At 39.0% G+C, this 45,294-nt stretch carries 46 protein-coding genes, 1 tRNA gene and 2 other annotated features; of the genes, 13 read left to right on the top strand and 34 right to left on the bottom strand.

What is annotated here, in order from left to right:
* The 18 genes from BLR79_RS02025 to BLR79_RS01940 all read right to left on the bottom strand — a co-directional run.
* On the bottom strand, positions 1-245 hold a 245-nt coding region (locus BLR79_RS02025), incomplete at its 3' end, for a transposase (protein ID WP_143338756.1).
* Positions 246-328: 83 nt separating this feature from the next.
* Complete coding sequence (lpdA, locus tag BLR79_RS02020) at positions 329-1,735, bottom strand: dihydrolipoyl dehydrogenase (RefSeq protein WP_092084368.1); 1,407 nt, start codon at positions 1,733-1,735, stop codon at positions 329-331.
* Positions 1,736-1,748: 13 nt separating this feature from the next.
* Positions 1,749-3,083 carry a dihydrolipoamide acetyltransferase family protein gene (locus BLR79_RS02015; RefSeq protein WP_092084366.1) on the bottom strand — a complete coding sequence of 445 codons (1,335 nt, stop codon included), beginning with the start codon at positions 3,081-3,083 and terminating at the stop codon, positions 1,749-1,751.
* A 91-nt stretch (positions 3,084-3,174) separates the two neighbouring features.
* A complete protein-coding gene (locus tag BLR79_RS02010; RefSeq protein WP_092084364.1) occupies positions 3,175-4,152 on the bottom strand; it encodes an alpha-ketoacid dehydrogenase subunit beta in 978 nt (325 codons plus the stop codon).
* A gap of 3 nt (positions 4,153-4,155) precedes the next feature.
* Positions 4,156-5,265, bottom strand: coding sequence for a pyruvate dehydrogenase (acetyl-transferring) E1 component subunit alpha (gene pdhA, locus BLR79_RS02005; RefSeq protein ID WP_092084362.1), 1,110 nt, complete (start codon positions 5,263-5,265; stop codon positions 4,156-4,158).
* A 368-nt stretch (positions 5,266-5,633) separates the two neighbouring features.
* Positions 5,634-6,416 (bottom strand): carboxyltransferase subunit alpha, encoded by a 783-nt coding sequence (gene accA / locus BLR79_RS02000; RefSeq protein ID WP_092084360.1) that lies wholly within the window; start codon positions 6,414-6,416, stop codon positions 5,634-5,636.
* Positions 6,417-6,428: 12 nt separating this feature from the next.
* A complete protein-coding gene (locus tag BLR79_RS01995) occupies positions 6,429-7,277 on the bottom strand; it encodes an acetyl-CoA carboxylase carboxyltransferase subunit beta (RefSeq protein ID WP_092084358.1) in 849 nt (282 codons plus the stop codon).
* Between the two features lie 17 nt (positions 7,278-7,294).
* Positions 7,295-8,665, bottom strand: a complete 1,371-nt coding sequence (locus BLR79_RS01990; protein ID WP_092084356.1) for an acetyl-CoA carboxylase biotin carboxylase subunit — start codon at positions 8,663-8,665, stop codon at positions 7,295-7,297.
* A 1-nt stretch (position 8,666) separates the two neighbouring features.
* Positions 8,667-9,101 carry a 3-hydroxyacyl-ACP dehydratase FabZ gene (gene fabZ, locus BLR79_RS01985; protein ID WP_092084354.1) on the bottom strand — a complete coding sequence of 145 codons (435 nt, stop codon included), beginning with the start codon at positions 9,099-9,101 and terminating at the stop codon, positions 8,667-8,669.
* A gap of 15 nt (positions 9,102-9,116) precedes the next feature.
* Complete coding sequence (gene accB, locus BLR79_RS01980; RefSeq protein ID WP_092084352.1) at positions 9,117-9,590, bottom strand: acetyl-CoA carboxylase biotin carboxyl carrier protein; 474 nt, start codon at positions 9,588-9,590, stop codon at positions 9,117-9,119.
* On the bottom strand, positions 9,590-10,834 hold the full coding sequence (gene fabF, locus BLR79_RS01975) for a beta-ketoacyl-ACP synthase II (RefSeq protein ID WP_092084350.1): 1,245 nt from the start codon (positions 10,832-10,834) through the stop codon (positions 9,590-9,592). The genes accB and fabF overlap by 1 nt, the downstream gene beginning before the upstream one ends.
* A 28-nt stretch (positions 10,835-10,862) precedes the next feature.
* Positions 10,863-11,585, bottom strand: coding sequence for a 3-oxoacyl-[acyl-carrier-protein] reductase (fabG, locus tag BLR79_RS01970; RefSeq protein WP_092084348.1), 723 nt, complete (start codon positions 11,583-11,585; stop codon positions 10,863-10,865).
* Positions 11,586-12,527 carry an ACP S-malonyltransferase gene (locus BLR79_RS01965; protein WP_092084346.1) on the bottom strand — a complete coding sequence of 314 codons (942 nt, stop codon included), beginning with the start codon at positions 12,525-12,527 and terminating at the stop codon, positions 11,586-11,588.
* Positions 12,528-12,535: 8 nt separating this feature from the next.
* The gene (gene fabK / locus BLR79_RS01960; protein WP_092084344.1) at positions 12,536-13,498 is read right to left on the bottom strand and encodes an enoyl-[acyl-carrier-protein] reductase FabK; all 963 of its coding nucleotides are present in this window, start codon (positions 13,496-13,498) and stop codon (positions 12,536-12,538) included.
* A gap of 26 nt (positions 13,499-13,524) precedes the next feature.
* Positions 13,525-13,749 (bottom strand): acyl carrier protein, encoded by a 225-nt coding sequence (locus BLR79_RS01955; RefSeq protein ID WP_092084342.1) that lies wholly within the window; start codon positions 13,747-13,749, stop codon positions 13,525-13,527.
* Between the two features lie 28 nt (positions 13,750-13,777).
* A complete protein-coding gene (locus BLR79_RS01950; protein ID WP_092084340.1) occupies positions 13,778-14,719 on the bottom strand; it encodes a beta-ketoacyl-ACP synthase 3 in 942 nt (313 codons plus the stop codon).
* Between the two features lie 2 nt (positions 14,720-14,721).
* Positions 14,722-15,189 (bottom strand): fatty acid biosynthesis transcriptional regulator FabT, encoded by a 468-nt coding sequence (fabT, locus tag BLR79_RS01945; RefSeq protein ID WP_092084338.1) that lies wholly within the window; start codon positions 15,187-15,189, stop codon positions 14,722-14,724.
* 206 nt (positions 15,190-15,395) lie between these two features.
* Positions 15,396-16,409: a lactonase family protein gene (locus tag BLR79_RS01940; RefSeq protein ID WP_159427561.1), complete on the bottom strand. Its 1,014-nt coding sequence runs from the start codon at positions 16,407-16,409 to the stop codon at positions 15,396-15,398.
* 164 nt (positions 16,410-16,573) lie between these two features.
* On the opposite strand from BLR79_RS01940, the gene BLR79_RS01935 reads away from it, so the two are divergent.
* From BLR79_RS01935 to BLR79_RS01885, 11 genes are all read left to right on the top strand, one after another.
* A tRNA-Arg gene (locus BLR79_RS01935) sits at positions 16,574-16,647 on the top strand.
* A gap of 188 nt (positions 16,648-16,835) precedes the next feature.
* Positions 16,836-17,870: a FecCD family ABC transporter permease gene (locus BLR79_RS01930; RefSeq protein WP_159427560.1), complete on the top strand. Its 1,035-nt coding sequence runs from the start codon at positions 16,836-16,838 to the stop codon at positions 17,868-17,870.
* Positions 17,854-18,627: an ABC transporter ATP-binding protein gene (locus BLR79_RS01925; RefSeq protein ID WP_092084332.1), complete on the top strand. Its 774-nt coding sequence runs from the start codon at positions 17,854-17,856 to the stop codon at positions 18,625-18,627. Before BLR79_RS01930 ends, BLR79_RS01925 begins: the two co-directional genes overlap by 17 nt.
* Before the next feature lie 34 nt (positions 18,628-18,661).
* Positions 18,662-19,615 (top strand): ferrochelatase, encoded by a 954-nt coding sequence (hemH, locus tag BLR79_RS01920; RefSeq protein WP_092084330.1) that lies wholly within the window; start codon positions 18,662-18,664, stop codon positions 19,613-19,615.
* 31 nt (positions 19,616-19,646) lie between these two features.
* Positions 19,647-20,744 carry an ABC transporter substrate-binding protein gene (locus BLR79_RS01915; RefSeq protein ID WP_092084328.1) on the top strand — a complete coding sequence of 366 codons (1,098 nt, stop codon included), beginning with the start codon at positions 19,647-19,649 and terminating at the stop codon, positions 20,742-20,744.
* Between the two features lie 20 nt (positions 20,745-20,764).
* Positions 20,765-22,852 carry a molybdopterin oxidoreductase family protein gene (locus tag BLR79_RS01910; protein ID WP_092084326.1) on the top strand — a complete coding sequence of 696 codons (2,088 nt, stop codon included), beginning with the start codon at positions 20,765-20,767 and terminating at the stop codon, positions 22,850-22,852.
* The gene (locus BLR79_RS01905; protein ID WP_092084324.1) at positions 22,849-23,808 is read left to right on the top strand and encodes a TDT family transporter; all 960 of its coding nucleotides are present in this window, start codon (positions 22,849-22,851) and stop codon (positions 23,806-23,808) included. The genes BLR79_RS01910 and BLR79_RS01905 overlap by 4 nt, the downstream gene beginning before the upstream one ends.
* Positions 23,798-24,433, top strand: coding sequence for a molybdenum cofactor guanylyltransferase (mobA, locus tag BLR79_RS01900; protein ID WP_092084322.1), 636 nt, complete (start codon positions 23,798-23,800; stop codon positions 24,431-24,433). Before BLR79_RS01905 ends, mobA begins: the two co-directional genes overlap by 11 nt.
* On the top strand, positions 24,430-24,900 hold the full coding sequence (locus BLR79_RS01895; RefSeq protein WP_092084320.1) for an FMN-binding protein: 471 nt from the start codon (positions 24,430-24,432) through the stop codon (positions 24,898-24,900). The genes mobA and BLR79_RS01895 overlap by 4 nt, the downstream gene beginning before the upstream one ends.
* A gap of 144 nt (positions 24,901-25,044) precedes the next feature.
* Entirely contained in the window at positions 25,045-25,671 is a 627-nt protein-coding gene (locus tag BLR79_RS01890; RefSeq protein ID WP_092084318.1) for an NADPH-dependent FMN reductase, read from the top strand.
* Positions 25,668-26,867, top strand: coding sequence for an NAD(P)H-dependent oxidoreductase (locus BLR79_RS01885; protein ID WP_092084316.1), 1,200 nt, complete (start codon positions 25,668-25,670; stop codon positions 26,865-26,867). Before BLR79_RS01890 ends, BLR79_RS01885 begins: the two co-directional genes overlap by 4 nt.
* Before the next feature lie 52 nt (positions 26,868-26,919).
* Here BLR79_RS01885 and cysE read toward each other — a convergent pair whose 3' ends face one another.
* The 4 genes from cysE to BLR79_RS01865 form a co-directional block, all read right to left on the bottom strand.
* Positions 26,920-27,453, bottom strand: a complete 534-nt coding sequence (gene cysE / locus BLR79_RS01880; RefSeq protein ID WP_092084314.1) for a serine O-acetyltransferase — start codon at positions 27,451-27,453, stop codon at positions 26,920-26,922.
* 23 nt (positions 27,454-27,476) lie between these two features.
* Positions 27,477-28,364: a cysteine synthase A gene (gene cysK / locus BLR79_RS01875; RefSeq protein WP_092084312.1), complete on the bottom strand. Its 888-nt coding sequence runs from the start codon at positions 28,362-28,364 to the stop codon at positions 27,477-27,479.
* A 20-nt stretch (positions 28,365-28,384) separates the two neighbouring features.
* Positions 28,385-29,788 carry an aldehyde dehydrogenase family protein gene (locus BLR79_RS01870; protein ID WP_092084310.1) on the bottom strand — a complete coding sequence of 468 codons (1,404 nt, stop codon included), beginning with the start codon at positions 29,786-29,788 and terminating at the stop codon, positions 28,385-28,387.
* A gap of 84 nt (positions 29,789-29,872) precedes the next feature.
* Positions 29,873-30,286, bottom strand: coding sequence for a PTS sugar transporter subunit IIA (locus BLR79_RS01865; RefSeq protein WP_234970769.1), 414 nt, complete (start codon positions 30,284-30,286; stop codon positions 29,873-29,875).
* A 250-nt stretch (positions 30,287-30,536) separates the two neighbouring features.
* Between BLR79_RS01865 and BLR79_RS01860 the strand changes: the two genes are divergently transcribed.
* Positions 30,537-31,385, top strand: a complete 849-nt coding sequence (locus tag BLR79_RS01860; protein ID WP_092084308.1) for an undecaprenyl-diphosphate phosphatase — start codon at positions 30,537-30,539, stop codon at positions 31,383-31,385.
* Positions 31,386-31,443: 58 nt separating this feature from the next.
* On the top strand, positions 31,444-31,974 hold the full coding sequence (gene msrA, locus BLR79_RS01855; RefSeq protein ID WP_092084306.1) for a peptide-methionine (S)-S-oxide reductase MsrA: 531 nt from the start codon (positions 31,444-31,446) through the stop codon (positions 31,972-31,974).
* A gap of 46 nt (positions 31,975-32,020) precedes the next feature.
* Here msrA and serS read toward each other — a convergent pair whose 3' ends face one another.
* The 12 genes from serS to BLR79_RS01795 all read right to left on the bottom strand — a co-directional run bounded on the left by serS (position 32,021) and on the right by BLR79_RS01795 (position 45,001).
* A complete protein-coding gene (gene serS, locus BLR79_RS01850) occupies positions 32,021-33,313 on the bottom strand; it encodes a serine--tRNA ligase (protein ID WP_092084304.1) in 1,293 nt (430 codons plus the stop codon).
* 46 nt (positions 33,314-33,359) lie between these two features.
* Positions 33,360-33,570: a binding site (T-box leader), on the bottom strand.
* Between the two features lie 56 nt (positions 33,571-33,626).
* Positions 33,627-34,595, bottom strand: a complete 969-nt coding sequence (locus tag BLR79_RS01845) for a tocopherol cyclase family protein (RefSeq protein ID WP_092084302.1) — start codon at positions 34,593-34,595, stop codon at positions 33,627-33,629.
* 27 nt (positions 34,596-34,622) lie between these two features.
* A complete protein-coding gene (gene trmL / locus BLR79_RS01840; protein WP_092084300.1) occupies positions 34,623-35,150 on the bottom strand; it encodes a tRNA (uridine(34)/cytosine(34)/5-carboxymethylaminomethyluridine(34)-2'-O)-methyltransferase TrmL in 528 nt (175 codons plus the stop codon).
* The gene (gene queG / locus BLR79_RS01835) at positions 35,147-36,322 is read right to left on the bottom strand and encodes a tRNA epoxyqueuosine(34) reductase QueG (RefSeq protein ID WP_092084298.1); all 1,176 of its coding nucleotides are present in this window, start codon (positions 36,320-36,322) and stop codon (positions 35,147-35,149) included. The genes trmL and queG overlap by 4 nt, the downstream gene beginning before the upstream one ends.
* 72 nt (positions 36,323-36,394) lie before the next feature.
* A complete protein-coding gene (locus tag BLR79_RS01830; protein ID WP_092084296.1) occupies positions 36,395-37,018 on the bottom strand; it encodes a 50S ribosomal protein L25 in 624 nt (207 codons plus the stop codon).
* 220 nt (positions 37,019-37,238) lie between these two features.
* A complete protein-coding gene (locus tag BLR79_RS01825; RefSeq protein ID WP_092084294.1) occupies positions 37,239-38,021 on the bottom strand; it encodes an L-threonylcarbamoyladenylate synthase in 783 nt (260 codons plus the stop codon).
* A gap of 17 nt (positions 38,022-38,038) precedes the next feature.
* Positions 38,039-38,650 carry a 3-isopropylmalate dehydratase small subunit gene (gene leuD, locus BLR79_RS01820; protein WP_092084292.1) on the bottom strand — a complete coding sequence of 204 codons (612 nt, stop codon included), beginning with the start codon at positions 38,648-38,650 and terminating at the stop codon, positions 38,039-38,041.
* Positions 38,628-40,034, bottom strand: coding sequence for a 3-isopropylmalate dehydratase large subunit (gene leuC / locus BLR79_RS01815; RefSeq protein ID WP_092084290.1), 1,407 nt, complete (start codon positions 40,032-40,034; stop codon positions 38,628-38,630). Before leuC ends, leuD begins: the two co-directional genes overlap by 23 nt.
* Positions 40,034-41,095, bottom strand: coding sequence for a 3-isopropylmalate dehydrogenase (leuB, locus tag BLR79_RS01810; protein ID WP_092084288.1), 1,062 nt, complete (start codon positions 41,093-41,095; stop codon positions 40,034-40,036). Before leuB ends, leuC begins: the two co-directional genes overlap by 1 nt.
* Before the next feature lie 25 nt (positions 41,096-41,120).
* Positions 41,121-42,623, bottom strand: coding sequence for a 2-isopropylmalate synthase (locus BLR79_RS01805; protein WP_092084286.1), 1,503 nt, complete (start codon positions 42,621-42,623; stop codon positions 41,121-41,123).
* A gap of 433 nt (positions 42,624-43,056) precedes the next feature.
* Positions 43,057-44,175 (bottom strand): 5-methyltetrahydropteroyltriglutamate--homocysteine S-methyltransferase, encoded by a 1,119-nt coding sequence (locus tag BLR79_RS01800; RefSeq protein WP_092084284.1) that lies wholly within the window; start codon positions 44,173-44,175, stop codon positions 43,057-43,059.
* A gap of 112 nt (positions 44,176-44,287) precedes the next feature.
* Positions 44,288-44,536, bottom strand: a binding site (T-box leader).
* 72 nt (positions 44,537-44,608) lie between these two features.
* Positions 44,609-45,001 (bottom strand): ATP-binding cassette domain-containing protein, encoded by a 393-nt coding sequence (locus BLR79_RS01795; protein ID WP_092084282.1) that lies wholly within the window; start codon positions 44,999-45,001, stop codon positions 44,609-44,611.
* Positions 45,002-45,294: the final 293 nt, after the last annotated feature.

The raw sequence follows: 45,294 nt of genomic DNA, 5'->3' as shown, positions 1-45,294 counted from the left end.
CCTTCAATAATGTGTTCATTAACTACAGTCATTTTAAAATCTTTAGTATAATGACTGTTTTTCAACCTTGACTGAATACCTTTAAGACCGTAGGCCTGATATCTCAAGACTTTTTGACCAAAGACCGATTCACTCAATATCAACCCATAATCATCACGTAATTCCTTGTAACTCTTCCCATTACTTAGATACATTTCAATGTACCTTTCAAGGTCTTCTACGGTATGTTTACTATTTGAGCGCATAAAAACTCCCCCTAAAATAGATTTACTTTTTACAGTGTCTACTTTAGGGGGAGCATATCACATTGCTCAAGTTCTTTTGTGCATTAAATATGAATTGGAAGACCTTCAGCTAATTCAGCGGCATCCATTACTGTTTCACCTAATGTTGGGTGAGCGTGGATTGTTAACGCGATATCTTCAACGTTTAAGCCACCTTCAACGGCTAAACCTAATTCAGCAATAATATCTGAAGCTCCGACACCAGCGACTTGTGCCCCGACAATGATTCCTTCTTCTTTAGTGGAAACTAAACGAATGAATCCTTGTGTCGCATTAAGAGATAATGCACGTCCGTTAGCAGCTAGTGGGAATTTAGATGCTTTAACATCTAATCCAGCTTCTTTAGCTTCTTTAGCTGTATATCCTACAGAAGCTAGTTCTGGGTCTGTGAAACATACCGCTGGCATTGCGATATAGTCTACTTCATCAGGTTTGCCACTGATCGCTGCTGCAGCAACTTTACCTTCGTAACTTGCTTTATGAGCTAAGGCTGCACCTTTTACAGCATCTCCAATCGCAAAAATGTTATCGACGTTAGTGCGTCCTTGTTTGTCAACAGGAATTAGACCGCGTTCGTCAATTTCAACGCCTGCAATTTCTAAACCTAATTCATCCGTGTTTGGACGACGTCCAACTGTCACTAAAACATAGTCTGCTTCCACTTGTTCTTCTTTACCATTGACTTCATAAGTAACGGTTACGCGGTCGTCTTTTTCTTTAGCTTCTTTAGCCATCGCATTCGTGACGACATTAACACCTTTTTCGGTGAAGTTGTTTTCAACTAATTTGACCATATCTTTTTCAAAGGTCGGAATGATTTGGTCTGATCCTTCAAGAATGGTTACTTTTGTTCCAAAGTTAGCATATACACCCGCTAATTCAGAACCAATGTACCCGCCCCCGATAACGACCATTTCCTTTGGAATTTCTTCTAAAGCTAACGCACCGGTTGAATCTAGGACGCGTCCTTTAAACTTAAATCCTGGAATCTCAATCGGACGGCTACCTGTAGCAACAATCATATTGTTGTAGCTATAAGTTTGAGCTGAATCTTCTGTTGCAACACGTAGTGTATGTGGATCGACTAAGAAAGCCTCTCCTTTAATAATTTCTACTTTATGTTTTTTAAGTAACATTTCGATACCGCCTGTTAAAGTATCAACGACTTCGTGTTGTTTCCAGTCTTGAGTACGACCAAAATCAATTTCCACATCTTTAGCGGTAATTCCGAAATGCTTGCCGTTTAATGCATTTTGATAAACGTGTCCAGCGTTAATTAACGCTTTAGATGGAATACATCCAACGTTTAAACAAGTACCACCAATGGTATCACGTTCAATGATGGCAACTTTTTGACCTAATTGGGAAGCGCGAATTGCTGCGACATATCCACCCGGTCCTGAACCGATAACGACTGTATCTAGTTCAATTGAGAAATCTCCTACTACCATTTAAAGTTCCACCTTATCCTTCCATTAACAATAGTTCTGGATCGTTTAATAGACGTTTTAATTCGTTCATTGCTAATTGAGCTGTTGCTCCGTCCACAATACGGTGGTCAAAGCTTAATGATAATTTCATCATACGTCCTACTACGATTTCATCGTCTTCATTCACAATTGGTTCTTTGTTAATTGTACCCACACCTAAAATTGCTACTTCAGGGTGGTTAATAATTGGAGTGAACCATTGTCCTCTTGCTGATCCGATGTTTGAAATTGAAATTGTACCGTGACTCATATCAGAAGCAGATAGTTTTCCTTCATGAGCTAAAGCCGCTTTTTCGGAAATTTCATCTGCAATCGCAAACATGCTCTTCGCGTTAGCGTCTTTTACTGTTGGAACAAATAAACCACGCTCTGTGTCTGTAGCGATACCGATATTGTAGTAGTTTTTAAGTACAATTTCTTGAGTTGAATCGTCAATTGATGCGTTTAAGATTGGGAATTTCTTAACAGTCGCAACTAATGCTTTAACAACATACGGTAAGAAAGTTAACTTCGTATCGCGTTCAGCAGCAATTGTTTTAAATTTATTACGGTGGTTCCATAAAGCAGATACTTCTACTTCATCGAATAATGTAACGTGTGGCGCTGTATGAACAGAGTTAACCATCGCCTTAGAGATGGCTTTACGCATACCAGACATTGGCTCTCTAACTTCAGCTTCAGGTTGTGCTGAAACGTAAGGTTGTGCTGCAGCTGGCGTTGCTTCTGGTGTTGCTCCTTCTTGAGCTGCTTCAGTTGCTGGAGCTGCATTTGGATCGTAATTATCAATATCTTCGCGTAAAACACGTCCGCCTTTACCTGTTGGCGTTACTTGAGTAATATCTACACCTTTATCGCGAGCATATTTACGAACAGAAGGCATTGCTAAAACGCGTCCTGTTGAATTGTTAGTTGCTACAGCTTTTTTAGCTTGTGAAGCTGATTCGCTTGACTCTTCTAGCTCTACTTCTTTACCTGTTGGAGATTCTGGTGTTGACTCGACTGCTTCAGTTTTTTCTTCTGCTACTTCTTCTTGAGCAGGTGCTTCGTCTTCTTCATCGTTACCTTCATAGCCAGGTGCATCGATTTCGACTAAAACGTCTCCGACGTGAGCGACTTCTCCTTCTGCAAAGTGAATTTTCAACACTTTACCTGTAACTGGAGATGGGATTTCTTCAACTGATTTATCGTTTTGGATTTCAACTAATGTATCGTCTTCTTGAACTTCTTGTCCTTCTTCTACGTCCCACTTGACGATTTCACCTTCATGAATTCCTTCACCGATATCAGGTAATCTAAATTTGTATGCCATGTTTTAGGTGCATCCTTTCTTTGATGAATTTCTTAAACAATTAAGAAGAAACTCTAGCAAAAAGCTAGAGGCCTTCTTATCATTATTGTTATTAGAAGTTGTAAATTTCTTTTACTTTTTCTTTAATGTCAGCTGCGTTTGGTAACCAGTCGTTTTCTGCTTGAGCAAATGGATAGATTGTATCTGGTGCAGCCACTAATCCGATCGGTGCTTCTAAGTGTAAGATAGATCTTTCTGAAATTTCAGCCATAACTTTTTGCGCAACCCCTGCTTGACGTTGTGCTTCTTGAACGACTACAACGCGACCTGTTTTTTCAGTCGTTGCCATAATCGCTTCAATGTCTAATGGATGAACGGTTCTTAAGTCCATTACTTCGACAGAAATACCTTCTTTTTCTAGTTCTTCTGCAGCTTTTAACGCTTCGCGAACCATTGCACCGTAAGTAATTACAGAAATATCTGTCCCTTCTCTTGGTACACTCGCTTTACCTAATGGAATCGTATACTCTTCTTCCGGAACTTCATCACGGAATGAACGGTATAACTTCATATGCTCTAAGAAGAATACTGGGTCATTGTCGCGGATAGAAGAAATTAATAAACCTTTTGCGTCATATGGGTTAGATGGAATAACAACTTTAATTCCTGGGTTTTGCGCAATTAAACCTTCTAAGTTATCTGCGTGCATTTCAGGTGTTGCTACTCCCCCACCAAATGGTGCACGGAAAGTAATTGCTTGGTTACGTGTTCCACCTAAACGGAAACGTGTACGAGCTGCTTGACCAACCACAGAGTCCATTGTTTCAAAAATGAACCCTAAGAATTGAATCTCTGCAATCGGACGGAAACCTTCTAAAGCTAATCCAACAGCTAATCCACCAATAGCAGACTCTGCTAAAGGAGTGTTAAATACACGGTCTTCTCCGAACTCAGCTTGGAGACCTTGAGTCGCACGGAATACACCTCCGTTTAATCCCACGTCCTCACCAAAGATGAGTGTCTTATCATCATTACGTAATTCGGTTGCCATTGCTTCTGTAATGGCTTCAATCATTGTTTTTTGTGCCATGATTTATTTACTCTCCTTTGCTTTGTAGTATTCGATTTGTTCTTGAGTCACAAAGTCTGGTGTTTCATACATGACTTCTAAGAATTCAGAAACTTTTTGTTTTGGTGTTGCGTCTGCTTGTTTGATCGCTTCGCGGATCTCTTCTTTAGTACGCTCAATCACTTCTTCTTCTTTTTCATCAGACCATAAGCCTTTAGCTGTTAAGAATTTACGGAAGCGAATAAGTGGGTCTTTTGCACGCCACTCATCTTGCGTTCCTTCTTCTTGATAACGCGTTGGGTCGTCTCCAGATAGCGTATGCGGACCATAACGGTAAGTGATTGCTTCAATTAAAACAGGCATATTATCTTCAATAGCGATGTTACGCGCTGCTTGAGTTACTGCGTAAACAGCTAAAATATCCATTCCGTCTACTTGAATACCAGGAATTCCTGCTGCCACTGCTTTTTGTGCTAAAGTTTTAGCATGAGTTTGTTGTGAGCGTGGTGTAGAAATGGCCCATCCGTTGTTTTGGATGAAGAATAAAGCAGGTACACGGTATGCTCCAGCTGCGTTAATTCCTTCGTAGAAGTCACCTTGAGAAGTTCCACCGTCTCCTGTCCATGTAACTGCGACAGCTTCTTTACCTTTAATCTTTAAGGCCATCGCAACACCGGTTGCTTGAATATATTGTGCACCGATGATGATTTGTGGTGGATAGGCGTGGAAGTCTTCTGGATAAGTGCTTCCTTCCATATGACCACGTGACCATAAGAACGCTTTATGTAGTGGCAAGCCATGAATAACCAATTGCGGCACGTCACGGTATCCAGGTAATAAGAAGTCATCTTCAGTTAATGGGCTAACGGATCCAATTTGTGAAGCTTCTTGACCCCAAGTTGGAGCATAGAATCCTAAACGTCCTTGACGGTTAAGAGCGGTAGAACGTTCGTGTAAAATACGTGACCATACCATACGCTCCATTAATTGTACTAATTCATCATCTGATAAGTCTGGTAATAAATCTTTGTCGACCACGTTTCCTTCAGGGTCTAATACTTGGACCATACTAAAATCGTAGTTATCATGTTGCAATAACTCTTTTAATTTTTCTGGAATATTGCTTGTTGCCATACTGTATACATTCCTCTCCATATTTATAATACTGAGTACAACAGATACAAATTATTTCAAAACTGTACTATTGCTCGCTACGTCTATAATGTATCATTTAAACGCTTTCAACGCAAGAGAAATCCCTTACTATTTCCTTATTTCATCAGTGTCATACAACTTTGTGAAGTGATACTCTTGGTACAGTTGGATTTGATAAAAAATTATTCAATTAACATAAGAACCTCTCTATTGAGGGTCAATCTGTATCAATACATTCAAGAAAACTGTACTAGTTTTTAGACACTTCTGTTGATTTAAAGATAGTTTGTGAAGTAATAATTTTTATTTTTTTAAAAAAAGTTAATAAAAAAAGCCAGATCAACTGGCTAAAATTGTCTAAATTTATTTCTTCGCTCATCTAAACGCTGTCTCGTATCCATTTCGATCAATTGATACAACTCTTTTTGAATCGATTGGGCGATCTGTTCAATTAAGACGTCTTTTGGTAGAGGTTGTCCATCTATCTGTTCGCAAATATAATGATCAATGACTTGTAACTCTTTTAATTCATAGGCTGTTAGCTTCATCAGATCGGCAGCTTTAGGAGCCAGCTTAGCATCTTTCCATAGAATAGAAGCAAACCCTTCGGGGGATAAGATTGAATAAGTCGCTTGTTCTAACATCCATACCCGGTCTGCTAAGGCTAAAGCAATCGCACCGCCACTTCCTCCTTCTCCTAAAATAAGAGCTAAAGTAGGAACCGTTAATCCCGCCATTACGAGTAAAGTTTGAGCGATCGCTTCTCCGATTCCGAATTTTTCTGCTTCCGGAGAGCAGTCCGCTCCAGCGGTATTAATTAGTGTCACAACGGGACGGTTAAATTTCTCTGCTTGTTTCATTAAGCGTTGAGCTTTGCGGTAACCGGCGGGCCCACTAGAACCAAAATTACGTCTTAAGTTTTCTTGTAACGTCGTCCCTTTTTGAATACCTATAAATGTAACAGGTAATTCATCAACGAGACCGACGCCACCAATCATCGCAGCATCATCAGCCATTAATCGATCTCCATGACACTCTAAAAACCGACCATTTGTTAAGTGATGAATCACCTCAAGGGCAGAGGGACGCTGAATATCGCGAGACTTTTGTACAATATGATAAGTATCCATCACTCTACCTCCTTAAGATATCGAATGGGCTTTAAGTAAAAAAGAAAGGGTTTCATGCTGGTGAGACCGGGGTACAATATGATCAATAAATCCATTAGCTAACACCGTTTCTGCTTGTTGAAAATCTTCTGGAAGAGTTACCTTTGTTGTTTGTTCAATAACACGTCTTCCTGCAAATCCTACGAGTGCTCGAGGTTCAGCTAAAATAATATCTGCTTGAGTTGCAAAACTAGCTGTTACACCTCCTGTTGTAGGATTGGTTAACACACAAAGATAAAACAAGCCCGCTTTATCGTGTCTTTCAACGGCTTGAGAGACTTTAGCCATTTGCATTAAAGATAAAATCCCTTCTTGCATCCGAGCGCCTCCTGATGCAAGAAATAAAACGACGGGCAGTCGTTGGCAAGTGGCTTCTTCAAATAAGCGGGTTAATTTTTCTCCTACAATGGTTCCCATACTTGCCATAATGAATCGTGAATCCATAACGCCTATCGCTAAAGGTTGGTTAGCTAATTTCCCCACACCTGTTATGACCGCTTCATTTATTTCTAAGCGAGAGGCTGTTTCGTCGATTTTTTGTTGATATCCGGGAAAGTCTAAAGGATTTTGAGTGGTTAAAGACTCATTCCATTCTTGAAATGTTCCTTCATCTAATAGCCACTCAATTCGTTCTTTTGCCGGAAAAGTTAGAGGCAATCCGCAATGATAGCACGTATAGTCTTTAGGTAATTGTTTATTCACTAATGCTTTTTGACAATGAGGGCACCGTTTAATTAAATCGTCGGGTACTTTTTTTAGACGTTCATAGTACTCTTTAGGATGGACTGGATTTAAACGGATTTTATTGTGACGTCGAAACATTCATCTCACTCTTTTCTTTAACGTTTTGAGGTTGTTAGCCATTGAGGCATATACACCTCTTGGAGCCACATCGTATGCACTGAATCTTTTAAAAGCTTGGAAGTCGTCGATAAATCTTGCAGCAATTCAATATTCGTCTCTACTCCTTCCACTACTACTTCATCTAAAGCACGATGCATAATAATGAAAGCTTCTTCTAATGTCGAAGCATAAGTGATCACTTTGGCAATCATTGAATCGTAAAAGGGTGGTAGAGTATAGTTGGAATAAATACCTGTTTCTACGCGTAAACCTAACCCACCTACAGGTAACAATAAGCGATTAATATGGCCGCTGGCAGGTAAGAAGTTTTCTTTAGGATTTTCTGCATTTAATCTCGCTTCAATTGCGTACCCTGACAACTGAATGTCTTCTTGTTGAAAAGATAAGGGTTTGTCCATCGCAATATTAATTTGTTCTTTAACAATATCAACGCCACTAATTGCTTCACTAATTGTATGTTCTACTTGTAAGCGGGTATTCATCTCCATAAAGTAAAATTGGTTGTCTTCATCGACTAAATATTCAATTGTTCCCGCATTCCAATAGCCAATGCTTTGCGCTGCATTAACTGATGCTTGGTACATTTTTTCTCGCACCTCTTCAGGTAAAAAGGGAGCCGGCGCAATTTCTAATACCTTTTGATGATTGCGCTGCAATGAGCAGTCCCTTTCACCTAAATGGATCACATGACCATGTTCATCAGCTAATAATTGGACTTCAATGTGTCTAGCTGGCGCAATAATCCGTTCAATATATAAGTCTTTGTTGCCATAGATGGACCACGTTTCTTGTTGGGCTTGGTCAAATAACCTTGGAAGGTCTTCCATACTTTCTACCCGACGCATTCCTCGGCCTCCACCGCCGTCTGCTGCTTTAACCATTAAAGGAAACCCGATCGTTCTAGCGACTTCTTTTGCTTCTTGTAAAGAGTACACTAACCCTTTACTTCCGGGAACAATAGGTACGCCTGCTTTTTCCATCGTCAAACGAGCATTTTGTTTGTTCCCCATTAACTTAACCACATCACTTCTAGGTCCGATAAATTTCATTCCTACATCTTCACACATTTGAATGAAATCGTGTCGCTCGGATAAAAAACCGTATCCCGGGTGAATGGCATCGGCACCGGTCACCATCGCCGCAGTTAAAATAGCTACTGGATTTTGATAGGAATTTAAACTGTTTGCCGGGCCGATTTGAATCGCTTCATCAGCAAGCTGAGTATGCAAGGCATCTTGATCGGCTTGACTATATACCGCAACCGATGTAATGTTCATCTCTCGTAAGGCACGAATAATCCGGCACGCAATTTCCCCGCGATTAGCAACCAATATCTTTTTAAACATCTTAATCGGCTCCTACAATAAAGGTCATCTCACAAGTACAAACACGCTTGTCTTCAACCCACGCTGTTCCTGTCGCTGTTCCAATATTACGACGTAATTTGTTAATTTCAACTTCCAGTCTTAACACATCGCCGGGAACAACTTTTTGGCGGAAGCGCACTTTATCGACTCCACCTAAATAACCGTGCTTTCCTTTGAGCTCATCTAACATAAGTAAGGAAATCGATCCTGCTTGGGCAAGGCATTCGACAATTAACACTCCCGGCATCACCGGTTCTCCAGGGAAATGTCCTTGGAAAAAGTGCTCGTTAATAGTCACGTTTTTACGTGCAACAATACGCTTTCCAGGTTCTACTTCATCTACCGCATCAATATAACCAATCGGGAAGCGGTTTGGGATAATCTCCATAACTTGTTGGGCATTTAATACTGGCATATTTACCTCTCCTTTTTATTTCACACGAATGAGTGGTTGACCGTACTCGACTACTTCTTCGTTTTCGACTAAAATTTCGGTGACAACCCCAGACTCTGTTGATTGAATTTCATTCATTAACTTCATCGCTTCTAAAATCATAATAACGTCCCCTTCATTGACGTAGTCTCCTACTTTAATAAAGGGAGGTTCTTCTGGTTTAGGCTGTAAGTAAGCCACACCTATAATCGGAGCTGTCACTTCGCGAATATTTTCATCTACTGTTTCTTCTTGAACCGCATTGTTTTCCGTCGCGTGACTCGTTACTTCAATAGAGGGTTCCTTCTTTTCAACTTCTTGAGAAATTGAAGCGGACTGAGTAAAATGCGACGGACTATTGAGCATCTCTTTTGCTAATGTCAAGTGCACATCTTCACTATGGTAATCAAAATAAGCTAGGGAAGAACCATCGATTTCTTCGACGATCTTTAAAATATCTTGTACATTCATTAAGCTTCATCTCCTTTCCAACGCTTAAACACTAAAATCGCATTGTGACCACCAAATCCTAAAGAGTTGGATAAAGCATAATCAATAGATTGATTGCGTCCTTTTTGAGGAACTAAATCATATCCGTCAAATTCTTCTTGAGGATTTTGTAAGCCTAATGTTGGTGGAATAAAGCCTTCTTCGAGAGCTTTAGTGACAACGATGGCTTCTACCCCTCCGGCAGCTCCTAATAAATGACCAAAGTATCCTTTCGAACTGGAAATGGGAATACGTTTGGCGTGCTCTCCTAAAGCATAATTAATGGCTTTAATTTCTGCTGTTTCATTTGTAGGTGTACTTGTCCCATGGGCATTAATATAATCAATTGCACAAGGTTCAATATTAGCCATGTCTAAGGCTTGTTTAATCGCTTTTCCAGCACCACTTCCATCTTCAGACGGAGCGGTCATATGACTAGCATCACTATTAGTTCCATACCCTACCACTTCGCCATAAATTTTAGCCCCGCGGTCTAAAGCAGATTCGAGGGATTCTAAAAATAAAATACCTGAACCTTCTCCCATCACAAATCCATCTCGGTCTTTATCAAAGGGACGAGAAGCGGTTTTAGGGTCTTCATTCGTAGAAAGTGCCGTCAACGCGGCAAATCCAGCAATTCCAATTTCATTAATCGTTCCTTCTGCTCCACCAGCAAAAGCTGCATCTAATAAGCCGTATTTGATTTTTAAAAAGGCTTCCCCAATCGCGTTTGTTGCTGAAGCACAAGCGGTGACGATATCTAAACTCGGTCCTTTAGCGCCTAACTTAATGGAAATATTTCCAGCAGCCATATTACCAATAGTCATTGGAACAAAAAGAGGAGGAACTCGTTTAGGTCCTTTATCCAGCATGCGTTTAATGCCGTCTTCAATTTCTACTAACCCACCAATTCCTGAACTAACAAATACACCGACGCGGTCGGCCTGATCTTCAATAGGATATTCACTCATCTTCGCTGCTTCGACTGCCGCTGAAACGCCGTACTTTGAAAACCAATCCATCCGACGATGTTCACGGCGATCCATTGTCAGACTTGGATCATAATCCTTAACTTCACCAGCGACATAAATCCCAGTTTGACTTGCATCAAACTTTGTTATTGGACCAATCCCGCTCGTTTCTTGTTTAATACTTTCCCAAAATGTTTCAACATCATTTCCAATGGGAGATATTGTCCCCATTCCTGTAATTACTACACGTTGCATAACCTAATCTCCTTTGTTTTGACTTTGGTTACATATGTAAGCCGCCGTTAACTTCCAACACTTGCCCCGTAACATAGGTCGCGTCTATTAAATAATTAACACAACGACAAATATCTTCTACTTGGCCCATGCGTTTTAACGGAATATTGTTAAGGGTTGCTTCTTTTACTTTATCGCTCAACTGATCTGTCATACCTGTTTCAATAAAACCAGGTGCGATCGCGTTAACGGTAATCGAACGCGAAGCCAATTCTTTGGCTAAAGATTTCGTCAGACCAATGACGCCTGCTTTACTGGCAGCGTAGTTCGTCTGCCCTATATTTCCTGTAATTCCAACCACACTGGTCATATTGATTATGCATCCTGCTCGTTGGCGCAACATAATAGAAGAAGCAAAACGACAAGTATTAAATGTTCCTTTTAAATTCGTTTTAATCACTTGATCAAACTCTTCTTCTTTCATACGAATCATTAAATTGTCCCATGTAATACCTGCATTATTAATGAGTACATCTAACCGGCCGTATTCTTCTTTTATCGAGTCGATTAATTGTTTAGCCGTATCAAAATCACTAACATCGCCAATCATTTGACCAACAGGCTTGGGAGCGTCTTTAAATTGATCCAATACACTTTCATCTAAAGGACTTCGGCTGTTCAAAATAACTTGATGACCTTGTTTTGCTAAATCTTTAGCAATGGCTAAACCAATCCCTCTTGAACTTCCGGTGATAAAACATACTTTTGACATTTACTCAATCTCCTTAACAAACTCACTAACTTTATCTACATCCGCTACTTCTTCAACAACCATATATTTAAAAGGAACCTTTTCTCGCTTTAATAAATTCACTAATGTCGACCCAGGACCAATTTGAATTAAATGAGTCACTCCTTGTTGACTAAACCAATCGATGGTTTCTTGCCAACGAACGGGTTTAGTTAAATGATCGACTAATGTTGGTTTAATCTCATCTAAACGATGAGTTTGTAAAGTCGTATTACTAATGACAGGTACTTTTCCTAACTTAAATGAAGTCTCATCGAGCACTTTTTCATAGGGAAGTCTTATCGGATTCATTAGCGGTGTGTGAAAAGGTCCTTCGACCTTTAAAGGTATTAAACGACGGTAACCTTTTTCTTTAGCAAAAGAACGAACTGCTTTCGTTGTTTTTTTGGAACCGGCAACAATAATTTGTCCGGTCGAATTAATATTAGCAACCCAAAGGTCCTTTAAATGAGACGACTGAATGAGTTCTTGAACTTCTTTTAAGGGAACACCCACTACAGCTAACATTTGAGAAGGGGTTTCCTTTTTTAAGACGTCACAATGAGTAGACATTAATTCGCCTCGCTTAATAAGGAGCTCCAATCCTTCTTCTAAAGTAAGATACCCACTTGCTATAAGAGCAGAGTACTCACCTAAACTTAATCCAGCCATATAAGAAATAGATGGTAGAAGCGGCCGAATACTTTCATAAATAGCTAAACTTACCGCAGCAATAGCAGGTTGAGCATATTTAGTTTGTTCAAACTTTTCGGGCTGGTTTTCGATCCAGTCCAATAATGGCTCATCTAATAAAGACTGAGCAGTCATTAAGACGTCTTTAGCTTTAGAAAAATGTTTAAAAAAATCGAGCCCCATCTTTTGATAATGGGCCCCTTGACCATTAAATACAATCGCAAGTTTCATATACTCTCCTACTGATCATCCCACATAGACTGTTTACTTATTAAAGCTTGACGCCCGCTTTGGACATAGTCTTTAATAATTTCTGAAACGGTTTCTTCTTTTGTTATTAGCCCGGAGATTTGTCCAGCCATTAGTGAGCTGTTTTTAATATCTCCTTCGACAACCGCCCGTCTTAACGCTCCTTCGGCTAGCGCTTCTAGACGCTTAAAGTCAGGTTTTTCTTTACTCGTTTCTTGTCTTTGAGCTTCTAAGTACGTTCTTGTTAGTTGATTTTTTAAAACACGTACAGGATGACCTGTTAGTTCTCCTGTTATGACCGTATCAACATCTTTTGCTTTAAGAATACGTTCTTTAAAGTTTGCGTGAGCATTCGACTCTTTAGCAACAACAAAACGAGTCCCTACTTGAACGCCGTCCGCTCCTAAAATTAAAGCGGCAGCAAAACCTCTTCCATCACCAATTCCACCTGCAGCAATAACAGGAATGGATACCGCATCCGCCACTTGAGGAAGGAGTGCCATCGTGGTCAATTTACCAATATGTCCGCCTGCTTCCATCCCTTCGACAATGACTGCGTCAGCGCCAATGCGCTCCATTCGCTTGGCTAAAGCAACAGAAGCGACTACTGGAATTACACAAATCCCTGCGTCTTGGAGTTGTTTAATATATTTTGAAGGGTTCCCTGCACCCGTCGTAACGATCTTAACAGGTGATTGGCTTAAATAGTCTACTACTTCATCGGCATGTTTATTAAGTAACATAATATTAACAGCAAAAGGTTTGTCGGTTTTAGAAAGCATTTCTTCTACCTTTTCCTTAACCGTTTGTGCTGTATCATGTCCCGTACCAATGACGCCTAGTCCTCCTGCGTTAGATACCGCACTCGCTAAACCCGCATCGGCCACCCAAGCCATCGCCCCTTGGACGATGGGATATTGAATGTTTAGTAACTCAGTAATCGCTGTCTTCATCTTTTAATCTTCCTTTTATGATTTAATTATTGTTGCAATCCTTCGATATAATCGACTAAATCTTGAACTGTTTGTAAGTTTTGATCTGTATCGATCGTAATATCTAATTCATCTTCAATTTCAGAAATGATTTGGAAGACGTCTAAAGAGTCTGCTTTTAAATCTTCTTCAAAGTTCGTCTCGGGTGTCACTTCATCTTCTTCAATCCCTAATTCATCAACAATAATTTCTTTTACTTTTTCAAAAACCATAATAATCCTCCTGAATTGTTATTTATTTTTATAATTTCATTTGAATGAATCCCCAAGACAAGCCGCCACCAAACCCAACTAAAACAACGGTTTTACTTTGGTCTAAATGTACCTGTTCCTTTTGCACCATCTGGTCTATTAAAACAGGAATACTTGCAGCTGACATATTTCCTACGTGTTGAATATTGCAAGGAATATTGGATGACTTTAAATGCAACTGTTTAGAAAATAAAGCCAGCAAACGCTCGTTAGCTTGGTGACTAATTAAATAATCAAAGGATGCATCGGCGACAAATTCTTTTAAGTCTGGAATCACTTGACGATTGACAAAGTTAAATACTTCTCGTCCTTTCATTTTCATGACCCCGCGACTAGGACCTAAAATGGGCACTTGGATGGCTTTTTGTTCGTCAAATTGAGTATGGATTTGCGAACGATATCCTCTTAAGGGTTGTCCATCATGTTTAATTAAAACTGCACCTGCCCCGTCGCCAAACAAAATGCATACGGAACGATCTGTAAAATCCATTATTTGCGACATGGCTTCTGCACCTATCACTAAAGTGTAACCCGAAGATTGGGCTCTAGATAAGCTATTGGCTACATCTAATGCCATAACAAATCCGTTACACGCTCCATTTAAATCAAAGGCCCAAGCTTGAGTCGCTTTAATCGCTCCTTGAATGTGACTAGCGATACTCGGTGTTAATCCTTGGCTCGACATACTCGCAACAATGATATATTGAATCTGTTTAGAAATATCTTCTTTAAGAGATTCCAATAGATTTTTAGCTGCGTTAATCGCCAATTCTGCTACAGTTTGTTGTCCTTGAACAAAGTGGCGACCGCTAATGCCCGTTCGTTGTTTAATCCACTCATCACTTGATTCAATGTGGGTTTGTTCAATTAAAGCGTCATTTGACACATAGTGATCGGGTAAATAAGAACCCGTCGCAATAATTTGACTCATCGTTATTTTTCCTTTGCATATGATTCTTGACGAATTTCATTTAAAAATTCATCTAAGTTGCGTAAACCTTTAATTAGCGCTTGTGTCTCGTCATCATTCATATCTGTCAAAATTCGTTCAACCATTTGCAAATGAAATTTTGCATGGAGACGATACAATAGCTTGCCTCGTTTAGTTAATTTTAAAGCGACAACACGGCGGTCTTTTGTACTTTGGACACGTTCCACGTAGTCTTTTTTAACTAAGTTTTGTACAGCCGTACTAACGGTGCTTAGTGTAATATTTAATGTGCGAGCGACTTGAGAAGACGTCGTATCTCCTGATAAACCGATCGCTTCAATGGTATGCAATTCGCGAATCGTCACATCTGTAAAGGTACTTTCTTTCAACGCTTCTTCTTCTAGCACTAATATGTCATTAAAAATCTTCACGAGATATTGATTGATTTCTCGCAATACATCTTTTTCCATGGGTATGTTCTCCTTTTCATCTAAATGGTTTGAACATCAAACTATTTGACATCCAAAGCTTATCTAACAAAATTGGTGAAGTCAAGGATTCTTTGTATAAAAAACAATAAAGGATCTCTTAACTAAATCTATTGAAACGACACAAAAGACCATTTCACCGCGCAATTAGCTATCTAAAAGCAGAGGTAAAATGGCCTAAAATTAATTTAATAATTCGGTAAAATACAAACACATTCGGGAATCGTTTGATTAATTTTAATGAAATGTAATTCCCCTGTTTCTAAATCTCGTTCAAAAATTGCCATCTGATTACTATCTTGATCCGGCACTAATAAATAGCGTTGTGATTCATCTAAAGCAAAATCGCGAGGCACACTCACTTCGGCGCTTATTTCAGCAATTTTTTCTAAAGTTCCGTCTTGTTGAGACACTAAAAAACTAGCCAAACGGTTATCATAACGAGTCGATGTATATAAATATTGACCGTTACTTGTCATCTTAATCGCTGCACTGGAAGCATCTCGACTCCCATGATGTAAAATATCTAGCTGTTGAACAATGTCTAATTTGCCATCAACACTAAAGCGAATCACATAAATTTCACTTGATAGTTCTGTAATAACATAAATAACCGGCGCATTAGGATGCTCAACAATATGGCGAGGTCCGCTTCCTTTAGGTAAAGATAATTCAAATAATAAAGTAATTTGACCATCATCTTTAAAGCCATAGGTTGAAACCGTATCTTGACCTAAATCGGCGACGAACAACATCGTATCGTCATGACTGACTCCTGCATAATGAACATTTGACTTATCAGGATGTTGGTCATGATTTTCGCGTTGAATGTGCCATAGGTTGTTATCTTTATCTAAAGAATAGACATCTAAAGCACCTTCATGATAATTAGATACATAAATTGTTCGGGTTTCATCGCGGTACTCAATGTGGCTTCCCATTTTTTCCGTTGCTGCAATGCGGTCCAGTTCTTTCCAACCGTCGTCTATTTTTTCAAAGGCAATGACACCACCTAACTCTTCTCCTTGATATAAAGCAAATAAAAGTTTTTTATTTTCAGAAAGAGTTGCAAAAGTAGGGTTGGTTAATTCCGCAATGCGGCGAGTGTTAGTAAAAGTTAATGTTTCTGGATCAAAGTTTGTTTGATACAATCCATCATTGGCTTTTTTTGTATAGCCGCCCAGAATATAATTTTGTTTCATTTCGTTAGCTTCTCCCTTCATTCAATGGTTAACACAAGTATAACATAACCTTTTAAAGCGCTTTAATGAAAGGACCTCTTTCAAAGTTTTTTCACTTTTTAGTAAAAGAGGCTTGATACTTTCTATGAACTATCTTATAATAAGACATGTTGTGAATAACATATGCGCTCGTAGCTCAGCTGGATAGAGCATTCGCCTTCTAAGCGAACGGTCGCAGGTTCGAATCCTGCCGGGCGCGCTCTTAGCCTCCTGGACATGGTCTAGGAGGTTTTTTGTTTATATCTTCTAAATCGATCTACTCCACTCTCTTTTTTCACAATAATTTTATCGCATATTGTTATAACCCTCACGTATGATAAAATAAATTTAGTAAGAGAAGGTCACCCCTCTTATAGTTATAAATGTTTCAATGCAAAGGAGGTTATTTTGGAATTTAATGATTTAAAACGCTCCTTTCATCTGAAAGTTCTTTTTTGTTCAATTTTTCTATTAGCGAGTATTGGACTTTCTTTATCTGTAGGACGTTATTCTGTTTCTTTAACGGATGTTAAGGAATTAGGAGTTTTTTTATTAAATCGAGGTCAAGGGATGAGTTTACCTGCTTTTGTTCGGGTTGTATGGAAGATTCGTTTACCGCGAATTGTTGCTAATATCTTTGTCGGCATGGCTCTTGCTATTTCAGGCACCGTCTATCAAGCGCTGTTTGATAACCCAATGGCTTCACCGAATGTATTAGGTGTGTCCAGTGGGGCTTCCTTTGGCGCAGCTTTAGCTTTACTTTTATATGCAAACCACTTGCAAGTCATTGGTAGCTCGTTTATTTTTGGTTTAATTTGCGTGGCATTGACCTATATGGTAAGCCGATTTTTAAAGTTTGATCCGACATTGAGCTTGATTTTATCGGGAATGGTCATCAGCTCTACTTTCCAAGCCGGAGTTAGTTACTTAAAGCTGATTGCGGATGAAAATAACCGACTGCCTGCTATTACCTATTGGATGTTAGGGTCTTTTAGCTCAGTAACGTGGCATAAATTGCTCCCTTTAATTCCAGCTTTTATTTTAGGCTTAGTGTTAATTTTTTATTACCGTTCGAGTCTAAATATTTTAAGTTTAGGACAGGATAAGGCACAAAGTGTTGGCTTAAATGTTCGTTATGTGCGAAGCGTTTTAATTTTTGCAGCCACACTTCTTACTACAAGTAGCGTGGCTTTAACCGGCATGATCGGCTGGGTGGGGCTCGTCATCCCTCATATCGTTCGAATTATTATCGGCTCAAATTATCGCAACTTAATTTCATTAATGTTTTTTGTTGGAGCTATTTTTATGATTTTAATCGATACCGTCGCACGAACTTTCACTGCAACAGAAATTCCGATTGGTATTTTAACTGCTTTAATGGGGGCGCCTGTTTATTTAATCTTACTACTTAAAGGAGAAAATTTTCATGATTTTAAACGTTGATCATCTCCATTATGCTTTTGGCGACCAAGTCATCTTAAAAGATCTTTCCTTTAGCGTTTCGCAAAAGAAAGTCACCGCATTACTTGGACCCAATGGGGCTGGTAAGACTACTCTCTTACGTTGTATTTTAGGTTTACCGAATGATTACCAAGGTAATATTACGTTTCAAGGTCAATCTTTAAATCAATTGTCCATTAAAGAACGAGCCGCGTTAATTGCTTATGTGCCTCAACAACAATCCCTTCGTTCAGCTCATTCAGTCATCGATATCGTTCAATTTGGGGCTTTTCATTTAAATGAAGCGCCTGAAGCGACTTATCAGCGAGCCATGGAACTACTTGATGTGTTTGGGATTGCTAAGTTGGCCCATTCCAATTACTTAACGTTATCCGGCGGACAAAAGCAACTCATTAGTATCGTGCAAGCTTTAATGCAACAAACCCCATTTATTATTTTAGATGAGCCGACGAATAATTTAGACTATGGTAATCAACTCAACGTCTTACAACATATTCGTACATTAACGGATAAAGGTTATACGATTTTGATGACGTCTCATCATCCGCAAGATGTCATTCATTTTTGCGATGAAGCGATTTTATTAAAAGATCATCAAATTTTAAAACAAGGAGCGGTTGAAGAGGTCATGACTTCTTCATTGCTGTCTCAACTTTATAATATTTCAGTTGAAACCGTCCGAGTACCCCATTACCCTATTCAAATCGTTCCTAAATTATTAACGAACCAACAAAAGTAACTAAACTTTTATTCATAAAGGAGCACCCCTTTCAATGACTCAGTCAAGTAAAAAAGCTATTTTACTCGTAAACTTAGGTAGTCCTGAAGCGCCGACGATTTCTGCGATTCGCCGATTTTTAGCCGAGTTTTTAAGCGATCCAAACGTTGTCGATCTATCCCCTTTTCGTTGGAGACCCGCACTATATGGCATCGTCTTACCCACTCGTCCTAAGCGACTTCTAGCAGACTATCAAAAAATGTGGAACTTTTATCATGAGTCGCCCTTACTTTACATTACTAAAAATCAAACCCAACAACTTCAACAGCTGTTGCCAGAATGTACTGTAAAGTTTGCGATGACCTACGGAGAACCGACGATTAGACAAACCATCGATGAATTATTAAAGCAATTCATCGATGAATTAGTCGTCATTCCCTTATACCCTCAATATTCAATTTCAACAACAAGGCCTGTTTTTCAACAAGTGATGAAAGCGTTAGAGCATAAAAATAACTGTCCTAACTTAACTTTTATATCTTCTTTTTATCAAGATGATTTATATATTGAAGGATTAGTTGCTAACATTCATGAAGCATATCGTAAACAACCCTTTGATCATTTGGTCTGTTCTTATCACGGCATTCCTTTACATTATGCCCAACAAGGTGATCCTTACCCGACGCACTGTCAAAAAACGACCAAAAAGATTCAAGAAAAGCTCGATGTGCCGGTAACAGTAAGTCACTGCTATCAGTCAAAATTTGGTAAAGCAGAGTGGCTTACACCAAGCTTAACGGATCACTTGCAATCTTTAGTCCAAACCGGCGTGCAGCGAGTCGGCGTGATTGCGCCGTCATTTACTGCGGATTGTTTAGAAACGTTGATTGAAATTGATGAAGAAGCACGGGAATTATTTTTAACGGTTGGTGGAACGTCGTTTACTTTTATTGAAGCATTAAACAATTCACCGATCTTTATTCAATGCTTAGCTCAATTGAGCAATTAATTTATTCTATTTATTAAGGAGACGATATTTTATGAAACAAACAAAATTCATGCGTCAATTATTTGCCGCAACTGCTGCAGCAACGTTACTTGTTCAAGTAGCACCCGCCGCAACGTTTATTCAACCAGCTAACGCGCCTGTCGTCGCTTTAGCTCAAGAAGAAACACAAGTCTTTACCGATGATTTAGGACGTGATATTACTTTACCTGCTCACGTTGAAACGATTTTAGCTTCTGGACCAAATAGTCAAGTCGTTCTTTACTCGATTGCTCCAGATAAAATGGTCGGCTGGAACTCCAGTCCTAAACCAGACGCATTAAAATATTTACCCCAAGAAATGGCAGACATGCCTGAGGTCGGATCTGTATTTGGTAAGAAAGAATTAAGTAAAGAAGAAATCATTAACTTAAACCCAGACGTTATTGTCGATATCGGCGATAAAAAAGACGACATCGCAGAAACATTAGATACTTTACAAGATCAAACTGATGTCCCTGTGATCTTTTTAGACGGTAACTTAGACGATTTACCAACTCTTTACACTCGTCTAGGTGAATTGTTAGAAAAAGACGTTCAAAATCAAGTAAATTACATTGAAAAATTACTGACAATGGCCAATGATAACCACGAAAAAGCAAAAGAAAAAGATATTAAATTCTATTATGCCTTTGGTGAAGATGGGACGCGTACAGGAGCTGAAGGTGACTTTAGAACAGAAGTTTTAGAAAAAGTTGGTTTAGTGAATGTCTTTACTAAAGATCAAAAAGACACGGTCAACTCTAAAGAAGTTTCCCCAGAACAAATTGTCGAATGGCAACCGGAAGTGGTGTTCTTTACCGATCAAGAAGCCTTTGATCAACGAGCAGAAGCACCATGGTCAGAAACACCGGCGGCTGAAACGAATCAATTTTACTTAATTCCAAATGAACCATTCAACTGGGTATCTGGACCTAAATCAATTAATGCTTTAATGGGTATTCCATGGTTAGGTCATGTATTCTTTAACGATCTATATAACGTTGATTTGATTGAAGAAATGAAAACATTCTATCAAACGTTCTATCACCATGAATTATCCGACGAACAGGCTCAAGAATTGTTAACCCATGCTCTTTCTAGCGAGCAATAATTATTAAAGGAGAATCAGTCATGGAGCGAATTCAATCCACATGTAACTATTGTGCGATTTCATGTGGTTTAGATTTTTTAGTTGAAAATGATGAAATTAAAAAAATTATTCCTAAATCCGGCTATCCCGTAAACCCTGGCCTTTTATGTATTAAAGGACTAAATTTAGATAAACAACAAACCATTCATCGTCCGAACCCATTGCCTAAAATTAGACAAGAAGACGGTTCGATGAAAGTGGTCTCTTGGGATGAAGGGTTTGAGCATGTAGCTGAGAAAATTCAAGCTATTCAAAAAAAGTATGGCGAAGAAGCCTTTGCCGGGATTAGTACCGGACAACTGTTAGTCGAAGACTTTGCTTTATTAGGTCATATGATGCGCAACCACTTACAAGCCAACTTAGATGGAAATACCCGTTTATGTATGGCGACTGCCGTCGTGGCGCATAAGCAGTCCTTTGGCTTTGATGCACCGGGCTACACGATTAAAGATATGGAACTTTCTGATACGATTATTTATGTCGGTGCTAACCCTGTGGTCGCTCACCCGATTATTTGGAACCGCGTCAGAGCAAGTCGCAAACCGTCTGATCGCATTATTGTGATTGACCCAAGATGTTCAGAAACAGCTCAAGAGGCTGATTATCACTACCCTATTAAACATGACAGTGACTTAACTCTATTCTATACCTTAGCGAATATTTTAATTGAGCGAGACCACTTGGATCATGATTTTATTCAACAACATACCAATCACTTTGAATCCTTTAAAGAATTCGTTAAAGACTTTACTTTAGAACGTGGCGTTAAAACCACTGGCTTAAGTAAAGAACAATTCCTTGAATTAGCCGATTTAATTATGACCGGTAAACGCGTCAGTTTTTGGTGGACCATGGGAGTTAACCAACACTATGAAGGTGTGCGTGTAGCTCAATCTATCATTAACTTAGCTCTCATGACAGGTAATATCGGCAAACCAGGAACAGGAGCTAACTCATTAACAGGTCAAACAAACGCAATGGGATCACGTTTGTTTAGTAATACAACGGCTCTTCATGGTGGAGCAGACTACACCAACGAAGCTGAACGTGAGCGAATTGCTGATATCTTTGGCGTTACTCCTGATTACTTAGCTAAAAAGCCAACCATTCCTTATAACGAAATTGTCGAAGGAGTTAACTCTGGTAAAATAAAAGGATTGTGGATCATCTGTACGAACCCACGCCATAGTTGGACCAATAACAAGACCTTTATGGAAGCGGTAGAAAAACTAGAACTCTTCGTCGTACAAGATTTGTATGATGACACTGAAACCTCTGAATTAGCGTCAGTCTTTTTCCCAGTCGTTCCGGGTATTAAAAAAGAAGGTACAATTATTAATACGGAACGTCGCTTGTCTCCTGTTCGACCAGTTATTTCTAAAACAGAAGACGAACGAACCGACCAAGAAGTTTTCTTAGGGGTTGCGGAAAAGTTAGGTATGGATATCTCTCGTTGGGATGAGCCAAGAAAGATTTTTGAAATGATGAAAGAAACATCGCGAAACATGCCTTGTGATATTACAGGGGTTCAATGGGATGAATTAACTCGTTCAAAAGGCGTTCAATGGCCTTTCCCCCAAGGAGCTATTTTGAAAGAAGACGAGCGCAGTCTGTACGAGGATGGTCAATTCTTCACCCCGGACGGACGAGCGAACTTTATCTTTGAAGAACCTTTAGAAAATCCAATGCCAACCACCGAAGAATTCCCAACGGTCTTTAATACGGGACGCAGTTCAGCCGCTGCATGGCATACTCGTTCAAGAACACGTGAAATTAGCGCGAACCATCAAATTAACCCAGAAAATGCTTACGTAGTGATGGGGCCGTTGATGGCTAAAGAGTTAGACGTGACAGAAGAAGATCGCGTTATGATCTACTCTTCTAACGGAGAGCAAGCGCTATTTGATGTTCACATCTTTGACCGCCAGCGAAACGATGAAGTCTTTGCACCGATTCATTACATCGAATGTAACCAGCTGACCGCTTCTGTTTATGATTCTTACTCTAAAGAACCGGCCTATAAATCGGCTCCCGTTCGCGTTGAAAAGTGGGAAGGAAGTGTCCAATGAACTTTAAACAATGGTTAAAAACATTACCTGTTCCAATGCTTCCAGCTCTCGTTGGAGTATTAACTTTATCAAACGTTTTTAACGGCTTAGGATTTACATGGGTGAGGCATATCTTTATGGTTTTATGTGGTGCTTTGTGGATTTGTGCTACTTTAAAAGTCATTGATCACCCTCAACAATTTAAAGAAGAATATAATCATCCGATTTTATGTGCCTTATACGCAGGCTGGTCGATGTGTTTAATGATCTTTAGTCAATATATTGCCCAATTTTCCTTACCTGTTGCTAAAGTATTATGGCTTATTGCCGTAACGGTTCATATTATCCATATTATGATCTTTACTATTAAACACGCTTTTGCGCACTTTAAGACGCATTTTTATGTGCCGGCTTGGTTTGTTACTTATAACGGTTTAGCCGTGGCGGTCGTTATTGGCGATATGATGGGATTTCTTCCATTACAAAAAATGATTACGTGGTATTGTATCGGTATTTACTTGTTTTTATTACCGACCACTATTAAGCGACTATTGACTCATCCTTTTGAAAAGGCAGTCTATCATACTCAGGCCATTATTATTGCCCCGGTTAGCTTGAGTTTAGTGACTTATTTAAAAATGTACCCGGAACCTTTTAAACCGTTAGTTTACTTACTGTATGGGTTACTTTTACTTTCATTACTGTTCTACTTTATTAAGTTACCTTCTTTCCTAGCCTTTAGTTTTATGCCAAGTTTTGCGGGAATTACGTTCCCAATGGCTATTGGTGTCGTAGCAAGTGCTAGTATGGTGCAATACTTTAACAAATATGAACTAGTGAAGTGGGCTTATATCGCTGAACAAATTCGTGGTATTCAATTATACTTAGCTACTTGTGTCATTGGTTACGTCTTTATTCGCATGATGATTAGCATCTTCGGTGTTGACGTTAAAATTGCTAAAGCCTATGAAGCTTAACAAATTACCCGCCAGCGCAGTGATTTTAGCTGGCGGTCAAAGCAGGCGAATGAAAGAAGATAAACAACAACTAATATTAAATGGACAATGGTTAATGGGCTCATTAATTAGTCAGTTAAATACTTTATTTGAAGAAGTCATCGTTGTCTCCAATAAACCTCAATTATATCAATCTCTTCCGGTTAAAGTGATCCAAGATGTCCCTTCTTTTAAGGGGCTAGGTCCTTTAGCAGGTATGCAAGCAAGCATTCAAGAGATGGCTTATGACTCTTTCTTTTTAACGGCTTGTGATATGCCAAAGTTAAGCGAGACACTGATTCGTCACCAATTTTCCAAATTAATGAATGATCAAACGAAAGGATGCCTATTACAAAGCAAGCATCAATCCATTGATCTATACCCATTTCACGCTTTCTACCATAAAAGCATTCTTTCTTTATTGAATAAATCATTAACACAACGAGAGTTAAAGTTAAGGTATTTTATTAAGCAACTTCCATTAAGCTTTATTGATTTTGATGCATTTAATATGAACCAATCACTAGATGAATGGATGCTTAATTTAAACACCCCACAAGAACGACTAGATTACGAAAAGTTAGTAGAAAGGAGGTTACTTACATGAATCATTCAACCCACGACGCGACAACGAGTGCCACGTTTTCCTATCAGCCAAGCCAGTATCATCACGAAACAAAAGAGAACGAATTTATTGGGATCGGTAAAGGATTATTTGGTGACGTTGTCGTCAAAGTCGCTGTTGAATTAAAAGATATTGAAGTGATTGAAGAATATGAAACGGTCGGTATTGGAGACTTAGCGATTAATAAAATCCCTCACGATATTCTACGTGAAGGTCGTCTAGACGTGGACGCAGTGTCTAGTGCTACTGTAACGACCGATGCTATTAAAGACGGTGTTAAAAAAGCGCTACAACAAGCTGTGGATCAATTTACAAATGAAGCGTCCGATCAATGGATCGCTCCAGCATCGGCCAAGTCTTCATCACAAGCGTCCCGTCTTTCTACTTTAGATCATAATCAATCTTTCCAACCTGCCGCTCAACTTTCTCAGGCGATGCGCAAACGTTAATCCACTCTCTCCTTCGTCCCTTTTGGCCGAAGGAGTTTTCAGTTAACATGAAGTTTGTGATTTTTATCCAATGTTGCATTAAATGAATTATTGCGACATATTATAGTTAGAACGATTCTCACTTTAAAAGGAGTGCAAAACTAAATGAAACAATTGATTGCTATTGTAGGAAACAACTCATCTCCTTCAACCAACCGTCAATTATTATGTTATATGCAAGATCACTTTAAAGATCAAGCTCACATTGAATTGATGGAAATCGCAGGACTACCTGTTTTTAATAAACCTAGTGATAAGAAAGTACCAAAACGTGTGTTAGAAATGGCTCAAAAAATCGAAGCAGCCGATGGTGTTATTATTAGTACGCCAGAATATAACCATACGATTCCTTCAGCATTACGTAACGCTTTACATTGGTTAAGTTATTATATTTATCCTTTAGTCGATAAACCCGTAATGATTACCGGAGCTTCTTATGGTCGTCTAGGCTCTTCCAGAGCTCAAGCTCACTTAAGACAAATTCTTGACTCCAACGACATTAGAGCTCGCGTCATGCCTAACTTAGAGTTTATGCTCGGTTATTCTTTACAAGCTTTTGACGAAGAGGGGAAATTAGTAGACCCTGCTATTCGCCAACAGTTAGACCAAATTTTTGCAGAATATTTAATCTTTTGTGATTTGACCAATGATTTAATTCAAAAATATGGCTCAAACAAACAAGAAGCAAAGGATTTTTCATGGGACAAAGATAAAAAGGAGCAAATTAAATGATGAAATTAGTTGGAATTGTCGGCTCTCCTGCTGAGCAGTCTTACAACCGCGAGTTACTTCAATTTATTCAAAAAGAATATGCAGACTTAATTGATTTAGAAATTTTAGAAATTGATCAAGTTCCTTTATTTGACCGAGATGAAAGTCAATTAACTGATGAAGGGCCTGTTCATACTATTGTACGTAAAATTCATCAAGCAGAAGGGGTTATTATTTCTACTCCAGAACATAACCATACAATCCCTGCTGGATTAAGTAGTTTAATTGAATGGTTATCTTATAAAGTCCATCCTTTACGCCATAAACCGGTCCTCATTATCGGCGCGTCTTATCACAATCAAGGAACGTCTCGTTCGCAGCTTCATTTACGTCAAATTTTAGAAGCGCCGGGAGTGGATGCGATGACGATGCCAGGAACGGAGTTTTTACTCAATGAAGCTAAAACAGCCTTTGATATGTATGGACGCTTAAAAGATGAAGGAACCATTGTCTTTTTACGTTCAGTCATTCAAAAGTTTATGGAGTACGCAAAAGCGATCCAAACCCTTAAAGTCAAACCCGAGCTAGGTGTGGAAGATTTAAACGCTAACGCTGGAACTAATACAACCATTGAGGGTGTGGAAATGAATACTAACCACTGGTTTACTCAAGCAAGTCAAAAAACAAAGGCTGTATCAGGCCAACAATACGTCCAGTTAGATAAAGGGCTTCTAACTGTCGATCAAATTAATTGGCTACTCAATAATTTGCCGGTTGAATTATCCTTTATCGATAACAATAACCAATATTTATATCATAACCGCCCGATGGACCCGCCGACGTTGATTAAACGTCACGACGAAGATTTAGGATCGAGCTTAGCCCATCTTTATCCAAAAGAAACCCATGAAGATTTGGCCACCGTTATCGGACAATTAAGAGCTGGGTATGAAGAACATATTCCTACTTACTTTATTAATGATCAAAATGAGTTTGTGTTACATGACTACCGTGCTCTTCATGATGAAACGGGAGAATTTAAAGGATTTTATGAATACGTCCAAAACTTACAACCTCTTGTTGAATGGTACTTAGATCAAACAGGTCAACAATTAGTCGCTAAAGAGGCAACTGATTGGGTGACTGAAGAAGTTGTAGAAGAAGTCGTTGAAGAAACTTCACAAGACGATGCTACAACAAGTGCATCTGAACATTAACGATAAAAATCCCCTAAAGTTACTGCGAGGGATCGCAATACTTTAGGGGTCTTTATTTTTTAATTTTTTGACGAATTGTACGTAACGCTGGCGATCCGACAACAGTAGAGTGATCTTTAACATCTTCTAAGACCACCGCTCCGGCTCCTATTTTTGCTCCATTTCCTACAGAAATCGGTCCAAGTAAAATAGCGCCGGCTCCGATTAAGACATTGTCTCCTACTTGCGGATGTCTTAGGCAATTTTTTTGTTGACCTGTTCCGCCTAAAGTCACTCCGTGATAGATCGTCACATAATCGCCAATTTTTGCTGTTTCTCCAATCACAACACCCATGCCGTGATCGATGAATAAATATTGACCAATTTTTGCTCCAGGATGAATTTCAATGCCTGTTTTTTTCCTAGAGCGGTGACTAATCCATCGAGCGAGTGTTTTGTATCCTTTATTATACAAACGATGTGCCTTACGGTGGCTACTTATCGCTGAAATCACTGGATAAAACAACAACACTTCTAATAAGGAACTAGCGGCGGGGTCGATGGATTGAATGTACTTTGCATAATCAATGCGATCTTTTAAACGCATCTATGCTCCTCATTTCTCATCAATTATTCTTCATTAAATAAAGCAGTTGAATAGTAACGTTCCGCGGTATCAGGTAAGACGGTCACGATTGGACCTTCAATTTGTTGACTCATTTTTAACGCACCGCAAACGTTAGCGCCTGAAGAAATACCTACAAATAACCCTTCTTCTTTTGCTAGACGTTTAGCCATTTCAATCGCTTCTTCATCGGTCACTGTAATAACGTGATCAATAAATTCCGGTCGATAGTTTCCAGGAATAAAGTTGGCTCCGATTCCTTGTATTTTATGAGGCCCTGCTTCACCTTTAGTAATAAGGGCTGAAGAGGCTGGCTCTAGAGTCCACACTTGAATGGAAGGATTTTGTTCTTTTAAATATTTCCCCACTCCGGATACGGTTCCTCCTGTCCCAACCCCGGCGATAAAACCTTTAATATTAGATTTTTCTTGATAAATCTCAGGTCCCGTCGCCTTGTAGTGAGACTTTATGTTAGAAGGGTTATTAAATTGATCTGGCATATAATAGCCACCTTCTTTAACAAGTTCTTTAGCTTTATCGACCGCTCCTTGAACTCCTTTATCACCAGAAGTTAAAATTAACGTTGCTCCTAGAGAACGGATGACATCTTTTCGCTCTTGACTCATCGTCTCAGGCATTGTGATGACTACTTCATAGCCTAATTGACTGCCAATAAATGCCAGCGCGATGCCCGTATTTCCACTTGTTGGCTCAATAATTTTCATCCCTGGCTTTAATTCGCCTCGTTCAATCGCATCATGAATCATTTGAAAAGCAGGACGGTCTTTAATACTGGACATCGGGTTTGTTTTTTCAATTTTGACGTAAATATTTGAATGAATCGATTGAAGTTGAACGAGAGGAGTTCCTCCAATTGTTTCTAACACTTTCATTATTGACCTCCTTTAAAATCTTATAAGAAAATAGATTTAGTTTGTAAGTAATCTTCTAAACTATAAATGCCCACTTCTTGGCCCAATCCTGATAATTTATGGCCCCCCATTGGCGCAGATGAATTACGACGACCATTATTGACACTCACAAGACCGGTTTCTAGTTGACGGGCGACCTTTATGGCTTTTTCCTTTGGTCCAACGACTGCTCCTGAAAGACCATAATCGGAATCATTGACTTCATTGATAGCTGTTTGTAAGTCGTCATAGGTAATAACACTCAACACAGGACCAAAAATTTCTTCTTGAGCAATTTTCATATCATTTGTTACATCAACAAAGACCGTTAAATCAACAAAAGGACCCTTTAGATCGACTTGGGAACGCCCAACTAGACGACGAGCACCCTCTTTTAGACCGACTTTAATATATTCTTCGACGCGTTCTTTTTGGTTTTGGTCAATTAAAGGACCTAACGTCGTCTTTTCATCGGCTGGATCGCCTAAAACTACGTTATTTTCATAAAAATCAGTGATCTTTTGATAGACGACTTCTTTAATGGAGGACGGAATAAACAAACGACTCAAGACGGTACAAGTTTGTCCCACGTTACCTAGTAACATATTAAGGGTCGTTTCAACAGCTAAATCAACGTCACCCTCTTCTAGTAGTAACATCGCTGACTTACCACCTAATTCTAAAACGAGTTGCTTAATATGATCTTTAGCACTTTCATACATATGACTTCCCACTTTGGTAGAGCCAGTAAAAGAAATAACTTGTGTGTTTGGATGGTTAGCCAAGTAATCTCCCGACGTGCCTCCACGACCTAAGATAAGGTTAAAGACGCCTTTAGGCAAATCCGTTTCTTCGTCGATAATTCGCGCCAATTCAATCGCTGCGAGAGGCGTTTTACTACTTGGATGAACAACGACTGTGTTGCCTGTTAATAAAGCAGGAGTTAACTTACGTTGAATTTGATTTAAAGGGTAATTCCACGGCGTAATCATCGATACAACTCCGTAAGGCTCCTTAACAACTAAAGCATTTTCTAACGTTTCTTCAAAGGAATAATCTTTAAAGGCGTCTAGTAAACAATCCATTTCTTCACAAGACTTTTCTACTTGTCCTGATAAAGAAGTCCGCTTCGTAGCACCGAGTTCTTGAGTAATAATATCGGCTAATTTTTCTTTATTACGTTCAATTCCATCACGAATTTGTTTTACGTACTTTGCTCTTTCTTCTTTTGAGGTATTGCACCATACCCGAAAGGCTTCATTCGCTGCTTTAACAGCTTGATCGACTTCTTCTTTGGTTGCTTGAGGAATCTGTTGAATCACTTCCCCGGTGTAGGAATTGTAAACATCAATTTGCTCACGATCTTCTCCTTGGATCCATTGACCATTAATGTAATGTGCCTGCATCTTGAGTTCGCTCCTTTTTTATAAAAAAAGGTAATGGAAAATTGGTTATTCAATTCTCCATTACCGTCTCATTCAATCGACTAATTATTTTAAAATAATTTTACCAACGACGTCGCCTGCTTTAACAGGTCCTGGTGTATTCATTTCAAAAGACTCAATGACGTCAGCTCCATTGGTAAAGATCACCATCATGGCGTTATCTTTTTCTTCTTTTTCTAACATGTCTAAATCTACTTGTGAGATGACTGAATTTGCATCCACAGTTTGACCTTCGTTTACATTCGTGTTAAACGGATGGCCATCTAACGCCACTGTATCGATTCCCATATGAAGTAAAACTTCTAAATCACTTGCTGTAAAACCAACGGCGTGTTTTGTTGGGAAAACGTTATTAATGACTCCTTCAACAGGAGCAGTAATTTGTCCATTAGCTGGAACAATCGCATACCCGTCTCCCATCATTTTTTGAGCGAAAACTAAATCGCTTACGTCTTCAATACTAATTAATTCACCATCTGCTACCGCATAAAGGGTAATTTCTTTATTAACTTCTTTTTTGTTTTTTTCTTTTTGAAAAATCCAAACATTCTAGTTCCTCCTCTAAAAGGGTTAATCATTCTGTATATTTATAGTACCATATGTGGGGTGGTAGAACAAAAGAAACGTTAGAGTTCACAATTTTTTAACGGTCATTAGACGTTCATTCGTGTATACTTAATAAAGGTAAAAAATTAGAAATGGTGGTTATATGGAACAATTATTTGATATTGTTGAAATGATTAAAATTATTATTTTAAGTATTATTCAAGGCATTACGGAGTGGCTACCTGTTAGTAGTACAGGGCATTTACTGTTATTTGATAACTTAGTGCCGTTAAATTTAAGACCTGAATTCATTAATATGTTTATGGTTTTAGTTCAACTAGCATCAATTATAGCTGTTATTATTGTCTTTTTTAATAAATTAAACCCTTTAGATCCTAATAAAACAGCTAAAGAACGACAAGATACGTGGGTATTATGGCTTAAAGTAGCCGTAGCATCCGTTCCAGCGGCGTTATTTGGTTTAGCGCTAGATGACTTAATTGAAAGTAAATTATCCACGCCTTTTGTCATTGCTTTAACGTTAATTATCTACGGTATTTTATTCATTTGGGTGGAATCGAAAGAATCCGGAAATCACGCTCGCAAAATTAAGTCATTTAAAGATTTAAAATTCCGACACGCTTTTTATATGGGACTATTCCAAGCACTCGCTTTAATTCCTGGAACCTCTCGTTCTGGAGCGACAATTATTGGAGGGCTTTTAATGGGAGCGTCTCGTTTTATCGCGGCAGAATTTTCTTTCTTTATGAGTATTCCTGTGATGTTTGGAGCGAGCCTTTTAAAGCTAGTTAAATTTGGCTTTGATTTTACTGTCCCAGAAATCTTTTATTTAATCACTGGAATGTTAGTGTCGTTTATTGTATCTGTCTTAGCGATTAAATTCTTATTGGATTACATTAAACGTCACGACTTTAAAATCTTTGGTTATTACCGTATCGGTTTAGGGATTCTAGTTATTTTATATTTTTATATCTTAAATCCTTTATTCTAACCATATTAGTCGCTTTATTGAGCCAAACCTTTTATACTTTTGAAAAGGAGTGAAGACAATGTCACAACATGAAATCGCAATTTTAGCTGGTGGTTGTTTTTGGTGTATGGTCGAACCTTTCGACACGCGCCCTGGTGTCATTCGTGTGACTTCAGGCTATACTGGCGGACACAAAGAAAACCCCACTTATGAAGAAGTTTGTTCGGGTACAACGGGACATGCTGAAGCAGTCGAAATTGAATTTGATCCGTCCCTTATTTCATATGAAGAGATTTTAAATACTTACTGGTCATCGATGGATCCAACGGACGCCGGCGGTCAGTTTTTAGATCGCGGTAGCTCCTATCGTCCAGAGATTTTCTATACGACCAAGGAACAAAAAGAAATCGCAGAAAAATCTAAAGAAGCTCTACAAAATAGTGGTCGCTTTGATAAACCAATTATCGTTCCCATTACTAAAGCAAGTCCTTTTTATCCGGCAGAAGATTATCATCAAGATTTCTACCGTAAAAACCCTGAGCGTTACCAATTAAGTGAACAAGCCTCAGGTCGAGCTGAATTTACTCAAAAACACCTTAAAAAACAATAAACTAAGAGCGCTCTCTTTATTGATAGGGAGCGCTCTTTTTATGTGATTATTTATTTTTTTCAGGGACCGGAATTTCGGTAATGCCATCCATATAAGGAACAAGAGCTTCAGGTATTTTAACTGAACCATCGGCTTGTTGATAGTTTTCTAAAACAGCTACAAAGGTGCGTCCTACTGCTAAACCTGAACCGTTTAATGTATGAGCATAGCGTGTTTTGCCATTTTCATCACGGTAGCGAATTTTTGCACGGCGCGCTTGAAACGCTTCAGTGTTTGAACATGAACTAATCTCGCGGTAAGTATCTTGAGCTGGAATCCATGCTTCAATATCATAAGTTTTAGCTGCCGCAAAGCCCATATCTCCTGTACATAAAACAATCGTACGGTATGGAATTTCTAATAATTCTAAAATCTCTTCCGCATTACGAGTCATACTTTCCAATTCCTCATAAGAATGATCTGGGTGAGCAATCTTAACTAGCTCGACTTTGTGGAATTGGTGCAAGCGAATTAATCCTCTTGTATCTCGTCCAGCACTTCCCGCTTCAGATCTAAATGAAGGAGAAAGAGCGGTCATTTTGATTGGGAATTGATCTGCATCTAAAATTTCATTGGCGTAGTAGTTAGTTAATGGAACTTCGGCTGTTGGAATTAATACTAAGCCGCGCTCATCTTTTACTTCAAAGGTATCTTCTTTAAACTTAGGATATTGTCCTGTACCAAACATACTTTGTTCCGTCACCATGTAAGGTGGAATCATTTCTGTGTAGCCATTATGCTTTGTATGTTGGTCTAACATAAAGTTATAAATCGCACGTTCTAGACGGGCACCTAGACCTTTATAGAAGACAAAACGGCTCCCTGATACTTTTGAACCTCGTTTAAAGTCAATAATATCTAACTTTTCAGCAATATCCCAATGGTTGAGTGGCTCAAAATCAAACTTAGTTTGCTCGCCCCAACGTCTAATTTCTTTGTTGTCTTCTTCATCTTCTCCTACTGGTACATCAGCATGAGCCACGTTAGGTAGACGTTGCTCAATATAAGCCATTTCTTCATCGACTTCATGTAAACGACGATCTAAAGCTTTAACTTCTTCGCCCACTTCTTTCATATGCTGGATTTTATCATCTGCATTTTCTTGATTGCGCTTTAATTGAGCAATTTCTTGAGTAATTTCATTGCGATATTGTTTCTTTTGTTCGGTTTCTTGAATTAATTGGCGACGTTCTTTATCCAGTTCGCGGTATTTTTCCAGCTTTTCGCGCTCAATCCCTCTTTCTTCTAGCGCTTTAGCAGTTTCTTCAAATTGTTGCATTAATAAACGACGGTCTAACATAAATTTTTCCCCTTTCTTTCGATAAAAAAAGAGCCTTCCATCCACAAAAAGGGACGAAAGACTCGCGGTACCACCCGTATTTAAGTTACACAATCATATAACTTACACTCAATCCATGATAACGGAATGGCACCGGCTCTATTTAATCAATGTTTTCATAGGCATCAACTGTGGGGATTCAAAGTAAACTAGGATAGTTCGCATCAACCACTATCTTTCTGTCTGCTAGAATTACAATTACTAGTCACAGTGCTAATTATAATTATACAATGTTTCTTACAAAATGCAAGCGCGACCATAAAACAGCGTGATATTAATCTACAGGAGTTAATTCAGAAACAATCTCCAACCCAGCTAAAGGACTGTGATCTTCTAAAATACACGTTTCTTTTTCATACAACCAAAAAGAAACGGACCCCATAAGCCCTTCTTTAATTGTCTGATTCATTAGGCCCAATTTAGGTGCTTTTAAATCCACGCTGCCCCCAGTTTGGTGAGCTTTGATGATTAATTGGTGTTGCCCTTTAGTCAAAGTGATTTTCACATGAGTAGGGTCAGTGACCTCAACGTGGCATTTAGTTCCATTATAAGTCGCAAACCTTAAATGTTCTTTTCCCGTCCATAAATGACAAATAAACCCATTGAACCAAAAAGGTCCTAGAGGAATATGCGCCCAAGAGAAAAACAATGAACGAGGCCGGGTGGTAAAATGATTCGACTGCAACCAAATGTAATATTTTGGAAAAGAGCTTCCCCAGTCCTTTTCTAAATGGGCGCGGCCATTTGTAAAATCAATGGACTCGCCTTGTAGTTGAAGTTCGCCTTCAATTAAAGCGTCCATAGCTCCGATATCATGAAAGCATTCCATAAAAGAAAGATAACTAAAAGGACCCATAATGTTAGGCATCCATCTTGTCTTATTTAATGTCTCTAGTTGATTTAATTGTAAAGACCCTTCTAGAGATAAATCAGTTGTTTGAATATTTAAATGAACACTTTCTTTTGTAAAGCGGTTCTTGCCATATTGGACCTTCATCGGTTCCTTTGGTTGACTAAGTATCACCTGATCCGAGGAAAAGGTTAAATGATGAACGTCGTGCTCAAAGCCATCGGTTAATCTTTTTGAAATAAATAGTTGTAAATCGTAAGTTATTTGTCCCTTATCGATCGCAAAACTCGGGATGATCGCAACGACTGTTTTTTCATCAGCACTAACAAGTTTATAGTACCATCCTTCAAAGTAATGTTTTCTTTTTAATTGTTGTACTTGCCATTTATCCAATCGTTTCCTCCTTAAACAAAGTAAGTATTACCAATTCAATTCCCTTGATTTGGGAGTGTCGCGGTATTGGTGAACTTGTTCTAAACTTTCAAAGTTTTGTTGTCGTAACGCTTCAAATAAAACAATATTAACCGTATTCGATAAATTGAGTGAACGAACGTGGGTATCATCCATCGGAATACGTAAACAATACTCTTTATATTGTTCCATCAATTCAATAGGTAAACCGGTTGTTTCCTTACCAAACATGAAAAATTGTTCCCCCGCTTCATTATCTTTTAAATTAGCGTCAGAATAAACTTGGGGAGCGAACTTTGTTATTAAATATAATGGGCGGTGATTTAAATAGGTCATAAAGTCTTCTAAAGATGCGTGATAGCGTATATCAACATCGTTCCAATAATCTAATCCAGATCGTTTTAACATTTTATCTTCGGTACTGAATCCTAACGGCTCGATTAAATGAAGAGTGGTATTAGTTCCCGCAGCGGTTCGGGCAATATTTCCTGTATTAGCTGGAATAACGGGTTCATAAAGTACAATATGATTTTTCATCGAGAGACCTCGTTTCTTTTTTGTCTTGGTGGACGTTTGTTTTTCAATTCTTCTAAAGCTTTTGTCATTTCTTCAATGGTTTCTAAATCTGTTTCTTTTTGAAGTTGTTCATAAACACACTCGTTGAGCGCTTCATTATAACGCTTTTGAATTTGACTAATCGCCCAGGCGGCAGTTCCGCGGATCATTTCTCTGGGATCTTTTTCCATTATTTCAATGAGTAAAGGAATGGCTGATTGATCATTAAAGTTAGCTAAAGCAATGATCGCATTTCGTTGAAGAGGCTTTTTCCCTCGCCATGACCCTGCCATTTTACCAAAAGTATCTCTAAATTCTCGGTTAGAGAGGGTCAATAACTCTTTTAAGGCTGGTTGTACTAACTCTGGATCTGGTTCCATTTCTTCATGTAAATGCCAGTCAATCCCTTTATTGTAAGGGCAAGATAATTGGCAAATATCACAACCATAAATGATCGATGTCATCTTTCGACGAAACTCTACTGGCATATAGCCTTTTGTTTGTGTTTGATAAGATAAACAACGCTTGGCATTCATACGTCCGTCTCCTAATAAAGCATCCGTTGGACATGCGGTTACACAACGATAACAATCTCCGCAGCCAAAAGGAACGGGCTCATCGTATTCAAACTCTAAATCTGTAATAATTTCGCCTAAATAAACCCATGAACCGAACTCTTTTGTAATGAGTAACCCATTTCGTCCAATAAAACCAAGACCAGCTCGTTGGGCGACAGCAACATCAATTAATTCGCCTGTGTCGACCATTGGTTTAAATTCCGCTGTTTGCGTTTCTCGTTTAATAAAGTCGATAAGTCGATTCATTCGCTCTCTTAATATATCGTGATAATCAATCCCCCAAGAAGCTCTAGCAAACATCCCGCGACGATTACCTCGTTCTTGGGGTAGCGGATTTTTCAATTGACTGGGGTAAGCGAGCGCAATCGAAATAATTGACTTAGGTTTAGCAAAGATCTTCTCGGGATAAATACGTTCTTCAATGACGGGATGTTCAAAGCCACTTGTATATCCTTTTTCTTTTTGTTCCTTTAAAGAAGCTTCTAAATGATCAAAAGGTTCCGCGGAAGCAAAGCCGATTTTGTCAATGCCAATTCGATGGGCTTCTTCAATGATTCGTTCTTTAAGCGTAGGCATCGCGTCCTCCTTTTATGTTAAAACAAAAACCACTTACCTAAAGGTAAGTGGCTTCTAATAGCTTGAATTAAATTATTCAGCGTCTTCTTCGTTATCGTCAGATTTGCCGATAACTTCTGGTTCAGCAACTTCAGCATCTGGATCCACATCTTCTGGTTCTTCTTCTGGAGCTGTTACTGTAACCACTGTTTCGTCTGCTTCTTCTAGAGATTCAACACCTTCTGGTAACTCTAAATCAGACATAGCGCGTAAGTCACCGATTTCCATTCCTTCAACGTCTACTGTAAAGTGTGATGGAATCGCTGTTGCTTTAGCAGAAACAAGCACTGCGTCACGAACAAGGTTAACAATTCCCACTTTAATTGTATCATCGTTAATAACGTGAACAGGAACTTCAACCTCAAGACGTTGGTCAGCAGAAATTGCTTGTAATTCGATATCGTAAATGACATCTTTTAATGCTGCACGTTCGAAAGACTTCATGAAAACTGTTTGAGTGTTTCCATCGTATTCTACTTCGAATACCGCGTTTTCACCTTCGGTTCTTAATAAGTTTTCGAATTCGCGGCGGTCAACTAATAATGAGACGGCTTCTTTACCTTCACCATACATTGATACAGGAACTAACCCTGCACGACGATCGCGACGTGCTGCGCCTGTACCTACTTCAGTTCTTAATTTAGCATTTAATTTCATAAGTACTTTTGTCTCCTTTTTAAATATAATGATTACCAATAATTTTATTGATAATATCGCACACACGTTATAATATCAAAAATTACGCAAGAAAGCTAGCGTAAATTTGATCTTTATCAACGGATCCTGTGGTTTTTATTGATTTTAAGCATTTCGCAATTAAAATAAGGAAAATCGCATCAAACTAGATGTTGGTGCGATCCCATTGATGGCTTACTTTTTAGTAATATTGACCGTGACGGTAATCCCATGAGTTCCAGCTTTCAGCTAAATAACCCATAATTTCGTCAACGTCTAATCCTTTACGAATTAAAACAGGACAAGGGGAAGTTGAACGGTCTGTTGGTTTTTGACGCGGAACAAGCTTTCCTTCTTCGTCAACAAAAGAAACCATAACCCCTTGCTCATAACGCGTTTCAACGGTTTTGTCTGGTTGGATTGATGCGACGTAGTCATTACCTTCAATGATTAAGTCTGCTGCATTTTCAATGTCTTCACCAATGTATTCAACCATACCACGGTTTCCTTTACCTGATGGGTTGGCTGAAGAAGCAAACATTAGACGTTTGTCTTGATCCCACATCGCTTTCGCAATTTTTTCACCGGGTACACCGAATTTAATGACAAAACAGCTTGTCCCTAATACGTCGGTCATGAGTTCTTCTGATCCGTCAGCTGGAATATATTTCTTACCGCTTTCTTTCCAAGGTAAAATACATCCAAGGAGTGCGTCACTATCCCAACATTTTTGGTATAGATCTTCAATTTCTGGTGTCATTTCAGCGATTTCACGTAGTTGATCCATCGATCCAACAAGAACAACGCCTGGTTTATTACGTGCGCGGTGTTTCATTTCGAATTTACGCTCTAATCCTTTATAGTCACTTGTTCCAACAATGTACCCTACTTTAGTAGGACAAACAATTGCCCCGCCGTCTCCTAATAGTAGATCCACTGCTTCTTGTTGTACTCCGCCATTCCATTTCATTCGTTGTTGTGTCATTTTATATTCCTCCATTTTTATTCATTAATTCCATAAAATTGATTCCACTTTTTCTCATAGGCAGTGATCGCCTCTTCGTGTTCCATTGTTTCTGTTATATCGTCAATGCCGTGAAGTAGCTTATGACGCCATTCTTCGGCAATATGAAACGGAAACACTTCATCGCCTAAGCGAACTTGTTGTTCGACTAAGTCGACGGTTAACTCCTCATCGCCTTTTAGCTTAGCTAATCGGTCTCGGTCTTTTTGCGGTAATGTCAAAGCGAGTAAGCCATTTTTCAAACTGTTCATATAGAAAATATCTGAAAATCCTCCCGCAATGACGACGCGAAAACCGTAATCATCGAGCGCCCAAACGGCGTGTTCTCTTGAAGAACCTCCCGCAAAGTTATCTCCGGTAATTAAAATAGACGCTCCTTGACGGTCCGGTTTATTTAAAGGAAAGTCCGGTTTAGGCGTTTTCGCACCTGTTTTAAAATCAATATCATACCGCCAGTTGTCAAATAAAAACTCACCGTAACCTGTCTTTTCAATTCGACTTAAATAGCGACTAGGTAACAATTGGTCTGTATTAATATTGTCTTCCATTAAAGAAACGGTCGTTCCTTTATGCACTGTAAATGGTTCCATCCGGTGCCACCTCCTGATCGTCTCGTCGTGTATCGTAAAAGTGCCCCTTAACAGCAGCTAACACAGCCATCGCTGGGCTACATAAATGGGTTCTAGATTCAGGTCCTTGTCGGCCTTCAAAGTTACGGTTGGTCGTTGAAGCACAATGTTTTTTAGGCGGGATAATATCTCCGTTCATTGCGATACAACTTGAACACCCCGGTTCACGCCATTTAAACCCTGCGTCGATGTATTGTTGAGCTAGTCCCATTTCTTCTGCTTGAAGTTTTACTTGACGACTTCCTGGAACAATATAAGCGTCAATATGAGGGGCGACTTTACGACCTTTAAGATACTTAGCTCCTTCAATTAAGTCTTCGATGCGTGAGTTAGTACAAGAGCCAATAAATACATAAGATAGAGGAATTTCATCAAAGGTCATTCCTGGCTTTAAATCCATGTATTCATACGCACGTTCATCACTATGGTCTCTCACATTAGGAAAACTTGCTTCATAAGGCAATCCCATTGCTGGGGTGGTCCCCCAAGTAACGTAAGGAGACAAATCAGTGACGTCAATTTCTAAGAGTTCATCATAATGAGCATTTTCATCGGATTTAAGCGTCTTCCAATATTCCACCGCTTCATCCCAATTTTTAGGAGAATGAGGGCGGTCTTTTAAATAGTCAATGGTCTTCTCATCGGGACGGATCACACCAAATTTTGCACCAAATTCAATGGCCATATTACATAAAGTAATGCGCGCTTCCATTGATAAATCTTCAATCGTCGGACCGAAAAATTCTAAGGCATAGCCTGTTCCAAAATCGGTTCCGTATTCACTAATTAAATGTAAAATAATGTCTTTGGAATACACTCCAGGTTGTAGTTGGCCCGTTACTTTCACTCCTAAATTCTTAGGTTTCTTTTGCCAAATACATTGAGTCGCAAACACATGCTCGACTTCTGAAGAACCAATTCCAAAAGCAATCGTACCAAAGGCTCCGTGAGACGCTGTATGAGAGTCTCCACAAACAATGGTCTTTCCTGGTTGCGTAATACCTTGTTCAGGGCCAATCATATGCACAATCCCTTGATAATCGTCGCCATTATCTAATAGTTCCACGCCAAAATCTTGGCAGTTTTTTTGAAGGGTTTCGATTTGTTTTTCCGCAATTAAGTCACGAATATTAAAAATATCCTTCGTCGGAACGTTATGATCAATGGTTGCTAGCGTCTTTTCTGGTGCGCGGAGCGGTCTACCAGCAAGACGTAAGCTTTCAAATCCTTGAGGAGAGGTTACTTCATGAATTAAATGAAGGTCGACATATAACAGTTGCGCTTCTCCTTCTTCCCCAGCTAAAACGTGTTGATCCCATAATTTATCAAATAATGTTTTCCCCACTAATGACTCGCTCCTTTCTTCAAGCGATTAATAATTTCTTTTGTTAAAGTAGATGTTGAAGTCGTGCCACCTAAATCGCCCGGTAAAAAGCCGTCTTCAATCGCTGAAAAAGTGACTTCTTCAATCCACTGAGCTAACTTGTCTTCGGCAAAAGATTCTTTTAACATCATCGTCACCGATAAAATCATTGATAATGGGTTAGCTTTATCTTGGCCTGCTATATCCGGCGCTGAACCATGAATAGGTTCATATAAACTTGGTCCATTGGCGCTGTAACTAGCACTTGGTGAAAGTCCTAAAGAGCCTGGTAACATAGACGCTTCATCACTTAAAATGTCTCCAAATAAGTTTTCCGTTACAATCACATCAAAGTCTCTTGGATTAGCAATCAATTTCATCGCGGCAGCGTCGACATATAAATATTCCACATCCACTTTGGGATATTCTTTACTGTTTTCTTGGACAATTTGACGCCACAATTTACTATTGGCTAGAACGTTGGCTTTATCGATAGATGCTAACTTCTTACGACGTTTCATCGCCATCTCAAAACCTTGACGGACAATTCGTTCAATGGATTCTCGGCTATAATACATCGTGTCAAAAGCTTCTTCATCGGTATAATACTTTGGTTTCCCAAAGTATAAACCACCGATCAGTTCACGAAACATCACGAAATCCGTTCCTTTAACAATTTCTTCTTTTAAAGGAGATAGATGAACGAGTTCGTCTCTTACTTGAGTCGGTCGAACGTTGGCGTAAAGTTCTAAGGATTGACGCAACTGCAGTAGTCCCATTTCAGGTGTTTTAGGTGCTTTCTCCCATTGTGGCCCGCCAATGGCTCCTAGTAAAATTCCATCGGCTTTCTTACACGCTTCAATGGTCTCTTGGGGACAAGGATCATTGACAGCATCAATCCCTGCTCCCCCGATCCAATGTTCACTAAAACTGTATATATCTTCTTGGCCGGTGACTTCAAGGGCAGCGCGTAAAATATCTAACGCACTTTTAGTAATTTCTGGTCCAATCCCATCTCCTGGAAGAACAACAATATGTGTCATTGACTGACCTCCTTTATTAGTTGAATTAGCGAATAGCTTGTAAATAAGCTTTAGCTGATGCCGCTAGAACGTCGGAATCAACGCCCATTCCATAAAACTTATCGCCTTCTGGACTTTCGATTTGAACATGCACTTGAGCTTGGGAGTCACTTCCTGCGGTAATAGCTTCAATGGAATATTCAAGTAATTTATAGTCTGTTTCTAAAATCTTGTTAATTGTACTGTAAATCGCTTCTACAGATCCCGGTCCCGTACCTGAGTCTTGTTTAACGGCTTCTGCGTTATCCTTTTCATTAATAACAACCGTTGCGACGTGTTCATAATCATTAATTTGTAGAACTTGTAGACGTCTTAATTCATAACGCGCGGCTTCTTCGGCCACTTTACCTAGCATAATCGCATGTAAATCTGAGTTAGTCACATGTTGTTTGCGATCAGCTAAATCTTTAAAGTTATTAAATAGCTCATCAATCAGCTGCGAATCTGACGTATCATAGCCTAGACTTTCCATACGATCGACAAAGGCATGACGACCGGATAGTTTGCCAAGAGGTAATTCGTTTGTTTCAACCCCAACCATTTGTGGCGTAATAATTTCGTAGGTTTCTGGGTTTTTCAAGACCCCATCTTGGTGAATACCTGATTCATGAGCAAAAGCATTTCCGCCCACGACGGCTTTATTTTTAGGAACCATCATTCCCGATAAACGACTGACTAAACTACTTGTACGCTTTGTTTCTTTTAGATCAATGTTACTTTCAGCTTGGTAGTATTGTTCACGAATTTTTAATGTCACCGCAACTTCTTCTAAAGCCGTATTACCCGCTCGCTCACCAATGCCATTCACTGTTCCTTCTACACGAAGGGCACCATTTTCAATTGCGGCTAGCGCATTAGCTACAGCCATTCCTAAATCATCATGACAATGGGATGAAAAGACGGCTTGGTCAAAGCTTGGAACATTTTCTTGTAAATATTTGAATAAATTGCCGTATTCAGTTGGGTTAGTATAACCGACCGTATCGGGGATATTAATCACTGTGGCGCCGGCTTGAATCGCTGTTTCAACGACTTTTGCTAAATAATCCCACTCCGTGCGTGTTGCATCTTCAGGTGAAAATTGAACATGTTCGAATAATGTCTTAGCGTAAGTCACGTATTCTTTGACGCGTTCTAGAATTTCTTCTTTTGTCATATTCAACTTATATTCGCGGTGAATTGGGCTTGTCGCGATAAAGACATGAATTTGTTTATTAGGCGCATCTTTTAGTGCTTCATAAGCAACATCAATATCTCGTTTAACACAGCGAGCTAACCCACCTACACGAGCTCTTTTTAACGTACGACTAATCGCTTGAACTGCTTCAAAGTCTCCTTGAGAAGTCACCGGAAAACCGGCTTCAATAACATCCACACCCCAACGTTCAAGTTGTTTAGCGAGTTCAACTTTCTCAGTGGTATTAAAGTTAACCCCTGGAGTTTGTTCCCCGTCACGTAGGGTTGTATCAAAAAACTCTATCTTTTTCATTTAGATTCTCCTTACATAATAATAAAAGACCTAACTCAGAACGGTTCCAAGTTAGGTCGTTATATCCGGTAAGTAGTTCAATGGTATATGTTAAACATATAATCTATTGCTTTCTAACTGGGATGACCTACTTGGAATTTCTATCCATGTAGGCACCACAAATTAAAACAGCCTCATAGATTAGAAAAGTATAAATCACTGTTTAATAATAAAATATTCAATTGTAATAACAATGTATTAAACATGATTTTTTCTCCTTTTCTAAATAAATGATTAGTAATCTTATTTACAATACTAATCTAACTCACATTTAAAGTCAACATTTTTAATGAAATTTATTCACAATTAATTTTAAACTGTTGTATAAAGATAACAAAACACCTCTAAAACCTTAGACATAAAGGTTTTAAAGGTGTTATTGTTTTATTATTAATTAAGACCATACTTCTTCTGCGATAGATTTTACTAAGGCAATTTTAGCCCATTGATCATCTTCAGTTAAGATATTTCCTTCTTCAGTGGAAGCAAAACCACATTGAGTACTTAAATAAAGGTCTTCTAAAGGAACGTATCGGCTCGCTTCTTTAATACGGGCAATAATATCTTCACGATTTTCTAATGTTCCGTTTTTAGAAGTGACGAGCCCTAAAACAACTTTTTTACCAGGGGTTACTTTAGCTAAAGGCTCAAAGCCGCCTGAACGGTCGGTGTCGTATTCTAAGTAATAAGCTGATACATTTTCTTCATCAAATAAAGGAGTCGCCACACTATCATAAGCTCCTTTAGATGCCCACGATGAATTGTAGTTTCCGCGACAGACATGAGTGGTGACGACTAAGTCTTTCGGTAATTTAGCAATAAACGCATTATTGGCTTTAACATATAATGCTTTAGCGGCTTCATTTTCTTCAATGACTGTGCCATTTGGAATCGCCACTCCTGATTGTTTTCCTGCTAACATGCCCCATGTACAGTCATCGATTTGCAACGTGCGAAGCCCTGCATCATATAAGTCCTTTGCTACTTGGGCGTAAGCCGTTGCGATGTCTTCTACTAAATCATCGAAGTTGGAGTAATATTTTGTTGTCAACTCAATATTTTCAGGTCGTTCCAACTCGGCAATAAATTGAGCCGGTGCCGGGATTGTTTGGCGAGCTTCAACACCTTCAGGGGTATTTGCTTTTAAAAACTTATAGTCATCCACAAATGGATGGTTTTCGCCACTCACTTTGCCATTTAAGCGGGCAGTTTCTGCGCGAGTCACTTTATCATGGAATTGGTAACCGCCGTCTCCTAAGACTTTTTCAACACCCTTTAATCCCCAAAAGAAGTCTAAATGCCACCAACTGCGACGGAATTCACCGTCTGTAATTGATTTCAAGCCTGCATCGACTTGTTTTTTAATTAAATCAACAATCGCTTCATCTTCAATTCGGCGCAAACCCTCGTAGTCTAATTTTCCTTCTTCATGTTCTTGACGGGCTTTTTTGAGTGTGTCAGGTCTTAAGTAACTTCCTACAATATCATAACGAAATGGTGCATGTTGAGTCATTTTATTTTCCTCCTAATATCATCGAATTATACAACAATCACTATCAATCAAATGGCGATTAAAATTAACCAATAAAAAAGTCCCTATAGATATACAGACTACTCTATACATCTATAGGGACGAAGATACAATTTATCTACGTGGTACCACCCACATTTACACTTAACTTTCATTAAGTGCCTCAACAAGTACTAACATACTTTGGCTGTGGTAACGTGTGCTCACACGGGTTAACCTTACAAAAAGTTCAGCGAACCGACTCGGAGGCCATTTTCATTGTTCATCTTTTACTTCCTTTCACCACCGTGGAAGCTCTCTATTCAAAAAGAATCCCAACTACTTTCCTCTTCAATGTCTTTAATTATTTGATTGATTATCATTGTTCTATAATCTTATTATCATTTTGTCAAGGGTTATTTTAAATTATTTTTAATTATCTTTCCACAGTGATCCACGGACGGTTATTTTTCCATTCTACACTCACCGGAATTTTATAGGTTTTGGTTAATAACTCATCCACTAACACTTCTTTTTTAGGACCCGCAGCGACTACTTCACCGTCAGCGACAAGTAAAACGTGAGTAATCGCTTCAGTTATTTCTTCAATATAATGAGTGACATAAAGTAAATGACAATCGCTTTGAGGAATCGCTTCAATCATTTCTAGTACATCTTCTCTTGCTAAAATATCTAATCCCGTACAAGGTTCATCTAAAATGAGTAAATCCGGCTGGTTCATCATCGCCCGGCCGATTAAAACGCGGCGCTGTTCACCTTGAGATAGTGTGCTAAAGCGTTTGTCTTTTAAATAATCTCGATTGTCAATTTAAGTTAGAAATTTCTACACTATATTATGAGTGATTGAACTTGGTGACATACTTGTGCTAACCACCTTAAACAACTCCCTTCATCAAGCTCCTGGCTGGTCAAGAGGAAAAGCGCTAGCGACTCTTGAGGAGTCAGGTGCTTGATGAAACCATATTTCTTAAGTGGTTGGCATAATATCCAGATGTTTGATCCAAAAGATGGGCCAAGAAAACCTCCAGGGGAGTGTAGTAGTTAAGAGATTTACGTGGAATGATATTTCGCTTGAAGGTTACTTCCTTAAGAAAGTCTTCA

It is taken from the genome of Dolosicoccus paucivorans (genome assembly GCF_900100125.1).
Classification (GTDB): Bacteria; Bacillota; Bacilli; order Lactobacillales; family Aerococcaceae; genus Dolosicoccus; species Dolosicoccus paucivorans.
The sequence above is the reverse complement of the archived record's forward strand: the minus strand, read 5'-3'. Positions and strand labels throughout refer to the sequence as shown.

Coding starts and splice junctions, on each gene's coding strand:
- lpdA (WP_092084368.1), bottom strand. CDS start 1,735: ATGGTAGTAGGAGATTTCTCAATTGAACTAGATACAGTCGTTATCGGT.
- BLR79_RS02015 (WP_092084366.1), bottom strand. CDS start 3,083: ATGGCATACAAATTTAGATTACCTGATATCGGTGAAGGAATTCATGAA.
- BLR79_RS02010 (WP_092084364.1), bottom strand. CDS start 4,152: ATGGCACAAAAAACAATGATTGAAGCCATTACAGAAGCAATGGCAACC.
- pdhA (WP_092084362.1), bottom strand. CDS start 5,265: ATGGCAACAAGCAATATTCCAGAAAAATTAAAAGAGTTATTGCAACAT.
- accA (WP_092084360.1), bottom strand. CDS start 6,416: ATGGATACTTATCATATTGTACAAAAGTCTCGCGATATTCAGCGTCCC.
- BLR79_RS01995 (WP_092084358.1), bottom strand. CDS start 7,277: ATGTTTCGACGTCACAATAAAATCCGTTTAAATCCAGTCCATCCTAAA.
- BLR79_RS01990 (WP_092084356.1), bottom strand. CDS start 8,665: ATGTTTAAAAAGATATTGGTTGCTAATCGCGGGGAAATTGCGTGCCGG.
- fabZ (WP_092084354.1), bottom strand. CDS start 9,101: ATGCCAGTATTAAATGCCCAACAAGTTATGGAGATTATCCCAAACCGC.
- accB (WP_092084352.1), bottom strand. CDS start 9,590: ATGAATGTACAAGATATTTTAAAGATCGTCGAAGAAATCGATGGTTCT.
- fabF (WP_092084350.1), bottom strand. CDS start 10,834: ATGCAACGTGTAGTAATTACAGGAATGGGGACAATATCTCCCATTGGA.
- fabG (WP_092084348.1), bottom strand. CDS start 11,585: ATGTCAAAAGTATGTTTTATCACCGGAAGTTCAAGAGGGATTGGTTTA.
- BLR79_RS01965 (WP_092084346.1), bottom strand. CDS start 12,527: ATGAAACTTGCGATTGTATTTAATGGTCAAGGGGCCCATTATCAAAAG.
- fabK (WP_092084344.1), bottom strand. CDS start 13,498: ATGAAGACAGCGATTACTGAGTTACTAAACATTCAATATCCCATCGTC.
- BLR79_RS01955 (WP_092084342.1), bottom strand. CDS start 13,749: ATGGTTTTTGAAAAAGTAAAAGAAATTATTGTTGATGAATTAGGGATT.
- BLR79_RS01950 (WP_092084340.1), bottom strand. CDS start 14,719: ATGAGTCAAATTATTGCGACGGGTTCTTATTTACCCGATCACTATGTG.
- fabT (WP_092084338.1), bottom strand. CDS start 15,189: ATGGAAAAAGATGTATTGCGAGAAATCAATCAATATCTCGTGAAGATT.
- BLR79_RS01940 (WP_159427561.1), bottom strand. CDS start 16,409: ATGAAACAAAATTATATTCTGGGCGGCTATACAAAAAAAGCCAATGAT.
- BLR79_RS01925 (WP_092084332.1), top strand. CDS start 17,854: ATGATTTTAAACGTTGATCATCTCCATTATGCTTTTGGCGACCAAGTC.
- hemH (WP_092084330.1), top strand. CDS start 18,662: ATGACTCAGTCAAGTAAAAAAGCTATTTTACTCGTAAACTTAGGTAGT.
- BLR79_RS01915 (WP_092084328.1), top strand. CDS start 19,647: ATGAAACAAACAAAATTCATGCGTCAATTATTTGCCGCAACTGCTGCA.
- BLR79_RS01910 (WP_092084326.1), top strand. CDS start 20,765: ATGGAGCGAATTCAATCCACATGTAACTATTGTGCGATTTCATGTGGT.
- BLR79_RS01905 (WP_092084324.1), top strand. CDS start 22,849: ATGAACTTTAAACAATGGTTAAAAACATTACCTGTTCCAATGCTTCCA.
- mobA (WP_092084322.1), top strand. CDS start 23,798: ATGAAGCTTAACAAATTACCCGCCAGCGCAGTGATTTTAGCTGGCGGT.
- BLR79_RS01895 (WP_092084320.1), top strand. CDS start 24,430: ATGAATCATTCAACCCACGACGCGACAACGAGTGCCACGTTTTCCTAT.
- BLR79_RS01890 (WP_092084318.1), top strand. CDS start 25,045: ATGAAACAATTGATTGCTATTGTAGGAAACAACTCATCTCCTTCAACC.
- BLR79_RS01885 (WP_092084316.1), top strand. CDS start 25,668: ATGATGAAATTAGTTGGAATTGTCGGCTCTCCTGCTGAGCAGTCTTAC.
- cysE (WP_092084314.1), bottom strand. CDS start 27,453: ATGCGTTTAAAAGATCGCATTGATTATGCAAAGTACATTCAATCCATC.
- cysK (WP_092084312.1), bottom strand. CDS start 28,364: ATGAAAGTGTTAGAAACAATTGGAGGAACTCCTCTCGTTCAACTTCAA.
- BLR79_RS01870 (WP_092084310.1), bottom strand. CDS start 29,788: ATGCAGGCACATTACATTAATGGTCAATGGATCCAAGGAGAAGATCGT.
- BLR79_RS01860 (WP_092084308.1), top strand. CDS start 30,537: ATGGAACAATTATTTGATATTGTTGAAATGATTAAAATTATTATTTTA.
- msrA (WP_092084306.1), top strand. CDS start 31,444: ATGTCACAACATGAAATCGCAATTTTAGCTGGTGGTTGTTTTTGGTGT.
- serS (WP_092084304.1), bottom strand. CDS start 33,313: ATGTTAGACCGTCGTTTATTAATGCAACAATTTGAAGAAACTGCTAAA.
- trmL (WP_092084300.1), bottom strand. CDS start 35,150: ATGAAAAATCATATTGTACTTTATGAACCCGTTATTCCAGCTAATACA.
- queG (WP_092084298.1), bottom strand. CDS start 36,322: ATGCCTACGCTTAAAGAACGAATCATTGAAGAAGCCCATCGAATTGGC.
- BLR79_RS01830 (WP_092084296.1), bottom strand. CDS start 37,018: ATGAAATTAAATGCTAAATTAAGAACTGAAGTAGGTACAGGCGCAGCA.
- BLR79_RS01825 (WP_092084294.1), bottom strand. CDS start 38,021: ATGACACAACAACGAATGAAATGGAATGGCGGAGTACAACAAGAAGCA.
- leuD (WP_092084292.1), bottom strand. CDS start 38,650: ATGGAACCATTTACAGTGCATAAAGGAACGACCGTTTCTTTAATGGAA.
- leuB (WP_092084288.1), bottom strand. CDS start 41,095: ATGACACATATTGTTGTTCTTCCAGGAGATGGGATTGGACCAGAAATT.
- BLR79_RS01805 (WP_092084286.1), bottom strand. CDS start 42,623: ATGAAAAAGATAGAGTTTTTTGATACAACCCTACGTGACGGGGAACAA.
- BLR79_RS01800 (WP_092084284.1), bottom strand. CDS start 44,175: ATGACTCAACATGCACCATTTCGTTATGATATTGTAGGAAGTTACTTA.